Here is a 57671-nt window from a genome sequence, read left to right as displayed (position 1 = left end):
TCTTGTCCAGCTTGCTGACCGAGCAGCAGCTTCCTTGCAAGGCAAATCTGCTGACAAGGCTGTACGACATGGATGAATTGGTGGGAACACTGGAGAATCAATCGGTCTATGTGCTCGTCGAGAATCCTCTGGTTACGGAGGTATCGTGCGATGAATAGTGCCGTTCTTCCGAATCTGTCTCCGCTTTGGGATCATGATGAGCCTGTCCAGGTCGGGGACCATAGCCTTAGGGAGGAGATATCCTTTCGCAGGGTTCTGCTCGAGGAGGATCTGGACCGACTACATAACTGGCAGCATCAGGAGCATGTCATCCCTTACTGGCAGCTGAATCTCCCGCTGCCGGAGTACCGTCGGCATTTGGAGGGCTTCTTATCGACGCCCCATCAGACGCTTTGCATCGGGCAGCTGAACGGAGTGCCCGTCAGCTACTTCGAATCGTATTGGGCGGCGCATGACCGCATCGGCGCCTACTATGAAGCGGAGCAGGACGACCAAGGGGTGCACCTGCTCATCGGCCCCCCGGCCTTTGTCGGCAGGGGGTATGCGCTGCCGCTGCTGCGAGCTTTAGTGCGGCTGCAGCTGCGGCATCCGGGCACAGAACGGATCATTGCCGAGCCAGATGCCCGCAACAGCCGGATGCGGCATATTTTCGAGAAGTGCGGCTTTCGCATGGTTCGGGAGCTTCAGCTCCCGGAGAAACGGGCATCGCTCATGATCCTTGAGCGGAGCGTTTTCGAGAAGCTGTACGGCACGGAGGGATAGAAGCGTGGACCATAAACGAAACGCGAGGGAAATGTACGACGTCATCGGTGTCGGCATCGGCCCCTTCAACCTGGGCTTGGCTGCTTTGCTTCAGCGAGCTCCGGAGCTTCGCTGCGCCTTCCTTGACCGCAAACCGGAATTCGACTGGCATTCCGGCATGATGATCGAGGGGACTACACTGCAGGTGCCCTTCTTTGCAGATCTGGTCACGATGGCCGATCCGGCGCACCCGCTCAGCTTCCTCAGCTATTTGCACGATCAAGGGAGGCTGTATCACTTTTACTTTCTCGAAAAGTTTCATATCTCCCGCAAGGAGTACAACCATTATTGCCGCTGGGCTGCCGGACAGCTTGCTTCCTGCCGGTTCGGGCATGAGGTTCGGGAGGTGCGTTTGGAGGAAGCCGGAGAGGGCTTTCAGGTGACTGCTGCCGACTTAAGTACGATGAGGGAAAGCACCTACTATACGAAGGATCTGGTGTTGGGAGTAGGGAGTATCCCCTTCATTCCGATGCCGCTTCGCCCATATGCACATGCCGGGTCTGGCGTTTTTCACTCGGCAGAATACCTCCGGCACCGGGAACGCTGCAGAAGCGCACGATCCGTTACCGTGATCGGCTCCGGTCAGAGCGCGGGAGAAATTGTGCTTGATCTGCTTCGCACCCGATCGGAACCGGGCTTTCGGTTAGATTGGTTTTCCCGGTCGTCCGGATTTTTGCCCATGGAATATTCCAAGCTGGGTCTGGAGCACTTCTCTCCGGAATATACCCGGTATTTCTACCGTCTGCCGGCAGTCTACAAAGATGAGCTGCGCAAGCGGCAAAGTCTTCTCTACAAGGGAATCAGCGCCCGAACCATTGCGGATATCTATGATGCGTTGTATGAGGCGGGGGCCGCAGGAGGGTCGGGTCCGAAGGTTCGGCTGCTGGCGAACACGGAGGTGCTTAAGCTGCAACCCGCCGACGGAGACGGCTATCGTTTGCTGTGTAGGCAGTGTGAGCAGGAGCGGAGCTTTGAGCATCAAAGTGATATTGTCATCCTGGCAACCGGCTATGAGCATGCAGAGCCCGCTTGCCTGCGGGAGCTTGAAGGAATACTTGTGCGGGACGATCAAGGGCGGCTCGTCATTAATGAGGACTACTCGATTCGTCTTAGAAGCAATACAAGCAACCGCATTTTTGTCCAAAATGGAGAGCTGCATACCCACGGTGTCGGCGCACCGGATCTTGGGCTCGGCGCTTATCGCAGCAGCATGATTGTCAACCGGCTGGCTGCGCGCGAGGTGTATCCGCAGAGGGAGCGGCATGTGTTCCAGCAGTTCGGAGTCGACGAATGAAGGACGGTGCTTTGCGCCCGGGCAGAGCAGCCGCCCAGTTTTCCCTGCTGGGCTGTATCTTTCTGGGGCTGTTCACGGAGGTGCTGCTGTCGCCTTACTATCCGCAGTTTTTCCGTCAAGTCTTTGGAATCGAGCACTATGGCTTTACCGGCCTCTATTTGTTTGTATGCCGGCTGACCGTGCTTTTGTTCTCGCCTCTATGGGGATGGCTGTCGCGGAAAGTCGAGGTCAAGCGTCTCCTGTTCGCAGGACAGCTCGGCACGGCAGCGGCTACAGCTCTTCTTGCGACGGCCGGGCAGCCGGAAACCTTCCTGCTGCTGACCATTCTTCTGCTGGTGTTCAAGAGCAGCTACATGCTTATGTACCCCATGCTCATGGAGCTCGGGGGCGCGGGAGGTCAGGCGGCGTCGGCAGCGAGGTTTCACGCCGTCCATCATGCCGCCATGCTGCTCGCCGCCCTGGGCGGTGCGAACATGCTCCGTTTGAAGGAGCCCCTTAGCTTGTTCTATGTAGCGGCAGCAGCGGACGTAGTACAGCTGCTGATTTGTGTATGGGCGCTCCGAGGGTGGAACGCCTTGCTTCCTCGGCAAGCGGCGAAGTCCGATCGGCTCCCGTTTAGACAGATCCTGCACAATCGGCATGTGCTGCGAATCGGGCTTTTGTTTCTGACACTGGTGATGGCGAATCAAATCGTACGCCCTTATTTTACACCGTATGTGGAGATGGCGTTCGGAATGAGTACGACTGCTGCGGGCATGCTGTTTTTACTGCCCCATGCGCTTGCCCTGCTTCTGCTGCCGTTCCTGCGGGCTCTAAGCGGCTCAGGAAGGCTGGGGCTGCTCTATGGTCTCGGCTTATCGGCGATGGCCGTCGGTCTTACACTGCAATCCGTCGCATCGGGTTTGGCCCTGCTGATCATCGGTCGAATGCTGTACGGCTTGTTTTTGGCGGTAACCATGGCTGTACTGGATATTTTGCTGTTTGAGCGTCAGCGGAGTACAGGGGCGGTCATGGCGTTCAGCATGATCGTGTCGTTCCAGACGGCTGGCGAGCTTGCCGCTCCCTTGCTGTCGTCGACCTTGGTTCAGCTTTTCGGTTTGCATGTGCCGCTCGTGGCGGCCGCCGTTTTATGTATTTGCAATATCGCAATCTTCGCCGGAACAGGATCATCTGCAATAAGAAAGGAGGAGCACGCATGGAACAGCCATGGCACCAAAGTATAGTGGCTGCAGAAGCATTGCAATCCGAAGCTTATCGGGAGGTACGCAGAAGAATTTTCCGGCAGCTGGCGGAATCCGTCATCTACGAAGGAATCGTCAGTGTGGAAACCTATGCCTGCGGTGAGAATACGGCCTTTATTATGAAGGGGACGGATTCGAAGGGGCAAGCGGTAAGCTACCGCTGTGTAGGCCAGACTCGTCTCTCCTTCGGCCGCATCCGGCTGCTGCCGGACACGTTCTTGATCAGAGAAGCCGGCAAGGAAGAGGCGGAAGCTTGCTCTTTGAGGCTCTTCGTGGAAGAAATACTGCAGGTGGAGGGCACCGCTTCCGGTATGCTGAGTACCTTCGCAGAGGAGCTTGAGCAAACGCTGCTGAAGGACACCCTTGCCCAGTATGTGTGCCGCAAGGAAGCGCCTTTGTTGTTCTCGCAGCAGGGGGAGGAGCTGGAAGCGGGTGTCATGGACGGCCATCGTTACCATCCCTGTTATAAGTCCAGAATCGGCTTTACTTATATGGATCAGATGCTCTACGGCCCGGAATTCGGGGAGGATATCACGCCCCTATGGCTTGCCATACGGAAAGAAGATGTTCCTCTAACGCTGCATCCGGAGCTTACCTGGGATCGTCTCTTGGAGGAGGAGCTGAGTGCGGCCGTTCTCTATGATTTTCGATTGAAGCTAAGTAGTTTGGACTGTGAGCCGTCGAAGTATACCTATGTCCCTGTGCATCCGTGGCAGTGGGGCAGCATCATGTCTCGATTGTCAGGGGAGCTGCAGACAAAACACATCGTTATGCTAGGGGTTGCAAGGGACCGTTATCGAGCCCAACAGTCCATTCGAACCTTATCGAATCGAACTTCTCCGACGAAAGCTTCCATTAAACTCTCGATGAATCTCGTAAATACGTCAAGCTCCCGGCAGCTCCTGCCGCACCTGACGGTAACTGCGCCGGTCATTTCGTACTGGCTGCAAAACGTTGTCGCTTCGGATCGTTACCTTCAGGAGGAGGCAAGAACCGTCGTACTGCGAGAGGTTGCTGCCGCAGCCTACGAAGGTTCCGGCGGGACAGCGGATGATTTCCGGTATGGGGCCATCGGTTGCATATGGCGGGAAAGCCTTGCCCGCTATCTCCGGCCGAGCGAGGCTTCAGCACCTTTCTTCGCACTGTTTGCCACGGAGCAAGACGGAAGCGGGACTCCTCTCATCGAGTCGTGGCTGCGTAAGTACGGGATCGAGCCATGGCTGATCCGGCTGATCGACCGGTGCGCGATCCCTGTGCTTCACTTGGCGGCAGTGCATGGCATTGCGACCGAATCCCATGCGCAAAATATGATTCTGATTCACGAAGACGGGCTTCCTGCAAGGGTCGCGCTCAAGGATTTTCACGAGGATGTGCTGTATTATCCTTCTTTCTTGCTTCAGCCGGAGCTTTGTCCCGACTGGAAGGAAGTCCACAAGAGGTACTCGGACCCAGCCGTCAGGGCCAACTTCGAGGCGGAACGTATCGAGCCTCTTCGATACTTGACTTTAGGCGCGTTGTTCTTCGTGAACCTGGCTGAGCTTGCCATGCTGCTTGCCGACCGGTATGGGTATCAGGAGCAGCGCTTCTGGGAGCTTACGGCGGAGCGGATCCATCGGCACGGGGAGAGAAGCCCGCAATGGAAAGCCCGATTGGAGGAGCTGAACCTATTCACACCAACTACCTGCGTCGAGCGGCTTACCTATAAACGGCTGACTTCTTCGCAGGTCGGGCGAATGCACGAGGTAGTCAATCCGCTTGCCCCTTACAAGGCCGGTTGGACAGAAACGGAGGAGAATCATGCGATTTCGGGTTAATCATGTGAGCTATGATATTTCTGATATTCGAAAGCAGTGGCGGGCGTGGAGCCGTCAAATACCGCTGCCGGAGCTGGAAGGAACGCGGGTAGCTCTATGCCTGGCTGATGCCGCAGAGCTGTTGCAAATGGTTCTTTATACCAGAGAGTTCGGCTGCTCCGTTCTCCTGCTGCATGGAGGAACACCGTTCGAGACGGCAAGGAGGCTCGCCGGGGATGCCGGCTGCACGAGGCTGCTGTATGGCAGAATCGGCGATGGCTTACTCCAGCTTGACCCTGCGCCGAAAAGTACGGAAGTGCCGCTGCAGGCGGGAGGACTGTTGATGTACAGTTCCGGAACGACGGGCCTTCCGAAGCTGATCGGCCGCAGCTGGACGGACATTGACCTGGAAATTGCAGCATACAATCAAGCGCTGACACTGGCTCCGGAGATTACCCCTGTGGTCATTTCACCGGTGAATCATGCGTACGGCCTGATCAGCGGTGTCTTATCGGCATTGGCAAGAGGAGCCGAACCCCACATTGCGACGTATACGAATCCTAAGCTTACGATCAACCTGCTGCAAGAAGAAACAAGGCATATCCTCTATGGCGTGCCTGTGACCTTGCATACGCTGCATTCTCTCGCTCCGAAGCAGCGCTTCTATCAGCTGATGAGCTCGGGTGCCCCGATGCCTCAAAGCTTGCTTGAGCTTTTATCCTCGGTCACCGCGGAGGGGGTTGGCCAGCAGTATGGCTGCTCGGAGGCCGGCTGTATCAGTGCCGTCAAGGCGATGGAAGTCTGCCATGAGGTCGGAAGGCCGCTTGAGCATATGGAGGTAACGGGTGCGGGGGAAGATGCACTGATGCCGGCTGAGCTTGTTGTCCGGGTAAACGGACAACAAAACATCCGCACGGGGGATCTTGTTTATGTAGAGAAAGGGAGCCTTCATTGGATGTCCCGGCTGGATGATGTCATCAATGTATCGGGGCTTAAGGTATACCCTGCCGAAGTGGAGAACGTGATTCTTGGTCTGGAAGGCGTACGGGAATGCGTGGTTTACCGCGGAAGGCATCCTGTCATGGGCGAGCAGGTCCTATGTATGGCGGCTGCAGAGCCAAGGGTTACGACGGATGCCATCCGAAGCCGGTGCGTGGGGCGGCTGGCCCCTTACAAAATCCCCTCACAAATTCAGCTTGTCGAGAAGCTGCCGAGGAATGCGACCGGCAAGATCAGCCGGAAACAGTTGGAGGAGGCGGAGGGTCATCCATGAAGCAAGGTCAATGGATTATTTATTTGGAGCAATGGATGAAAACAAGGCTGGGACGAAAGGATATTCCGGCGCTGCAGGAGCAGCATCGGTTAAATGAAGATCTCGGCATCGATTCGGTGATGCTGCTTCAGCTCTTGGTATGGATGGAGGTGGAGCTGGGTCTCCCGATTCCGGAGGAGGAAGTCGATCCGAGGATATTTGATACCGTAGGCTCCCTGTTGCAATTTATGGAGAGCTTGCAGGGCTGCCAAAACAACAAACCATGCTAGGGGGGAGTCTCATGTTCGGATGGAAGGAGCAGCGCATCAAGGTTCACTGTGTGACCAGCTGCTTATGCGAGATTGTGAAGCGTTATAGTGAGATCGATTACCGTCCCTTTTACTTTGGGGTGTGGGATGAACCCTTCGCGGTGACCGAGAACGGGATATCGTATTTTTCGCCTGATTTTAAGCATGAACGGATGCTGCGGTGGCACGAGCGCCTGTTCGGCTCCCGTGTGTCCCGCTGGCATGATGTGCACCTCGGGGCAGAGCGCAACGCGCAGCGACTTATTGAGCTTGTTGCCGATACGAACGATCGCTTTCACGTTGTTGTTCAGATCGACATGTCCCTGCTCCCGGAGCGGGAGAACAAGTTTCAGCTGTCCCCGTTTCCTCATTATGTGTTGGTTTCGGCCACCGGGAAGGAAGAGGAATGGTACCTGCTGGACGCGGATATGAAGTGGGAGGGCCGGGTGGACCGTGACCGGGTGGTTCAGGCATTTGTCGGGAATCCGTATCCGGACGGATTTCTTATTGAGACCCAGCACCTGCGCTCACCGGATGCGGCGGATGTAAGCTCGTATTTCTATGATAGCTGTCCTGCGTCATCCAGTCCGCTTGCTGCAAGTATTCGGGCAATGATTACCTATTATGCTTCCGATTCGGGGAAGCTGCCTCAGCTGGCGGATGCGCTTAAGCATCTGCACGTCATTGTCATACGGAAGTACAGCTACGATTACGCACTGATGTTCTTGCACGATGAACTGGGGCTTGGGCGGGAGCATTATGACCATTGGGCACAGCAAATCCGGGATGCGGTTCAAGCCTACAATACCGTGCAATATATTGCCGTCAAAATGGCCCTGACGGGCCGGACGAACCAGCTGCCCTCCGTTATGGAGGCTTTGGATCGGGCGGATGACCTGGAGCAGCGGCTGAAGAAGGAGCTTGAGCGAGAGATCTCGCTCTGGTCTGCGATGAGGAGGGCTGCCCATGTCTGATGCAGGCGCATTGCTTTGCTCGCTATGTACGATTTCGTTTCGTCACGCGCTCATCTCTTTCGACCAGATTCTGCAGTATGCCGACCGGCACGGCTTTGACGGAGTGGAGCTATGGGGAGTCCATGCACGTCAGCTGTATGAGCAGCGTCAGCAGGAGCGCTTGTCGTTAGGACGGCTCCATGTGTCGATGATCAGCGATTATTTGGACATCGGCTCACACGCGGATATGCCTGCTACGATCACAAGATGCTGCGAGATGCTTAATGTCGCGGAGTGGGCGGGTGCGAAGCATATTCGTACCTTCGCAGGGAGGAAGCCAAGCAAGCTTGTCCATACCAAGGAGCTGGAATGTATTGTCGGGCAGCTGCGTATTCTTGGTGATTTGTGCTTGGCGCAGGGGGTTGACCTCCTAGTTGAGACCCATCCTGGGACGCTTGCCGACGATACGCAGTCCTCGCTCCAATTAATGAAGATGGTGGATCATGAAGCCGTGGGGCTTAATCTCGATTTTCTCCACCTGTGGGAGGCGGGTGACCAACCTGTGGACAGCTATCGGCAGCTTGAACCTTGGGTGGGGCATTTTCATTTTAAAAATGTTGCCTCCAGAAGCTATTGCCACGTCTTCGAACCCCAGGAAGTATATTCCCCCAGCGGCAAGCGGGAAGGGATGGCGGCGTTGGGAGACGGTGCCGTCAATTATCGCGAAATCCTGCGTCATGTAGGACGAAGCGGGAAATTTGCCTCCTTGGAATGGTTTGGAGCCTCCCCGTTTACCAGGCTTAGTACGGATCTGCAATGGCTGCGTCATCAGCTGAACCAAGCGATTGCAAAATAGGGTGAATGAACGTAATCCGGTTGGAAATCGCCTGATATTCCAGCTTTCCAAGATGTGGAAAATGAAGTAAACTAAAGGCAGCTTGTAACTAATGGGTAAATGTACGATTGGAGGAGAGGAAATGAGAATTCGGTATGACCGTTATCCGGGAGGCAAAACGAAGGCGTTGACCCTCAGCTTCGACGACGGGCGCGACCATGACCGCCGGTTCGTTAGCAAGTTGAATGAGTACGGCTTGAAGGGAACGTTTCACCTGAACTCCGGCTTTTTGGGCAAGGAAGGGTACATAACCAAGGAAGAGATCGCTTCGTTATACGCGGGGCACGAGGTTTCGGCACACACCGTCGATCATCCGTTCCTGGAGCAGTCTCCGCCCGATCAGATCGTACGGGAAATCACTGAGGACCGCAAAGCCTTGGAGGCGCTGACCGGGTATCCGGTGCGGGGGATGAGCTATCCGTTCGGCACTTATAACGATCGCGTCGCCCTGCTTCTGCCGGCGCTCGGGATTGAATATGCGAGAACGACAGCAAGCCACGGCAAGTTTGATATGCCTTCAGATTGGCTGCGCTGGCATCCTACCTGCCATCACAAGCAAATGGTGGAGCTTGCCGACGTGTTCGTTGCCCACCAGCCTCGCCACTCGAAGATGGCGCTGCTCTACGTCTGGGGCCATAGCTACGAATTCGAGAACGACGGCAACTGGGATCTGATCGATCGCTTTGGAGAGCGGGTCGGTTCCCGCGACGATATATGGTATGCCACGAACGCGCAAATCGTCGAGTACGCGCAAGCGATCGGGCGTCTTCGCTTTTCTGTTGACGGGCGGCTCATCCATAACCCGTCGGCGAGTTCGGTTTGGGTCAGCGCGGAGGGCGATTCTGTGGAGATACCGGCCGGGCAGGTCGTTCGGCTGTAGCTATCTGAGAATTCCCCAACGGTTGCGGATATTCGGGAAGAGCAAGCTTTCCGAATATCCGTGCAACATTCATTATGCATAGTGTCCGGTTTGCTGAAACATCCGCCCCTCGGGCCCCATTTTCAACATTACTTATTCCCCCATCGCAAGGCCCATTTCTCCATTTCCTTCAAAGACGACTGAAAGTCAATCCCCTTCTCGGTCAAAGAATATTCCACAGACACAGGTACGGTAGGATACACCTTACGTTCCACAATGCCGCTCTGCTCCAAATGACGCAGCGCATCGGTCAAGGATTGACGTTTGACAATGGCAACGTCCCTGTGCAGCTGATTGAAACGTTTTGGTCCTTTAGAAAGCTCTGCAATGATGAGGAACGCCCATTTGGCCCCTAAAATTTGTAGCACAGAGCAGATGGTGGCACTAGTTTGCCCTTCTTCCTGAGGTTGGTTCATCGTCGCCCTCCAGCTTATTAAAAGTTAGTAGGTCATAATATTTGGATTATGTCCAAATAATTTGCCTTCTTACATAAAATTAATAAGCTAATTATAATTCACTCTAAAGAACATTTAAAGTGAATGAAAGGAAGGATAACACGATGGTTAAAGGAATGATTTATATTCTCACCCTGGGGGTATTTCTTACAGGAACCTCCGAATTAGTTGTCTCCGGCATTCTTCACATTCTGGCCGAAGAATTACACACGTCGATCGCTTTGGCCGGACAGCTGATTTCAGCGTATTCCATCGCTTTTGCCATTGGGACGCCCGTCGTAGTAACGATTACTTCACGGATGGATCGAAGAAAAGTGCTGGTCGGCGCATTATTGGTCTTTATCTTCGGCTGCTTAACTTCCGCCGCCAGCACGACCATCCTTCAGATGATGGTCTCTCGAATGATTTTGGGGGTCAGTGCGGGTGTTTATCTTGTAGTAGCTTTAGGGGCGATTGCTAAACTCGTTGCTCCTGAGAAGCTGGGAAGCGCCATCGGTACCATTGTTCTCGGATTTAGCAGCGCGATGATCCTAGGCGTGCCGCTTGGCATTATGATGTCCGGCTGGTTTCATTGGCAGGCCATTTTCTTATCGTTAGCTTTCCTCAGCGCGATCATAGCCTTCTTCGTGATTCGTTTTTTTCCAAGACTGGAAGGAGATTCGCCGGTTCCGTTTAGAGAGCAATTCAAGGTTCTGGGAAGCTCGGTCATTGTGACGGGACTCATGATTACACTTTTTCGCGAATCGGGGAATTCCGTCTTATTTACTTACTTGACCCCTTATTTAACCGACATTTTGCACGTGGATTCTTCTCGCATTAGCTTGATTCTGCTGGTGATCGGCATTTTTGGAGCCATCTTCTCGCGTCTCGGCGGTTACGGCGTCGATCGGTGGGGGGCCTCTCGAATCGTAATGCTCAGCATCATCATTCATATGGGGGCGCTTGCCCTGCTGCCTCTTGCCGCTGCCTCCCTGTGGGGCGCTTTGACACTTGTCACACTAATCGTAGCCTCCATGTTCTTGACGGGGCCGGCCATCCAAACCTATTTTATTCAGCAGGCACCTCAATCGGCAAGCCTCGTGCTAAGCCTTAATACATCCATGGTTCATTTAGGCTTAGCTGCCGGAGCAGGGGCCGGCGGAGTGATGATTAGCTCCAGTTCTACGACCTTCTACAATCCGATATTGTCATGTTTCATCATAGCGTTTAGCCTGACCTTCGCCATCATCAGCTTTGCCTCAAAGAAGGGGCAGGGAAAGCAGGGAGCGTATTCGATCCCATAACGTGTGTGTACTGTCAGGGTGAATTTACTGCAAATTAGTTGACTATCGTACAAATCATTTTCAATTTTCCAAATACAGGGGGATTCATTCCAGGTACAATAAGCATGTAAACACCGAATACAAGGGGTGGTAGTGCATGTTGGACACCAAGTATTTGTTGACGGATGAACAAATGATTCATTTTATCACCAAAGGGTATCTTGTGCTCACCAACGATTTGCCGGAGCAGCTGCACCGGCGAGTCATGGATAAGATTTATTACGTCCTCCATGAAGAAGGAAACCCGGGCAATAACATCCTTCCGCGAGTGCCGGAGATTCAGCAGTTCTTCGACACGCCTACCGTGAAAGGGGCTCTTACCAGCGTTCTTGGCCCGGACTACTACATGCACCCCCATAGGCATTGTCATTACAACCGCCCGGGGAGCCAAACGCCGGGAGGCGGACAATGGCACAAGGACGGGTACTGGTCCTCTATGCGAAGCCATCGGCCGTGGTGGGCGATGATATTCTACTATACTCAGGACATTACGGAGGAGATGGGACCGACGGCAATCATGCCGGGGACGCAATACTACGAGAAGTTTCTGGGGGACAAGGGAGAAACGCTGCTCCCGACCGGCAAGGCGGGGACGATGGTCTTGGTGCATTTTGACCTGTGGCATAAGGCCTCGCTCAATGTTTCCCAACTAGACCGCTATATGTTAAAGTTCCAGTTCACCCGTCTGCGGGCGCCGGAATATGCAAGCTGGAACCACCAAAGTCCTGAGTTTCCCGTGCCCGATGGACTCCCGGCCCAACACCCGAATTTGTGGCAGGACGTATGGGAGTGGCTTCGTGCGGCGGTGCCGGAATCCGCGAAGAAGGAACAACCGGTTCAAAGTCCGCAAGTGCTTGGCAAGTTGGTAAGTGACGCATCCGAAACCGACGCCTTGAATGCAAGCTATACGCTAGGGCGTATGGGAAAGGAAGGAATCGCGGAGCTTGCCGCTCTTTTATCGGCTGGGACCCATCTGACGGCGGAGCGTGCCGCCTATGGACTGCAAGCTGCCGGATCGGAAGCCGTACCGGCCCTTCAGGAGCTGCTTGCGCATCAGGATGAAAGAAGGCGGGGACTTGCGGCGTTTGTGCTCGGCATGATGGGGCCAGGCGCCTCCTCGTCAGTGCAGCAGCTGATTGAGCGGCAGCAGGATGAGAGCAGCTGGGTTCGCCGCAACGCCGTCGAAGCCTTAGGAATGATCCGGGAACCGGTTGAGCAGGTTGTGCCGGCGTTAACCGAAGCGCTGCTGAATTCGCTTCAAGAGGAAACGGACGACGCGCCGCAAGCGGGTTCGATGTACGTGAGCCAACAGAGCTATATCAAGAATAAAATCGGCTATACAGCAGCGCTATCCTTGCTGCGTACCGGCAAGGACGGCGATCCGAAGCAGGTAGTCCAGGCTCTTGAACAGACCCTTTCCAGCGGGGACAGGTATGTTCGGGCTTACGCGGCCGAGGCACTCAGTCATTTGCGTACGGAAGAGGCCATAGACGTTCTGGTTCGTTACAGTCGTACCTCGCGGTGGTGCTCCGATACAAGTAAAGCGAGTACCTTTTGACAGGTAAGCGTACATGCCAGGCAAGGGATGCAATGCTGCTATAGAAGTCAATTTCATAATTAGAAAGCCCTTGTGGAATAAGGTTTTTCGGCATACAAAAAAGGAGTACCTCCCCACATTCTCGAAGTTAAGGTTACCAAATGGCATGGGCAACACGAAGGCGCAAAAAAACGGGCCTTTGTCGATCTCGAACTAATTGTACAGCTCGAAATTGGTTACCTGTGGCAGATAGATGGCGTTACAGGGCTGGCGCTTAACACGGCCCGGTAATGCTCCCTGTAACGTTATGAAATCACCTTACTGTACCCAAAATGTGTTCAATCTGCCAGCGTAAAATGAAAAATGGACCTCTGTCAAGAAAGTAGACACTCCGTTAAGTGAACCCTTAAGCAGCCTTCTTAAAACGCGCAGCAAATTTAACCGGCGATACATAGCCGATTGCACTGTGGATTCGCTTACGGTTGTAGAAAAACTCAATATATTGAAAGATGGCTTCATAAGCTTGCTGCTTCGTTTTAAACTTGGTGCGGTAAATAAGCTCCTTCTTTAATATGCTGTGAAATGACTCGATACAAGCGTTGTCATAGCAGTTCCCTTTTCGGCTCATGCTGGCTTTCATTGAGTAAGCCTTCAACTTCTTACGGTATTCATCTGAGGCATACTGTGAACCGCGGTCTGAATGATGGATGAGCCCTTTCCGAGGTTTCTTGGCCTCATAGGCGGCTTGTAACGTGTCTACAACTAAGTCTGTGGTCATTCGATCGTAAAGGCGCCAGCCGACGATCTCACGCGTGCATAAGTCTAAGATGCTTGCAAGGTACAATCGGCCCTCTCGGCAAGGGATGTAGGTAATGTCTGCTACCCAGACCTTCTCTGGCTTCTTCACATCAAATTCCTGATTCAGGATGTTTGGAGCGATAGGCAGATCATGGTTAGAGTCGGTTGTCTGTACCTTAAATTTTCGAGAAACGCACGAACGCAGCCCTAGCTCCTTCATGTAGAGACTGACTGTGCGCTCTGAAATCTTAAACTGTTCAGCCCATAGTAAACGGGTGATCTTGGGGCTGCCATATCTTCCATGAGAGTCGTGAAAATGGTAGGAAATCCGCTCCATCACCATCGTCTTCCGTTTCTCTCGCTCACTTGCTGAAGCCGTTTGCCACTTGTAAAACCCGCTCCTGGATACCTGCAGCACTTTGCACATCTTCTCCATTCGAAATTCGGAGCGGTGATCTTCAATGAACTGGAACCTTAGTTCTTTTCTTTGCTGAAGATGTGCAGAGCCTTTTTTAAAATGGCCAGCTCCTCCTGGAGATCGGCTATCTCCTGATCTTTTTTCTTGGCTTCGCGTTCTTTTGCTGCCAATTCTTCTTTCATTTGACGAAGCTTTTCCGGGTTGGCTAGCGGCTCATTTTCAAATGAACGGTACTGAGACATCCAGTTGTGGATTGTTCCTGCCGGAATGTTCAGCTCCGCCGCGATTTCCGGCACCGTCTTGGTCTGTTCTTGTACGTATTTGACTGTCTGCTTTTTAAATTCTTCATTGTAACGCTGCCGTTGATCTCCCATGGTGGACACCTCTTTGTTCTTTGCTAAGTTAATTATCTAACTTCACTTAACGATGTGTCCACTTTTTATTCTAGCTGCAAAATCGCGTTACAGGGCGTCTGGCGCTTAACACGGCCCGGTAATGCTCCACTGTAACGTTATGAAATCACCTTACTGAACCCAAAATGTGTTCATCTGCCACCGTAAGATGAAAAAATCGCGTTACAATGCGTCTGGCGCTTAACACGGCCCGGTAATGCTCCCTGTAACGTTATGAAATCACCTTACTGTACCCGATATGCGTTCATCTGCCACCGTAAGATGAAAAAATCGCGTTACAGGCGTCCGGCGCTAATATCGGGCCGGTAATGCTCCTTGTAACGTTATGAAATCATCTTAATGGGCAGAAGTCGCAAGCAGATTTGTGCTGCCAAAGCTCATTTTGTACGATTGAAGTCAATATCATTATGAAATTGACTTCTTTTGCAGAAATCAAGTTTTCTGATTGGAATGCATTTGGAACAGCTTCCGAGCACTCCGAAGGCATCCATGGGTAGAATGGGTGTGAGGTGGACTTGTGTTCTAATATGTGTAACACGAATAGATGTACAAGGACCGTCCGGGATCGGACGGTTTTTTACTTTGATTCGTCTCTGAATTCCGAGGGGGTTTTTCCGGTATGCTGCCGGAACAGCTTGGAAAAATAATGAATGGAGGAAAATCGGTGCTTCTCCGCTATTTCCGTAATACTGAGGCTGGAAAACTGAAGGTCCTCTTTCGCACGGTTCACCCGAAACCCGTTGATGTATTGTATCGGCGACATGCCGGTTTCCCGCTTGAACAGCTCGAAGAAGTACCCGCGGCTGATCCGAAGCTTCCGGTAATAGGACTCGAGCGGCAGCACGTTCCCGCGAAGCAAATCCTGGTCCAGCTGCTCCAACAGCTTGCTCATGCGCGGGTCGGGAATGTGCTCTTCTTTTAGCGCATACGTAAGAAAGAACTCAATGAATTTTTGAAAATGGCTCTGCACCTTCAGACTTCGCATATACGTTCTGGCATTGGGGTACTCGTTGGGCGTGTAGAACTTCTCGAAATACTCGATCCAAACCCAAAGCTTGTCGACGATCGTATACTCCGGAATGGCAAATGGAAAAGCCGGACCGATCAGGGAGGGCATAGCGGGAGCTTCGTTATAACAGATGAAGCTGGGACGCTCGAAAACCTCTCTCCGATCGACCTGAGACCAATCGAAATAACAGCAGACATGAACCATAGGATCCATCTTATCCGCGATAAAATCATGCTGCTGTCCGGCCGGAATGTAGAGGAGCGATCCCGGTGCCGCTTCGTAACGGCGATCCTGTACAGCCACAACCCCTTTGCCCTCGCTGATTAAGATGAGGGAGGAAGAGTAGCAAATTCTTGCCATACTTCGTTGCCCTTTAGAGAAAGGATATCGAGTTGCGTACTGCACATAAGGATGTAGTGCGGCGAAATCCATAGGAATCCACTCCGTCTCATCTTAACAGCCTTCATAACTGTATTACGATTATGATACTTAACAAACTTGATAACCTTATGAAAAATGGTACGTTTATAACATTGCAAATTTTGATATTTTTATTAATATTACGAATTTACAAGTGTTGTTATGCTTCCTTCTGTATACAAGCAAATAAAGCGTCCAGCTTCGCAGCCGCACCAGGAAGCTCCCTAGTCAGCGTAGCCAAATATGAATGCATCCCCCTAATAATAACCGGGTTCGGCAGCTCCTTGCCTGTCTCTTCGATGACGGCTTCCAACGCTTGTTGAATCGCACTAGCCGATTCGGGCGGCAGCGCTAAGGAGCAAAACCACTCCTTCACCGTACGAATATGCGTCTGCGATGATTGTGCACAATCCGCTGCAAAGATTCGGTGTAACATGAATCCGGCCGAGACCAACGGTTTCGGCTGCTCGCGCATTAGCCCTTCTGCGATGTCATCAAGTCGGTTCAGAAGATAGGAAGCCAGCTCGGGCGGATTTAGCGGCGCTTGATACAAGATGTAATGGAATAAGTATTCCTTCAGCATCCCGTTCAGCATGTTGGCACAATCGTAGGCATGCGGTTCGATGGCAGACCCGTACAGCTCGGCGATATGCTTCTCTACCCAGCGAATCGTGTACACGGACTGCTCGACAAGCAGCTCCTTCACCCCTTGAACTAAGAATGCCGTTCCCTTCATATGAAGAGAAAGAAAATCCTCGTCCTCCACCACCAGCGAAATTTGAAGCTCAATGGATTTCAATAGCTTATCCCTCGCGGACAATCCAGCGTCGTCCTCCGTCTCCTGCAAGCGGTTCCGAATCGAATCCATATAATACTGAAAAATGGAGATGAGCAGCTCTTCCTTGGAGGAATAGTGCTGATAAAACGCCCCCTTGGAAACACCGACGAGACTCACGATGTCCTGAACGGAGGTTGTATGATAATCGCGTTCCCCGAACAAACGGACAGCGGCTTTAAGTATTTGCATTTTCTTGTCGTTCATAATCCACTTCCCTCGTTCATGTATTCTTCCTATGGGGAAGGCTCCGTCATGCCGTGTAGTGTCATTGTATATTCTATCTGAAAACGTGTCAATGATGTGACTGACTGGTCAGTTTGGGTATATTAACTAAGATAGACCAGCAGTTTTTCTATTGATTTTCATGTGATATGACTTTATATTAATAAATGATATGACCAGTCGGTCAGGAAACTGAGCACGAACCAAAGAGCGTATTTTGAAGAAGGAGTATGCAAATGAACAAAATGACCGATTTTTCATTAAAAAATGTTGCGGCCATCATTATTATCAGCGCTTTGCTGTTTATGGCTGGCGGCTACTCCGCTACTACCTTGAAGCAGGAAAGCATGCCGGACATTTCGCTTCCGATTGTTTTTGTAAGCACCATGTACCCGGCACCGCCGAAGGATGTCATGGAGAACGTCACGAAGGTACTGGAGAAGCGGATTGTCGGAATCGAGGGGATGAAGCAGCTCAGCTCTACGTCCAACGATAATTTTTCGGCGATTACGGTGGAGCTGGTTAACGGTCGCAGTCCGGATGATGCCAAACGGGATATTGAAGCGGCGATTAAGGACATCAAGCTGCCCGTCGGAGCCAGTGAACCGAAGGTTTCCAAGTTCGGCTCGGCCGATTTCCCGGTTTATTTCGCCGCGGTGCACGGGAAGGAAGGAATGAATCAAGAGGAGCTCAACCGCATCTATAAGGATGTCATGGAGCCTACGCTCAGCGCCATGGATGGAATCGATCACGTGGATTCCGTGGGTCAATACGAAGCTACCTTGAAGCTAAAGCTGAACATCAATGCCATGAATAACTATGGCTTAACGCCGCAGCAAGTACAACAAGGCATTCAAACGGCCATCATGACGTCGCCCGCCGGAACGGTGGAGCTGAACGGAACCTCCCAATCGGTCCGTGTGGAAAGTGACTTAACGACGATTTACGGTCTGGAGAATATGAAGCTGACCACAGCCCAAGGGGCGACAGTGCTGCTTAAGGACATTTCCACGATCGAGGCCGTATCGGATTCAAAGTTCATTACCCGTTTGAACGGGCAGCCCGCAATCGGGATTACCCTGTTCAAGAGCAAGGACGCCAATACGGTTCAATTCTCCGATAATGTGGACGGTTTATTCGCCGGCTGGGAACAAGAATTCCCGAATCTTCAATTCACGAAGGTTTATAATGCTGCCGACGAAGTGAAGAAATCCATTAACGGAATGTTGAAGGAAGGCATGCTGGGGGCCCTCCTGGCTTCCATAATGATCTTGCTGTTCTTACGCAATGTGCGTATGACCTTGATCGTTCTGGTTTCCATTCCATTATCCATTCTCATTACCTTATGCGTCATGGCGTCTCTCGATATCACCTTGAACATTATGACCTTAGGCGGGTTGACCATCGCGGTCGGACGTGTCGTCGACGATTCGATCGTCGTCATTGAGAATATTTATAGCGAGCTTCAGCAGGCGAAGGAGCGTGAAGATTCGGTCATCAAGCTGGCTACGGCCCGCGTGGCTTCCGCGATTACTTCATCTACCATTACTACCGCCGGAGTATTTTTGCCAATTGCTTTTGTCGGCGGAATTCTCGGAGACATTTTCCGTCCGTTCGCCATTACGCTCGTGGTTGCACTGATGTCTTCCTTGATCGTTGCACTTACCGTGATCCCGATGCTGGCGAAGCTGCTTGTACTTCACAGCGATAAGATCCAGCATCACGACGAAGAGCAAGTGGGCAAGATGGCGGGTAAATATAAGCAAGTGCTTGTTTGGTCCTTGAACAATCCGAAGAAGACCATTCTGGTATCCGTACTTGTGTTTGTCATTGGGGTCGGCGGGACGGTACCGTTCCTCCCTGCGGCCTTTATGCCGGAAAGCGAATCGAACCGACAAGTACAGTTTACCTTCAAGCTGCCGCGGGAGACTTCTTTCGAATCCATGGATTTGAAGATGAAAGAAATCGAGAGCCTGATGGCTGATGCGAAGAGCTCTACCGGTACACCTGTCTTTGATTATTATGAGGCGATGGTAGGCTACGATATGCAGGATACCAGCGGAGAACGGGTTCCTTATCGGGCAAGCATCATGGCTTCCGTTGCCAAAGGGCTTGATGCGGAAGATACGGCCAAAGAGTATAAAGAAATTCTGCTTGGTATGGTTCCCAAAGGCTCCGAGGTCGAGGGCTCGCTGCTTCAAGGCAACATGGGAGGCACCGGAGAGGATTTTGCCTACCTGCTGAAGGGTGAGGATCAGAACCAGCTGATTGCCGGGGCTGAAGCCGTCAAGAATAAAATGCAGGAGTTCCCGGAGCTTAAAGAAATCGAAGACAGCTTAAGCGAGAAAAAGATGCAGGTAGTCGTCAGCGTCGATCAAAATAAAGCAAGGCTGTACGGACTTTCCTCCGCACAAGTGACGGAAGCTGTCCGGATCTGGCTGGCTAAGACCAATATCGGGGACTTGAAGTTCGATAATGTCACCTTTACCACGCAGATTATGATACAAGACGAATTTAAAAACTCCATGGATAAGCTTGGCAGTATTCAATTGAAGACTCCGACAGGAGCGACGATTCGTCTTGATGAAATCGCCAAGCTGCGTCAAGTGGATGCTCCGGCGTCCATTACGAGAGAATCGCAAGAGCAATATGTAAAAATATCGGCCAAGATCGACAGTAAGGATAAGGGCGGCGTAAGCACTCGCATTACCGAAGCACTCAAGCAGGTCGAGCTTCCTTCCGGTGTTCGTACCGAGGTCCAAGGGGTCAACGAAGACATCCAGGAAAGCTTCGGACAAATGGCTGTGGCCATGGTTGCAGCGATCTGTATTGTTTACCTTGTTATGGTTATCGCCTTCGGGAACGCCAGTGCGCCTTTTGTCATTCTATTCTCGCTGCCGCTTGCCGCCATCGGAGGTTTCCTGGGTCTGTTCGTTTCCGGGGAATCCATTAACATTACGTCCCTGATCGGTTTCTTGATGCTGATTGGCGTCGTGGTAACGAACGCTATCGTACTGATCGACCGTGTGCAGCAGCTGCGGGAAGAAGGCTTTAACGCCCGGGACGCGTTGGTGAAGGCAGGCCTGACGAGGCTGCGTCCGATCATCATGACGGCGGGAGCTACTGTGCTTTCCTTGTTACCGCTGGGCTTAGGCTTCTCGGAGGGTACCATCATTTCCAAAGGGCTTGCTGTTGTTGTGATCGGCGGCTTGACCACATCGACGGTGCTGACCCTGGTAGTCGTTCCGGTCGTATATGAGATTATTGATAGGATGAACCAAAGAGTATCCCGTTTATTCAAAAAGAAGAACAAAATGAACGATGCCGCATCCGCCCAGTCCGTAACCGCAGTCCACTAAGCAAAAGGAGAAGCATCCATGAATCCCAATAATCACAATACGTTATACAAAAGCGCAAAGATCGTCGGCTCTCTTGTTCTCACAGCTGCTTTGCTGGCCGGCTGCACCAAGCCGCAAGAGCCTGCCGCGCAAAGTCAAACGTCCCAGCTCAAGCAGGTGAAGGTAGCCCCGATTGAGAAGAAAAAAATCAGCGAACCCCTCGAGCAGGTAGCTGACGTTGTCTCCTCCGTCCAGCTGGATGTACCAATTAAAACTGGGGGAGACGTAATTCAGGTGTTGAAGCAGCGGGGGGACATGGTTCAGAAGGGCGAGGTCATTCTGAAGCTCGACCCGACGGACGTGCTGCTAGGGATCGAGAAAGCCAAGATCGGCATGAACGGCACCCGTCAGCAGCTTGCCAAAGCGCAAGAGGATCTAGCTAACAGCAAACAGGATCTGCGGAACGGCATCGCCAAGCTGGAATCGACCATCCGCGAGACTGAGAAAAATTACAACAAGCTCCGCAATGACTATGACATGGGCTTAGTCACGAAATTTCAAGTGGAGCAGATGGAAACGCAGCTGAACAACCTGAAGCTGGATTTGGATAGCAGCAAGCAGAAGCTGGAGACGCTTGAATCTACCAATTCGCTCGCCCAGCTGGAGCAAGGGCTGCAGACAGCGGAGGTGTCCATCCGTGAAGCCAATCGCACCTTGGAGAATTTGGAGGTGAAGGCTTCGGTGAACGGAGTCATCACGGAGCTCCCGGTAGAGGTGGGCATGACGCTTTCCCCGGGCTTCCGCGCGGCACAAATTCAGCAGCTTGACCCAATTAAGATTAAGGCGGAGCTTACGGAAGAGGCCGCCAAGCTTGCCAGAGGCAAGCAGCAGCTTGAGTTTTACGTTCCCGGCTCCACGGAGCGGACGAAAGGTAACGTCAGCTACCTAGCCGATGTGATGAGCACTCAAACCAAATCCTATTCGCTTGAGCTGGAGGTCCCTAATACAGACCGGAAGCTGAAGCCCGGGATGAAGGTACAGGTGCTGCTTACAGAGGAGCAGGATCAGCTCGTTCCAACCGTGCCGACGCTTAGTGTCGTGCGCGAAGGTGGTGATACCTTCGTATTCGTCCTTGCGGGAGATATGGTGGAGAAGCGTAAGGTGGAGCTTGGCAGACTGAACGAAACGTTCCAAGAGGTGCGGAGCGGGGTGTCCGAAGGCGAGCAGCTTGTCATCTCGGGACAGCATCAATTGAAGGATAAAGAAAAAGTACAGGTTTCGCAATAATCACGGAACGACATCAGGAGGAGAAACCTTTGAATAAAACATGGACTGTTTCACTGGCAACCGTTGTCCTGTCTGTTTCCATACTTGGCTATGGGAGTCAAGCTTTTGCAGAGGAAGCGGCTGTATCGTCGCCATCGGCGATACAACAGCCCGCCGCGCAGGCGTATCCCCTCATTTCCGATTTGAATGTAGAAGTGAAAAGCCTGCTGAATGAGAAGGTAGCCGAAGGCACGCGAATCGGTGTTGTGGTGAAAATGAAAAACAATACGACAACCATGAAGCGGGTGCCCGAGTATGAGCTGCGTGTCGTAACAACCGACGGCGTAATTTACACGCTGCAGCCTAGCGTTTCGAATCCTAAGGCGATTCAGCCGCTGACGAATGCGGAGCTCAGCTACATGACGGTTCTGGACCGTACGGACACGGTACAGCTGAAGGAGCTCAATTGGACGGAAGTCGATTATTACGTGTATCCGAAGCAGGAGACACTTGCTGCAACCACGCCGATTACTGCACAACCATGGACCGGCAGTGACATGGTTATGACGGACCCTGCCATGCTGCGGCAGTGGGCGGAAACGTTCGTCATTCCTTCTGCCGTATCGCCGATCCAATACACGCCGGTGGAGCTCCGCAAGGAATCCACCGCGCAAGGGACGGCGTATATGCTGCAGCTGGAGGCTCATAACCCATCGTCGCTGAGCGAAACGGTAACGGATTTCCAAATCGATGGGAAATCGGACTTGAAGGTATATCCAGGGAAACGTGTGGAACAAGCTCCTCTGGTATTAAATGCCGGCGAGAGCAAGTACATTCATTATGCGATCCCTGTCGATCCGGACACGGTGCTTCGCAGCTTAAATGTGCTTACAACCGAACAATTTACGGGGGCTGCAGGTCCTGTTTCCTATCAGGTAGGGCGCCTTAACATTTCCCTCCCGGCACCGGCAACAGCCGCACCTGCTTATCCGGTGTACGAGCCGGGGACGGCCATGAGCTTCGATCCGCTCAGCACGTTGATTCATCCGGATATGAAGGTGTCGCTGCAGGAGCTGCATTTGACAGACAACGAGGATGAGGGCAATAAATTGGCTACGGCGAAGTTCCAGCTGACCAACGAAAGCGATCAGCCGCTGGAAATTCCGATCTTCCAAACACGGCTGCTTAGCGGCACAGGCGAGCAGTACAACGGGCAGCGGCAGATTCTGGCCACGAAGTCACTCGTGCCTCATTCGAGCATCACGCTCAGCTACGCCTATCGATTGCCTGTGACCGAGACGGGAGAGGGACTGGCTCTTCAGGTGCTTGACGCGACATCGGCAGCTCCTTACAGCACGACCATCGCAAGCTATGGGGTTGCAGTGCAGCCGCAGGACACGGAGGCACAGTTCAGCGTATATCCGTTCAAAGCGAAGGTGGAGAGCTGGGACGTATCGTTCCAATTCAGCGCTACCGCACTTTTATATTCCTATAAAGCCAAGTTCTTCCTGGAACTGGAACGGATGCCGAACGTACAGGTCGATGCCAGCTTCCCTTCCCTTCAATTCGAGCTATCGGATCAGAACGGAAGAGTCATGGCGATTGCCACGAAGCCTCTGACCGGAGCGAACCGGCTCGTGAATGGGGAGAATAACTTCACCTTCAACGGGACGTCTGAGCAGTTTACCTCACCGCTGCACGTCAAAATATACGAGGTCTTTACTACCGACGGCGGTGAATGCAGAAGGCTGGTAGCCGATTTTATCGATAATTAAGGGCAAGTAAAAAGAGGGCTGTTCCTTCCAAGACGGAAAGGACAGCCCTTATTATTCTTGCGACTTCAGCAGCTTAAGCAGCTTCGTTCGAACCCAGCTCCAATGCGCTGCAAGGAGGAGAAACAGAAAGGGATAAGCGAGCGCGGAATACCACCACTTCCATTCATTGTAATAGATCATTCCGTTCGGGAGCGCTACATATACTTCGTATGCAATGGAGATTAGGCACCACGCCAGTAGATAAAGCACCTGGATACCTATACTACGCGTTCGCGGAAAGAAATTAAGATAGAGTATATTAATGCAAGGTCCAATAACATAAACAATAAGATACCCCTCGATATCGACTCCTTCCCTAAAATAACCGTAATAGTCATGCTGCAAATTTAAGTAGAAGTCGGCAGTAGCATTCAATAGGAAGGCAAACAGGGAAGTGATATAATACTCCGCAAGGGTCAAGCGTTTGGGCATACCTAGGATGATAATGATCATTACCGCTATAGTGATTCCTAATGCTAGCATGGGATGAGCTGCTCCTAGCCTAAGTGGATTAGTACCAGCTTTATCCCACAATATGATTTCTATACTTAAAAAACGCAGAACAGCTCGAAAGGAGCGAAAAAAATGAAAACCGAAAAACAGAAAATGCTCAGCGGCGAGCTTTATTTTGCCGGAGATCCTGAATTAGTGAAAGAGAGACAGCATGCCCGAAGGCTGACCAGATTGTTCAATCAAACTGTTGAAACCGATGATAAGGAAAGAATCGGGCTCTTAAAGGAGCTATTCGGCTCCACTGGAAAAAGCCTATATGTGGAACCGACTTTTCGATGCGACTACGGCTATAACATTCATGTAGGCGATAATTTTTTCGCGAACTTCGATTGCGTTTTCTTGGACGTATGCGAAATCCGGATAGGGGATAACTGTTTCATAGCCCCTGGAGTTCATATTTATACCGCAACCCACCCGATCCATGCCCCGGAACGAATCACCGGAGCGGAATACGGTATTCCAGTCACTATAGGTCATAACGTCTGGATTGGAGGCAGAGCCGTCATCAATCCGGGAGTGACGATTGGAAACAATGTGGTCATTGCCTCCGGTGCTATCGTAACGAAGGATGTTCCTGATAACGTAGTTGTAGGCGGAAACCCGGCAAAGATCATCAAGTCCGTCTAGGATAAGTCTTCAAAGGACGTATTCGGAGCAGCGGATGCGTCCAGCAAGTTGCCGTTTACGGCACCGCAGCGAAGGTCATTCTGCAGACGGGTCAGCGAGGTAACGGAGGAGGCGGCATTCAAGCCATAGCGAAGCCGCTTCCGTCCTTGCTCCGTTCTTACAGTGTTTCCAACGACTCGCGTTTCTCTTGACGTACCCGTAAGAGCGATTCCGTCATACGTCCCTTCCCCGTTCTGACCGGCATTCGTAACCGCATTATTGGTTACCGCAATGCTTTTAGAATTGTTGATGTGCACACCATGGAAGTTAACGTCGCGGATGAGGTTGTCGGCAACGACGATGTTCGTGCAATCCGTCATATAGATGCCGTTTTTCTTGACTCCCTCCAGGATATTGCCGGTAATCACGCAGTGATTGCTGCGAAGGCTGATCCCCTGTCCGTCCATTTGCTTAATAATATTATTAGCAATAATAACCTTTTCCCCGCTTCCTTCAGCAAAGCCCTCGACGTAAATCCCGTTATTCGTCCCGGTATCTATGATATTGTGCTCCACGATGATCGTGCTTGCAGGCTGCACCGGATGGACGACTCCTTGATCATCCTTCGAGGAAGCTGAGGTTGCGGACGGGGTGGAGATGAAGATGCCGCCGTTCACCCTCTTCATATGATTGCCGGCAATGACGGAATTGCGCCACTTAAAGGGACGGATCGCCCAATAAGTAGAGTTCTCCATAACATTGTCGCGAACAATAATATGGTCGAAATACGCTCCGGGATAAGCCCCATGCGCCCCGACACCGCATGGCCAAGGGACCGTTCCCGGTGTACCGCTCGGACCGAAATAGCAATGCTGTACGGTCACATGATGGGTAGGCGTATGATCAGCGGCCTGCCCGACGAAGCCTGCCTTCAAGGCGGGCTCCAGCTGAATGGCTTCGGAATAGTTCTGGGTGGTAAACAGAAACCCTACGAAGCGGCATTGATCGAAAAGCACATGCCGAACACCCGTCAATTCGATGCCATGGCCGCTCTGGGTATCCTTGATGGTCACTTTACGCAGCGTGATATGCTCAGCGTGAGCGAGGGCCATTCCGTTGCAAACCCGGGTGAATTTCACCCCGTTGCAATCGACCACGCCACCCTCGATGGTAATGTTGCCGTTGCCCTCGTATTGGTAGAACACGTCCGTTGTCCTATAGTTACGGAACACGTTGCCGTCGTGGCTACGAAGAATCGTCGTTTGCTCGTTCATCACCAGATGTGTGTTTTTAAACAAATACAGCTCCTTCGTCGTGCGGTAGGTCCCTGCCGGCACGATGACCTTCACACTCGGCCATCGGAGCGCTTCGCTTAACGCGTTCTGGATGGCTGCGGTATCATCTGCGGAAGCATCCCCCTTCGCGCCGTACCATTTGGCGTTCACCGTATAATTCTCCACAACCCGCTTGAACCTTGCCCCGGAAGCGTTCACCAATATCGTTCCGGTATTGTCCTCGGAGCTGACGTCAGACGGGTCATAGAAGAAAATGCCTTCCTGCCCGCGATCGGTAACGTAATATACAAGGTTATTTTGAATTTGGGCATGGCTTCGAAGCTCGGCAATCGTCGTCGATACCACATAGCTTAAGTTCATCAGCTCGCGCGGCAGCAGCTCCGGCTTGCCATAAGTGGCCTCCGTTACCGACTGCGCAGTTGCGCTTGTACCATATGCGGTTACCAGAGCGGCGGCGCCGGCCATACCTAAGGAAGCCAGCAGCTTCCTTCGACTTATCATTCGCTCTCCCTTCATGGAATCCGGTTGTTCTGATGGAAAATCGGTTGTCACAGGCGGAATACCTCCTTTATGGATTGCGCAATTTTGCTCGAATACATATGCCTGTAGATGCAGGGGGTCTACCTTCACTGTAATTCGTTGACTAGGTTTCGTCGTTGGAAAAACCAACGTTTTTATGTAAATATCTACGATAATAAATCGTCTATATGAAGATACCGTAAAGGTTTGGAATACGAAGATTATCTGTTGACAATGCGCTTTCCCTTGGCATAATCTTGAAGAGAATGGCTGCACGGAAATGAACATAAATAAGCATAAACGAATCGGTGAAGCATCGTCAGACGACCGCCGCTGCGCTGTAGGAGAGGAGCGTACCATGAAGAGATGGGGTCAGCCTTTATCTATCAAAAGGAAAATGCTTCTGTACTTTGTTGTCCTGTTCTGTCTCCCGTTTTTGTTGTTCAGCCTGCTATGGTATGCGAAGTCGGCCGAAACTATCGAAAATAGCGGCATTTATTATAACGAGCAGCTGATCGGCAGGGTTCATGCCCAGCTGGACGAGTACTTCGCAGGAATCAAAGCCGATTCCATGGCGCTTCCCGGTCATCCGCTGATTCAGGAATTTATTAAAGCGGATCCGTATAACACCTACGAAATGTACCGCCTTAAAGGACGGATCTCGAACGAGCTTCTCCCCAACATGCGAAAAGACATGTACGGCTTCTCCCTCCTCTCCCAAAAAGGAGCAAGCTTCGGCGATTATTCGACGGCCATTATGCCTCTATTTCAAGAATCCTTCAAAATCTTGGGGATCGAGGAGAGGGCCGGCGTCTCTGTCATTACGGTATATAGAAAAATTATAGATAATGAAACCTACGAGCCACTTGGAGCCATCATCATGTCTCTATCCTTAAAGCAGCTGCTCAAAATCTCCGATCTGAAGCCCTATGGGAAGAACGGCTCTATGGTCGTAGCGAACGAATCGGGCCAAATCTTCTTTCATACGGACAAGGAGAGAGTCGGAGCTTTCCTTCCTTCCTCATGGTCCGATCGGATGAACGGGGACAAGGGGAGGTTCGAGCTGGAGGGAACTGGCGGCAAGCGGTTGATGGTCTACCAAATTTCCGATCAAACCGGGTTCCGCATTATATCCGAAACCTCCCAAACGGAGCTGCTTGGCGGCTTGCTACGCCTTCAGGTGCTTACTCTCTTTATCGGTGCCGGGATTCTCATTCTAGGCTTCGCCGTCTTCTACCGAATGTTCAGAGAGATTAAGAAGCTGCTTGGAGAAATTCACAGAACCCGGATGAGCGAGAAGGAGCTCGAGCTGAAGCATAGGGAATCGCTGGTCTCCGCGATGCAGTCCCGGATCAATCCCCATTTTCTATATAACACGTTAGAAATCATCAATGCCCATGCGGTGGTGTTCAATATCAAGCCGATCAGTCAAATGACGGTGCATCTCTCGAACCTGTTTCGTTACAGTGTCGGGAACCCGGAGCAGGTCGTAAGTCTGCGCAAAGAGCTCGACCATATCATGAGCTATATCCGCATCCAGGAGCAGCGCTTCGAGGGCTTCAGCTTTATTATGAATGTGGACGAGGAGATGCTGGATCAGGTTTATTTGTTCCGCCTAACCCTTCAGCCGCTTATAGAGAATGCATTTCAGCATGCCTACGAAAAGCACGGGCTTACGCCTGGAAGCATATCAATTATCGGCAGTGCTGAAGAGGCCTGTTATTCGCTGTATATTGACGACAAGGGAAGGGGGATGCCGCCGGAGCTTCACCGGAAATATAATCAGGCCTTCGAATCGATGACGGAGGTGAAGCTGGTTCGTGCGAGTATGAGCCCTTTCCATGGGATCGGATTATGGAATGTACATAGCCGTTTGCGTCTTGCCTTTGGAGAGCCCTATGGTCTTCGGATATGCGATTCGAATGAAAATGGTACGCGGATCCAAGTAAAGCTTCCATACCGGAAAGGAGTCCTTCAGGATGTTCAAAGTGCTGATTGCGGATGACGAAAGAATGGTTCGTTTGACGTTAAGAACGATCATCGAACGCGACGCCGAGAACTTCGTTGTCATTGAGGAGGCGAAGGATGGGGAGCAGGCGCTGCAAAGGTCGCTTGAGCTGAAACCGGATTTGATCGTAACGGATGTCAGGATGCCGGGTTTGTCCGGCCTTGAGCTCATTCGCAGCTTGACCGACAGGCAGCTGACAAGTGAATATGTGGTGGTTTCCGGCTACGGAGACTTCGAATATGCCCAGAGCGCCCTGCGCTTCGGGGTAGCGGATTATCTATTGAAGCCGATCGACCCTTCCTACTTCTTATCCGTGCTTACGAAGATCCACGGAAAGCTTCAGTCCCGAACAAGCAAGCAAGACCTATCCAAGGATTGGCTTTGGTCCTGGAAGGTTCATGCCGAGCGCGCGGCCAAATCGATATGGCACATGAACGAAGGCGAGCTGGCCGAAGAGCTGGAGCGAATCCGCAGCACGCTGAAGCCTGGCCCCGTGCCGGTGAAGCCGGAGCAGCTGGAGCAGCTGACGTACTATTTGATTGTACTGAACGGGACTCTTCAGGAGGTTAGCCAGAACGGCTTGCCTCTTCCGAAGGCGCAGCTCCCTGAAAATGGAAGCTTAGCCACCACCGAACAACTGTACGATTACATACATGCTTGTTTGCAGGGATTGATCGAGCACATCCGGCTCAGCCGCAACTGGTGGAGCTACAATCGGATGGTTAAAAGCGCGAAGGAGTATATCGAGGAGCACTATAAGAAGGCGGATCTCAGCCTCAAGGACGCTGCGGCTCACTTTGAGCTTTCCCCCAATTACTTCGGTAATATGTTCAAGAAGGAAACGGGCGTTTCGTTCAACCAGTATGTAACCCAAGTTCGAATGGAAAAGGCCAAGGCGTTCCTTCAAAATCCGTTCATCAAGGTGTATGAAGCGGGGGAAGCGGTCGGTTACGAGGATTACGCGTACTTCTCCAAAACCTTCAAGAAATATACCGGCTTCTCCCCCTCGGACTACCGGAAATATGAAAGGATCGAGATACCTGATTCGATATAAGCTTTATACAAGTTTTCGTTGATAATTCCATAGTGACCTTCGGAAGCCCATCCTATAATGGATATTGGAAAGGCCAATGGATCAGGATGAACATTCGGAGGGGATCGCGAGATGGCATTCAAATCGAAAAAAGCTTTCATCGCGTCGACGGCCAGCATTGTGCTGGCGGGAACGATGCTGGCTGCCTGTGGAGGAGAGTCGGGCGGAACGGCGCCGGGAAGCGGCGATTCGGGAACGAAGGCGGCCGCCAGCAAGAACATCAAGGTGCTGCTGTCCCACAACAATTCGGGCTTCGCCTCGAAGGGACCGGATGAGAAGAAGGACAAATACTTCAAGGAGCTTAGCAGGCTGTCCGGCTACAACGTGAATTACGAATTCCTTGGACACGACATCGATTTCCGGCAGCAGCTGGCGCTTCGCTTCGCGTCGGGAGAGCTAGCCGATCTGGTGCGGACCGGAGGCATCGATTGGGAGGTACACAAGGGAGCCGTGGATCGAGGCGTATTCCATGAGCTGGGGCCATTGATCGATAAGTATGCTCCGAGCCTCAAGAAGAAAATTCCCGAGGTGGCATGGAACAGTCCGAAGGTAAGCCGAAACGGGAAAATCTACGGCATACCGGTATTGACCGGAGCCGCCGCCGACCGGGTCATCTTCTATCGTCAGGACATGCTCGACCAGCTGAAGATGGAGGTTCCAAAGACACTGGACGATTTCCTGAAATTCGCCGAAGCGGTGAAGGTGCAGGATGTCAACGGCGATGGGGATCCGAATAACGAATGGGCGCTTTCGTTAACCGACGGCATGTCCTGGAACGATGTGTTCACCGGCTCCTTCGGCGTCAGACCGGGGACCTGGCATCTGCGTAACGGGATGATGGAACCGGATATCATTCAGCCGCAGATGAAGGAAGCGATCGCTTTCTACAAGAAGCTCTATGACAACGGTTACATTGAGAAGGATTTTATTACCAAGAAGCAGGGTGACCGGGGAACGGACATTTCGAAGGGCCTGGTTGCGGCTTGGGGCGCAGCTACCTATCAATACGCTGCCGTCTCGACGCAGCAGTATCCAAACCAGCCGAAAGCGGCGATTACCATGGCCGTTCCTCCGAAGGGACCGCGGGGTGAGAACTTCCTGCAGATCGGCACGGATCAGGTGTACTTCGTTTGGGTGATTCCGGCAAGTGTCAAGAATCCGGAGGAGATTGTCAAATTCCTGGAATGGGCTTGGAGCAGCCCGGATGCGGACAAATTTTTCGCCTACGGCATCAAGGACCACAACTACACGGAAGAGGGCGGACAAGTCAAATTTGACCCGAAAAGTCCGAACAATGCCGGCGAGCTCAACGAGAAGGAATTTTTCCAGCTTTCCATCAACGTTCGGGAGAATGGCCTGAATAACCCGATGGCGCTTAAGGTGCTGCCAAACAGTGATGTCATCCTGAAGGGATATGAAGATTCCAAAACGACGATCATGAAGAACGATGCCGTCTATATGCCGGCACTCAAGGCGCTGGACGGTCGTCCGGAGCTGAATGTAGGCTTTGTCGCGGGCAGCCTCTTCTATGATGCCTTCGTCAAGCTGGTTGTGGGCAAGGAGGATTTGGACAAAGGCTTTGACGCCTTCGTTGCGGAGTGGAAGAAACGCGGCGGGGACGCGGCGATCAAGGAAGCGACCGAATGGCATAACACCTTCAACAAGAAATAACGAACTTCATAGGGACCCTCTCCGGAGCACGGTTTGCTGAGGGTCCCTTTGTCTTCGCTGGAAAGGAGTGAAAGTCCTTGTTCGGAAAATCTATAAAAATCGATTCGTGGGTGCTTTTCTTGATCGCCTTGCCGGGTCTGGCCCACTTCCTCATCTTTAAATATATCCCGCTTGGGGGCAATATTATTGCCTTTCAAGAGTACAATTTATTTGCAGGCATTTTGCACAGCGAGTGGGTCGGCCTGAAGCATTTTCAATTTATGTTTGACTATGCCGAGTTCATGCTAGTGCTTAAGAACTCGTTGAAATTCGGTCTTTATTCCATTTTGTTCGGGTTCCCGGCCCCGTTGCTCCTGGCCCTTCTGCTGAATGAGATTCGGGTCAGCTTGTTCAAAAGGACGACCCAGACGCTGCTTTATTTACCGCATTTTCTCTCCTGGGTCATTGTCGGGGGAATCTTCACTGAGCTGCTGTCCAAGGACGGACTGGTTAACCAGCTTATCCATTACCTTGGCGGAGAAACCGTTTCCTTCCTGACCGAGCCCAAGTATTTTCTTGGCATGGTCATCAGCTTGGGCATCTGGAAGGAGGTCGGCTGGTCCATGATCATCTACTTGGCCGCCATCACTGGGATTAATCCGAATCTGTACGAGGCGGCCATGGTCGACGGGGCTTCCCGGTTTCGCCAAGCCTGGCACATTACGCTGCCTTCCCTGCTTCCGGCGATTATCGTTCTTCTGCTGCTTCGCATCGGCCACTTGCTGGATGCCAATGTCGAGCAGGTGCTGTTCTTCTTGAATCCGCTTGTCCGGGAGGTCGGCGAAGTGTTCGACACTTACGTATATCGGGTGGGACTCATGGGCGGTCAGTACAGCTATACGACGGCGATCGGTATTTTCAAGGCGCTGGTAGGGGTCATCCTCGTCGTCGGATTGAATAAACTGAGCCGCCGAACGACAGGTGAGAGCATTTATTAGGAGGATGTAAACCATGAACATCATGCCGCGATCGGAACGGGCGTTCCAGTGGGTGAACGGCGTTTTTTTCACCGTGCTGTGTTTCACCATGATTGCCCCTATGATCCACTTGGCGGCCGTCTCGCTCAGCAGTCCGCTCTATGCCAATAACAAAATGGTTGTCTTGTGGCCGAAGGGCATTCAGTTCAATGTGTATGAGTCGTTGTTCGGGATGAAGGACATGTGGAAAGCGATGGGAGTGAGCGTCTATATCACATTGATGGGCACGCTGCTTTGCCTTATCTTCACATCGACCTTGGCTTATGCATTGACTCGTCCGATGATGCCGGGGAGAAAGCTGATTACCAGACTCATCCTGTTTACCTTTATTTTTCCCGTACCGCTCATTCCTAGCTATCTGGTCGTAAAGTCCCTTGGCATGATCAACACGCTGTGGGCGCTAATTATCCCGGGAGCGCTCGGGGCTTACAATGTGTTCATTATGAAGACGTTCTTCCAAGGCATTTCCAACGAGCTGGTGGAGGCTATGAAAATTGACGGGAGCGGAGAGTTCGGCGTCTATGCACGCTTGGTGCTGCCTTTGTCAGCCCCGGTGCTGGCCACCATTGCGCTGTTTCATTCCGTGGGAACGTGGAACGCCTATTTTGGGGCGCTTATCTATATCCGTTCCAAGGATTTGTTTCCGCTGCAGCTGAAGCTCAAGAACATGGTCGCCAGCAGCGCCACCGATTCCGGCTTGGATTCCATTGCCGTCGACTCGGGGATCTTTAGCAGTCCGGAAACCATTAAGGCTGCCGCGATTCTTTTTACTACGCTGCCGATTCTTATCGTGTACCCTTTCCTTCAGAAATACTTCGTTAAGGGTGCCATGCTCGGCTCCTTGAAAGAGTAGTCTCACCCCAACCTATAGATGAAAGAAGGTCTACCCTATGAACGTGAATGTGTTCATCAATTTGCTGCCGTATATGCACCGTGTCGACGACTGCAAGGAGCTGCTGGACCGCTGGTCCGGGGGACTGGAGATTTCCATGGACGGGCCGAATTGGCTTGAGCCGGTGAATTGGAATGCGGAGTTTCGGAGGTTTCGGAATCATCCCGGTCCGCTGAGCGTGCATTCCCCGATCTGGGAGCTGAATCTTGCCTCCGCCCGGTTCCCTATGGTGGCCGAATATTCGTATGAGGTGTACAAGGAATGCTTGGCTTGGTCGGCCCATATTGGAGCCGAGCAGATGGTGATTCATCCGAGCTTGTACTCTACGCCGCTGTTTCTGCGGAAGGCGTCGCAGCTAAGAGCGATCGATAATCTCAAGCGTCTTGGGGACGAGGCGCAGAAGCTGGGCATTGATCTGGCGGTGGAGAATGTCGGGTTCCGCGAGACGGCTTTATTCGACCAAGAGGAATTTGTCCGCCTGTTCGAAGAGATTCCTGCCGTATCCGCTCTAGTGGATGTAGGGCATTCGTTCATTAACGGCTGGGATACGGTGGAGCTGATCAGGACGCTCGGTACGCGGCTCAGCGCCGTACATCTCCACGATAATGACGGTGTGGATGATCTGCATCAGCCGGTTGGGGAAGGAGCTATGGAGTGGGAGCCCATCTGGAGCGCCCTGCGGGGGCTTCGACATCCGTATCGTTCCATCCTCGAGTACCAATGGGATACGCCGGTGGAGACGGTGCTAGAGCATGCCGCCATGGTGGAGAGAAAGCTTTTGAAGTAAATGCGTTGCCGAAATAAGGAATCTAACGGACCTGGCCTCTGGCCGGGTTTTTTCTATACGATTGGATTGGTATTGTCTGTTGGATGTAATGGGCAAGGGATGCAATGCTGCTATAGTGCAGAAATCCACGATCCGAAGCGAAGTCCAGAACGAGATTTGTGAGAATAGGCATCTTTTGAGGAGCACTATGGCCGATACGAGACAAAAGGTTTTGGAATGTTGTACATTCGCAGAAATCATCATTCTTTTGACCGGAATCATGGGGAAAAGCTGCCTATTTGCACAATTACGATGATCAAAGAAGAGCAAGCTCCCGCCTCCGACCGGAATTGCAATTTAGTCCGAACGAGACGCTCATAACGTGACCGGCCGGCCAATAAGGTAGATACTACAAGGCTTCTTCGGAACCCCGCCTTAATATCGGATAGCTGATCTTAACATCGGATAGCCGCCAATCTTAACCCCTGCTTATCAATCAGTAAACTTAATGATTTCCATAACGTGAAATATTAGTACAATGAAAAATAACTATCGTATCATATCTTGCACCTGAGAGATCAGCCATATCTTGGCCCCGATTGGATAGCAGCCGCTTCGCAAGCTGAACCTAACTTTAAGGGAGGAATGGGATATGAATCATCGCAACCGGAAAAAATGGGCGACCGCAGGAGTCTCGGTACTGATGTCCGTCGCCGTTGTTGCAGGATGCAACAGCCCGGCCCCGGCAAAACAGCCGGACGGAAAGCCGGCTGCTCAAGAGCCGCCTAAATTGCAAACGCTTACGTATTGGGTGGGGCTCGCAAGCAATGTGGCGGCTACTTTAAAAAGCTTTGGCGATATGACGGTGTATAAGGAGCTGGAGAAACGAACCGGAACAAAAGTGGAATTCCAGCATCCCCCGGTAGGACAGGAGAAGGATCAATTTAACTTGATGATTACGGGAAAAAACCTGCCTGATGTTATTGAATACGGCTGGACGGGGTACCCCGGCGGTCCGGAAAAAGCGATTAAGGATAAAAAGATAATTAAGCTGAATGAGCTTATAGACAAACACGCGCCGAATTTGAAGAAGGTTCTGGACGCCAATCCGGAGTGGAAAAAGCAAGTCGTGACGGATGAAGGCAGCATCTACGGGTTTCCGTTCCTGCGGGGAGACGATTACTTGCTTGTCAGCAACGGCATCGCTCTTCGCAAAGACTGGCTGGATAAGCTGAATCTGAAGATGCCGGAGACCATTGATGAATGGTACACCACACTGACTGCGATCAAGAAAAGCGACCTGAACGGCAACGGGAAGCCGGATGAAATTCCGCTGCTGATCAGCAAGAACGATATGGGTGGTTCGGTTGCGTTTTTAGGTACATTTGGTGTGAACTACGACTTCTACCATGTCAATGGAAAGGTAAGCTATGGGCCGATCCAGCCGGAATATAAGCAGTTTCTGACTACGATGAATAAATGGTATAAGGAAGGGCTGCTGGATCCGGATTTCGCCGTCACCGACAGCAAGCTCAAAGACGCGAAGATAACGGGAAATCAGCTGTTCGCCACCGTGATGAGCACAGGCTCGGGGATCGGCAACTACACCACGCTCGTCAAGGATAAAATTGCCGGCTTCAAGCTGGTCGCGGCTCCGTTCCCAGTGGTTAACAAGGGAGATAAGAAGCTCTGGAGCGCGAAGACCTACAACTTCTCCGGCGGGCTTGCCGCCGCCATCTCGACCTCCAATAAAAACCCGGAGGCGACGGTCAAATGGCTCGATTTTGCCTATAGTGAGGAAGGGAAGATGCTGTTTAATTTCGGGGTGGAAGGCGTTTCCTACAAGATGGTCAACGGGAACCCTGTGTATACGGATGAGGTATTGAATCCCAAGGACACGTCGGTGGCTTATGCGATGGCACGTCATGTACGCGCCAACTTCAACGGTCCCTTCGTACAAGATAAGCGGTATATGGAGCAGTACGCCAGCATGCCGGAGCAAAAGGATTCGATCAAAATTTGGTCGGAGCCGACCAATGAAAGAAAGCTCCCGCAGGTGACGCCTACTTCGGATGAGAGCAGCAAATTCGCTTCGATTATGAACGATGTGAACACCTTCAAGGACGAGATGTTCAATAAGTTCATTATGGGAGCGGAGCCTTTGGACAATTTTGACAAGTACGTGAAAACGATTGAAGGCATGGGTATCCAGGATGCGATCAAAATCCAACAAGCCGCTTTGGAAAGGTATAACAAAAGATAATACGGGTCTAAGTAGAGAGCTCCGTATGCATCAGGGAGATGATCCGATCATCTCCCTGTCTTTGTCGAAGCGAGGGAGGGACATATTATGGATACGATGAAAACGGCCGTTGGAGCAAGGACGAAGCCCGCGCGGCAGAGCGTCTGGATTACCATGGGCCGGGATCTAAAGAGAAATAAGCTCTTGTACCTGATGGTTTTGCCGGTTATCGCCTATTATCTGATCTTCGATTACGGTCCCATGTACGGCCTGCAGATCGCGTTTAAGGATTATAGTCCCGGCGACGGGATCTGGAGCAGCCCTTGGGTTGGATTCAATCATTTCGTTGAATTTTTTAATAGCTATTATTTTTGGAGGTTAATCCGTAACACGTTGTTAATCAATGTGTATGAGCTGATTTTCGGCTTCCCTGCACCGATCATCCTCGCTTTGTTGTTTAATGAATTGCGCCGGCAGTATTTCAAGAGGATTGTCCAGACGATCACCTATTTACCGCATTTTATTTCGGTTGTCGTCGTAGTCGGAATGCTGGTCGATTTTCTGGCCCGGGACGGGCTTGTGAACCAGCTGCTGTCTATGCTTGGCTTCGCGGCCAAATCGTATTTGTCCGAGCCGGAATGGTTTCGTTTCCTTTATGTATCCTCCGGCATATGGCAGCAGGTCGGGTGGGGCTCCATCATTTATTTGGCTGCGCTGTCCACGATCGACCCTACATTGTACGAAGCGGCACGAGTGGACGGGGCCGGTCGGTGGAAGCAAATGGTTCATATTACCATTCCGGGAATTATGCCAACGGTTATTATTTTGCTGATTTTGAAAATGGGCTCGATGATGTCCGTCGGCAGCGAGAAAATCCTGCTCATGTACAATCCGCTGACCTACGATACGGCTGATGTCATCTCTACCTTCGTGTATCGCAAAGGGATTTTGGAAGCGAGCTACAGCTACACGACGGCAGTCGGATTATTTAACGCCGTTATTGCTTTTACCCTGCTTATCCTTTCCAATAGCATCAGCAAACGGGTAAGCGAGACGAAATTATGGTAACGGGGAGGGGACAGGATGAACCGGTTGACTTTCGGCGAGAAAATGTTTGATGTGCTGAACGTCGTCTTCATGCTTGTGCTTTGTTTCTTGACGTTATATCCGTTTTTGTATGTCACCTTCTCCTCCTTCAGCGACCCGGGTTTGCTATCGCAGCACCGCGGCTTGTTATGGAAGCCCTATGGGTTTAGTCTGGACGCATATAAGGCCGTCTTTGCCAACCCGAACATCCTAAACGGTTATAGCAACACGATATTTTATGTCATCGTCGGGACACTCTTTAATCTGTTCATGACTTCTCTTGGAGCATATTTCCTTTCAAGGAGAAATGTATTTTTTAAAAATGCGGTTATGTTTATGATCGTCGTTACGATGTTCTTTCAGGGCGGGCTCATTCCCACCTACCTTCTGGTAGATGGCTTGGGGCTTGTCGATACGCCATGGGCCATGATCATTCCGGGAGCCATCAATACCTGGAATTTAATCATCATGCGCACTTCGTTTCAGGCGGTGCCGGTCAGTTTGGAGGAATCGGCCAAAATGGACGGTGCGAGCGAATGGACCGTGATGTGGCGAATTATTCTTCCCTTATCGCTTCCTGTCATGGCCGTTATGGTTCTGTTCTACGCTGTAGGCCATTGGAATGCATGGTTCAATGCGATGATTTATTTGCGCGACCGCGAGTTGTACCCGCTGCAGCTCATTTTAAGGGAAATTCTTATCACCAACAGCACGGACAGCATGATGACCGACGCTTCCGGCGCGGATAAGATGCCGATCGGTGAAGCGATTAAATACGCGACGATTATGGTAGCAACCGTTCCGATCCTGGTGCTTTATCCTTTTCTGCAAAAGTATTTTGTGAAGGGGGTCATGATCGGGGCGCTCAAGGAATAGCTTACTGAGTAAACGAAGGGGGCAGGAAAAAGGCGGCATTTTTCGAATATAGATAAGTAAGATTGATTGGAGAGAGAGGTATCTCATGGTGCGGATCAAAACCAAGCTTCGCGGAAGCGTCTTCATGACCCTCTTATTGTCCTATCTGGCCGTTTTCCTGCTTCCTCTAACCCTTGGATCTATTCTTTATACGAAGACCGTCTCCATTATGACGGATAATGCAAACCGGGCGAATGTCGCCATGCTGGAGCAGCTTCGCCAAGTAATGGATTCCAGACTCAAGGATGTTGAGAGGATGTCTCAACAAATCTCTTTCAATCCGCGGCTGCAGCTGCTTATGAATAACGTAGACACTTCCGAATCGACGGATGCCTATAAATTCGTGGAATTCGTGTCGGAGCATATGATGCGTTATCAAAATGCAAGCGGTATCATCAATGGTTATTATGTTTATCTTAAAGACAGCGATACGGTTTTGCTGCCCACAGCCAAGACAACGGCGGAAATGCTGTATCAAAGTCTATATAAACCGGAGGGCATCAGCTTTGCTGAGTGGCGCAGCAAGCTGTTAGACGGTCCCCGCTATCGCGATTATTATGCAGCCGCTTATGAAACGCCGAACGGCAAGCTGGATACCATTACGTACGTTCAGACGCTGCCGCTCGGGGAGCAGACCGAGATTCGGGGAGCGCTCGTCATACTGCTTGACGTGGATCAAATTCGCAGCATGCTGTCTAAGATTGAAGCAGCCTCTCAAAGCTCGGTTTTCATCCTTGACCGCCAAGACCGCCTGATCGTCGGGAAAAACAACGAATCGCTCCCCTGGGAGCAAATCCGGCATGAGCTTCAGACGAGAGGCGTACCCTACGTGTACGAGGATCAAGATGCCGATAGGATGCTGTCGTATACGGAATCGGAACAAAACGGCTGGAAGTATGTTCTCGTTATGCCCGAGCATGTGTACCTGGAACGGGTCTATACGCTGAAAAATTGGATGATCCCCCTGCTCCTGATTTGCCTGATCGGCGGCGGAGCGGCGATCAGCTTCTGGATGCATCGCAATTATGCCCCTTTGTACGGATTGGTGCGTGTGCTGCAAAAGGAAAAGCCGCCTCGCAAGAAGCAGCCTTCCAACGAATACGAGTTTATCCGGGAAACGATTCAAATGACCATGGATGAAGAACGGGAACTTCGGAATATATTGTCCCGCCAGACACCGGTCATCCAGGCAAGCTTCCTGTCGCGCTTCGTTCGAGGCCATGTGGACGTTACCCGAATGACCGAAGAATCGCTGCAATTTATGGATATTCGACTGATTTCCGATTGGTTTGCCGTGATTCTGATTGACATTGCCGATTTCAGCAGGTTCAGCACCGATCAATCGGAACGGCAGTGGGCATTGATTCGATTCATTATTTCCAATATCGGTAATGATTTGATTCGAGAACGGGAATGGGGGTATTCGGTAGAACTCGATCAGCACCGAGTAGCCTTGCTGGTTAACTTTTCCCAAGAACGGTTCGCGGAAGCGGAGTTGGAGCTGGAGCTGGATACCATCGCCGGCCGGCTCAAGCAGGTAATCGAGGAACGGTTCCAAACGTATATTACCCTTGCGATCGGCGAAGTGCATAAGGGGATGGACCGGATAGGGCAATCGTATTTTGAAGCGCTTAGCGCGCTGGATTATAAAATATATAGAGGCCACAGCTCCATCATTTGTTACAGAGAAATCGCGGATGCGGACCGTCATTACTATTACCCGATCGAGACAGAAATCCAGCTGATCAACTCTAGCAAAAGCGGCGATGTGGCGGGTGTCGACAAGCTTATCGGCAATTTGTTTCATGCGCATTTCAATCAGCGGCGGATTACGCCTGAGCTTGGTAGAAGCCTGTTTACTAACATGGTCAGCACCTTGTGGAAAATCATGAACCCGATGGATCCGTTGTACCGCGAGGTGTTCGGCGAAGGCTTCGACCCGCTTAAGGAGTTGTCCGTTTGTCCGACGGTCGGGGAGATGCAAGTCAAAATTCGCGATTGGTTTCTCGCGCTGTGTCATTATGTCAACGCGAACCGCAGCAGTCACGGCCGTCAGCAGGCCGAACGGATAACCCGCTACATCGAGCAGCATTATGACGACGAAATGCTCAGCCTGACAACAATCGCCGAGCATTTTGGGCTAACGCCGCCCTATTTGTCCACGTTCTTCAAGAAGCAGACGGGGATGAACCTTATGGATTACTTAACTAGAGTGCGAATTGATCAGGCTAAGAAGCTGATGCAGGACAAGAGGCTGACCTTTACACAAATTGCGAATAAGGTCGGTTACGCGAACGATATCGGATTCATTCGCGTATTTAAAAAGTACGAAGGAACGACACCGGGCAAATACCGTGAATCTTTGTAATTTATGGGTACACTACTTCCTAGCAATGAATTCCACATGGAGAGTGACTAGGGTATTGAGTACCATGAATATGGTTGGCTTTGCAATGCATTATGAAGAACGGGGCAAGGGCACGGCCACGGCCACGGCCACGGCCATCATCTTCATCCATCCCCCGGTCCTTACCGGCCTAACCTTCACGTACCAGTTGGAAGGACTGTCATCGCATTACCGCACCATTGCAATTGACATTAGGGGTCACGGACAGAGCGATCCCTCCGCAGAGCCCCTAACGTATCCTTTGGTCGTTGAAGATATCAAGCGGTTGATGGATCGGCTCGGTATTGAAAAATGCTTCTTATGCGGCTACTCAACGGGAGGCTCGTTAGTGCTGGAGTTTCTTTTGACTTACCCGGAGCGGGCGCAGGGAGGAATTGTGGTCAGCGGCATGCCGGAAGTCAGCGATAAGTGGCTGAGGAACCGAATTCTCAGGGCGATTTTCTTCTCTAAAATGGGTGCCGTCGGTGCGATCGCACTGGCCGATGCCTGGAGCCAGACGAATCGTCTTTCTTTCCTATGGAAGCTATATAACGACGCTAAGAAAGGCAATCCCGGGAACGTGGAGCAATATTACCGGTCAAGTCTCACTTATAGCTGTACCTCCCGGCTTCAGGCTATCGAGCACCCTGTACTGCTTGTTTACGGCGAGAAGGACAAGCATTTTCATCCTTATGCCCGCATGCTGCATCAGCGATTGCCTAAGAGTGAGTTGTTTTACGTGAAGCATGCCGACCATCGTATTCCGACGAAGTTCCCTGAGATCTTGAATGACCGAATCGGGCAGTTTATTACACGCGGCGGCAGCTGATTGCTTCAATCCCACGAAGACATGGTTTAAAATGGTGTTAGTGGCTAGGTTTACCACTATTGATGCGGAGGGGCAGCCGATGAGTGTTGTATTTCAATTACGTCCTGAGGAGCCGCGGGTACAGGCATTATGTCGAGCCGATCGAAGGTTCGCCGAGTTGGCGCAGCAAATCGGAACCATTAAGATATCTGCGAAGAGGGACGCGTTTGCTTATTTGGCTCAATCGCTCATCTCACAGCAGCTCTCGGTCAAAGCCGCAGATACCATCTGTCGGCGAGTGAGGGAGCAGTGCGGTGACTTCACGGTAGATCACATGCTCTCCGTTTCGGAAGAAGCACTGCGTGCTGCCGGAGTCTCCGGCCCCAAAATCCGCTACATCAAAGGTTTGGCCGAGCTGATCCGGCTTCAGGAGCTTGATCTTGATTCACTGCATGGATGCAGCAATGAGGAAGTCCTTGCTTTGCTGACGAAGGTGAAAGGCGTCGGACGCTGGACGGCCGAAATGTTCTTGATCTTTTATCTGGGGCGAGAGGATGTGCTTTCCCTGGGAGATGCCGGCTTGCGTCGCGCGGCGCGATGGCTGTACGAGGAGGAGACGCCGTCCGGCCCTGAACTATTGGAGCTCAAGGGAGAGAAATGGAAGCCTTATCGGAGCATAGCGTCTTTATATCTATGGGAAGCGATCAATGTCGGACTTGTCGATGCCGGGCCGTTGCCGACCACGGATTTGTGCTAATCGGCACAAAAAGCCATGGAAAAGCAGCGTTATTGTAAGATTTGTGCGATGGCGCAGCAATTCGAAGGAGTAAATGGGAGCATTAGCTGGAAAAGTGGAACATTGTTGTACATCCGCACAAATTTATCGGCAAACAGGACAAGGGGTGGTCAATTGTTGTATTTTCGCACAAATCGCTTTTCGTATGCTTCTACACGGGTAAAATGCGATTTACATCGTTCGATGCGGCGAATGGTCTCATCCCTGAATGTCTTGTCGGGCAATCTGCTAAAGACATGGTGAAGGTCAAAAATATGCCAAATCTTCTTTAATTCCTTGAGCAATGCAAGAATAAACGCTTTTTTGGGGAGTATGATGGAAATGACCTCTTCATTCGTAGGATCCAGACACACAGTAAATTTGACTTCACTGCAATTTATCGATTCCATGCTCATTGAAAAATAGTCAATCCCATATGGAGTACTTGCTTTTTGATTTTCAATGAATTGCTCTATACATCTCAAATAATCGAGCCATAGACCGCCGCCGCCGGCAGATGGTTTATTATAGTCAACTATAGATGCTCCACCATATTCAATCATGATTTTCATTGGCGCATACATTGGATCCACGCCGCCTTGTTCCACAAGAGCTTTCATTTTCTCCGCATCGTTAATATCAATGAAAAAATCTTGATATTCGGGCACGTTCGCTCCATATTCTAATTCCATGAGCTTAGGTGGCTTCCTCAAGACCGTTTGAAATTTGAACATAATCCCTCCGATATGATTAATGGCTATCTACATTTTTTTGCGTCACAACAGCTTGACCGGAACCTCACCCGTTCGCCAGAAGTAGACGCTTCCGTCTTGCTTCTTGGCGATCGTAACATCCACCCCCGCTGCCGCAGCAACTACGTCGTCCAGTACGTGACGCGGCGTAGTGCCTTCCTTGCCCCCCCAGATCCACAGCGTTCGATCCTCTTTCACGGCTACCGTGTGGGAAGAGCCGGTTGCGATAAGCGAGGCGCCTTGGAAGAGGGTGCCCCAGGTCACCGCCTTGTCGCCTAAACCGTGAGTGCTTAGCGGCCCGTAGAGGTTTCCGCCGGACCCTTGAACGTCTCCATTGCGCTTCAGAACAATCGCGTGCCCCGTGTGGCCTTTCACCTGAACAACGTCGCTTGCCACTTGGATGAACTCATCGCTTTCTATCAAGCCGCCGTTGCCGTATTGCCCTCTGTGGTTACGTCCGAATGCATACAACTCTCCCTGCTGCGTAATATAGTAATCGGTGCCGTCACCAATACTTGAATAAGCAACATTATCGGCTATTTTCTTGGCAGACTGATCCGGTGACTCCCATCGGAACAACGTACCGTCTTGATCTATGGCAAACACCCCTGTGCGTCCTGCCGCGAAGCTGACTATGCTTCCGGCTATGGCAGCTGCGGCTTTGGGATCTTCCGACCAAGCGAGCAGGCGGCCGTCCCTGGAAAGGGCATAACTTGTCGTATCTCCGACGCCTACTTGTACTGCATCCTCCAGCAGGAGCTCAGGCTTATTGTCCCCGGTCCAGCCGTATACCCGTCCTTCTGAAATGACCAGATGACGGTTATAATAAGAAGCGACCTCACCTGCCGCACCCAGCGGCTTAAGGGGAACCGCTTTGTTGTTCTCTGTGCGCTCTGCCGGTGCAGAAGGTTCCGGCCTTTCCTTGACTTCCCTCACGGGAAGGGGACTAGAATCGGGAAGATTACCTCCCATACAGCCGGTATGAAGAATGACTATCAACAAGCCAATGAGAATGGCTTTGGTCATGGCATGGCTCAACTCGTTTCCTTAAGGAATGGTAGCATAAGTATATTACAGCGTAAAACGAGAGTCCACGCGAAAAGGCGATCACTTGCTAAATACAAGTAATTGATTTATGGTAAGCTATATCTACAAATGTATAGGAGATCATTAGCATGAAAACCACATCGCTAGCCGAAGATTCGCTGGCCTCTCTTCAATGGCTTGTTTTCCTGCTGGCCAATGCACTCGCGCTGCCCATAGTCATAGGGGATCTATACGGGTTTACACCAGATGAGGTAGCCGGCTTAATGCAGCGCACCTTTTTCGTGGTCGGTTTGGCTTCCTTGCTTCAGGGCTGGCTGGGCCACCGGCTGCCCCTCGCAGACGGACCTGCGGGGATTTGGCTTGGAGTGTTTGTCATCCTGGGGGGATTGGCTCGTTCCCAGGGGACGGATGCGTTTGAAACGCTGCGCAGCTTGGAGGGAAGCATGCTGCTGGCCGGCATTCTGCTCATTGCGCTAAGTGCGCTTGGCCTGTTCCGGCGCATCATGTTTCTGTTTACGCCGCTGGTCACAGGCTCGTTCCTCATGCTGCTGTCGCTCCAGCTTAGCGGAGTCTTCCTGAAGGGGACGCTCGGTCTATCCGACGACGGCTCCGGGCTGCAAGCAGGACCGGCCATAACCGGGCTTTGCATTTTCGTTCTAGTCCTATCCTTGTCGCTATGGGGCAAAGGCTGGTGGAAAAGCTATGCCGTGCTCATCGGCATCGTAACGGGCTGGCTCGTATTTGCCCTTTCCGGTTGGATCAGAGAACCGCTGCCGCTGCAAGGAATTCTCCGTCTGCCGGAGGTATTGGTATGGGGGATGCCAAGCTTTAACGCGGGAACCTCCCTGTCCTCCGTACTGGTTGCGCTGGTGCTGCTGTCCAATCTCGTGGCCAGCTACGAAGCGATGAATCAGGCACTGCCTGATCGCAAAGGCGCGGAGGACTCCCGAAGCCTGAGCCGGGGCGGGTTGTGGGCCGGAGGCAATACAGTGCTTTCCGCTCTGCTCTCCACGGTGGGGACCGTGCCTTTGTCCGTGTCCGCAGGCTTCGTCAGGATGACGGGTCAGACACGGCTGCGCCCGTTCCTTATCGCTTGTGTAAGCCTGTGCGTCATCGCCATCTTCCCGGCGATAGCATCGGTCTTATCCCAGCTTCCCGGTCCGGTGGCGTACGCTGCGCTGCTATCGACCTTCGCTCAGATGTTCGGTATAGGCCTGTCCACTGTGCTAAGGCAGTCCCTGGATCAACGGCGAATGTCGATTCTTGGCATTACGCTTTCGATGGGAGCGGCCGTCCTGTTCCTGCCGCCGCCGATGTTTCGGGTGCTGCCGCCGGTGCTGCAGCCGATTCTCGGCAACGGATTGTTAGTCAGCATGATGCTTTCCATCCTGCTCGAGCAGCTATGGCGTCCCGCCAAGGCGGCCGCGGCAGCCTCGAAGCCCCAATAGCTTGGGGCCTATTGTTCTATAAGCTTCGCAACGCAAAAAAGCAGTCTGCTTAGGCAGGCTGCTTTTTGCTGCGAGCTGCACTTTCGTTAGCACTCCGCGTTTGTCAACTCATTCGTGAACATACGCTTATACTCCTTAGGACTGAGCTTGTTTGCCGATTGCGGGGCGTAATGAATCTGTACCGAGCGGCGGCGTTTGGCCGAGAAATTCGGCGGTGTCCCGTGGTGAAGGAGGCCATGAAAGATAAGCACGCCGCCCGGCTTAAGCGGGACGGCAATATCATGCTCCACCTGTACGGCCCGATCACATAGCTGCCAGTCGCGAACGGCGTAATGCGGCGCTCCGCCCTCGCGGTGCGAGTACGGAATCACGTGCATGCAGCCATTATCGAGCTCAGCCGGATCCAGTGCGAACCACATGCCGATGACGGCTTTGTCGTAAGCAAGGGGTCCGTAGGCCATATCTTGATGCCATGGCTTCTCGGCTCCTCCGGTAGGCGGCTTCAGAATCGCTTGATCCTGTGCCACGATAGCCTCTTCGCCGAACAGCTTGCGCAGCGCCTCCAGTACATCCGGCTGATAGGCAACCGCCCGAAGCCGCGGCTCGTGATCGACAAACTCGCTAATTTTGCGGGCGGCCAGCTCGATCTCCTCGGGCGTCTTCAGCTCGCTGCGAGGCTTGACGAATTGGATCTTGGAGCCTGTGGACGTACCGGAGAGAATGTCCATGATCGCTTCGGCAGAGTGATTCACCTCCTCGGCGGACAGCGCCTGCTCCACCACGAGATATCCCCGTGTCCAAAACTGCTTCACATGCTCCTCTGTCAAATCGTGCAGTGTCGGAATTCGGTCGTTCTCCACCTGGTCATAACGGTATAAGCTTTCAGCAATCGAATGGGCAAGCTGAAGTTCCTCCTCATTCTGGTAGGCGTATAAGGTTTTCTGGTTCGCTTCCATAAGTAGCCCCCCTACGGATGGTGGTAGTAACTTACTTCTGCATTCATCATACCTCCAACAAGGGGAACGGAACATGGAGCGAGCCCGTCATGATTTGTACTTAACCGGATAAGGTGGAGGCAAATTTCAACTAGTGCGGCTTCGCCTGTATCCCTTCGTGCTGGAAGGCCGAGGGAGGCTGACCGAATTGCTTTTTGAACTGCTTGCTGAATAGGAAAATGGAGGAGTATCCCAGCGCGTCGGACACCTGCGACACATTCATCGTTGTCTCCGAGAGCAGATGTCTAGCCCGCTCCAAGCGCGCTTGTGTCATATATTCCTTCATTGACATGCCGGCATGGCGCTTGAAGAGCTTTGCCAGATAGCTTGGCGTCAAGCCGACCTGAGCCGCTAACTCCTCATAGGGCCTGCCTTTCCAGCCGTCCTCCTGAATGCGCCGCATAACCTGAATGACGGCCTGCCGCTGCTTTCTTGACAGGGTGGCGTTCATATCCTCCGAGTTATGGCGGCGTCCTCGGTACAGCTTGATGAGAAGCTGCTTCATCAGGCAGTCGAATTCCTGCATCGTCCAATCATCCTGTTTGAACCGCGTGTCCAGCACCTGATGAAGAAGGCGTTCCAGCTCATAGGTTTCCTGCAGATATACGACACGCTCAGGCAGAAGCGCCACGTCGCAGGAAGGTACGGAGTCATACTGCAGGGTGAAGTGAATATAAATGACGGTTAAGCGGTCGTCCGGGTTCTGCTCGGCTATCGGCGTATCGCCGGGATGCACGAGAAAGCAGGCTCCTTTACGGATCGGGTATGTTTGTCCGTTCAGCTTCATCGTCCCTGATCCGCCAAGCACACACCATAAATCATAATCGGGGAGCGGGGCCGGCCGCCAATTCCAGCCCACCTCGCAATGGGCTTTTCCACTGTTGCGGGCATCTATAAGCTGATAGTTCAAAACGCCTCACCTCCCAGGCTGACGTTATTTCATGTCTGCTGTGACTTCGGCCCACAGCGCTTCCGCCATACGCTTGAACAGCTGAGCCTGCTGCCAGCGGTCCGAGATCTCAACGACGTTTCCGGCTTCATCCCGGCGTGTAATGGCATAGCCGCCGGGCGGCCCCAGCTCGGTTACGAAGGGGAGCGCATCACCGGGCTTTGCCTGATCTGCCCAATGCGTCATCGCCTTTCGCCACCATCGCTGAAAGTGCTTCACCATCGGATGGTCGCCGTCCGGACCAACATCCACTTGAACCTTCTCGCCATCGGATACCCTCGCATGAATGCAGGCTGTGTGCCCTAGCAGCTGATCGAAATAAGCCTCGGCACGTTCGGAGGTGCCGTTCAGCTCACCTGCGACGACATAATGGGATAGATCGATAGTGAGCGGCAGACGCCGTAGGGCGCTGCAATAATCGACGGTCCGCTGCAGGTCCTGTGTTACGGTGCCTCGGTGGGTTTCAATGTACACCGGAATGCGGGCGCGCTCGGATGCCTCCAGGATTTCCTCGAGTAGGCGAATCGCTTCGTCACCGATGAGGAAGGCATCCATGACCTGTGCGTTGACATAGGAGACGGGGCCAAAGTCGGCGGCTGCATGCAGCGTATCCACAATCTCCTCAGTCGAACGGGGCTGTGTCATGACTCCGAAGCTAAAGCGGTATTTCTCCAGCAGTCGCTGCCAGCTCTTCCTCTCCTGCGGGGCGGGCAGTCGTGCTGCTATACCGGAATAACCGGCCTCGGCCATTTTTTCAAACCGTTCCTCCGTTGACCATTCCTTTCCCTTCGAGCCAAGACCTCCCATCGACCACCAGGATTGCTGGACATTCAGTGTAAGCCGTTTCATGATCTCGCCTCCCGAACGTTTCTCGTATTTCATGAATTTATTTTACAAACTCAACTGATCAGTTTCCATTGAAAAGTGACGGATATTCATTGATGCTTCATCCTGTACTGAGTAGGTGAGACGCCCATGACCTTATGGAACGCTTTGGAAAAATAATGGATCGAGGAGTAGCTGTACTTGCGGGCGATCTCTGTGACCGTCAAGTTCGTGGCGCAAAGCTCATCCGCCGCTTGATACACCCGTCGCCTCTGAATATACTCGTACGGCGTAAGTCCGGTCTCTTTTTTGAACAGCTCATGAAAGCGGCTTTTCCCCAGACCCAATTCCTTGGCCCAGCGGTACAGCTCCGTCTCTGCTTCCTCCAAAGGGCTGTTATCGATTCGGCTAAGCAGCTGGGCAATCCGCGGATCACACCAGGCCTCGCTTCGCACGGCTATCGTCAGGTATTGATGCAGGAACGTTTGGAAGGCGGCATTGTATTGCAACGACTCGACCGGACTCCGCACGCCTAACAAGGACGGGGGCTGTGTAAACGCATTGAAATAGGACAGCCACATAGCGAGATGGCTGATCCGCATCACCTCATGCAGCTGCATTCCCGGCAGGCTGCTTGCCCATTCCTTCACGAAAGGCCGATTCATTCCTCGAAAATAATCCCTTTGGTAATGAAAGTCCGGCCGCTCGACATAGGCCCAATCGAAATAGGCGCAGCGGTGGATCATCAGATCCTCCTGATCGGAAACCCACTGATGGGGCATTCCGGCCGCAATATACACCAGGGAGCCCGGCTGAAGCGCATGCTCGGCATCGCCAAGGAGAATCGAGCCACGACCCTGCTCCACGAGAATAATCGCATTGGCATAACACACCCTTAGGGGGCATTGCTCCTGTGGGGTGAACTCGTATTTTTGCGCAAACAATAAGAGCGGATTGAAATCGGAATAGCGGGTAAGATAGTCAACCTTCAGCCGATACACCGGGATTCTCGTCAAGCGAGCACCTCCTCGCCCAAACAGATCAAAGTCCATTTTTACTAAATCGTACCGGAAAATAAGACAAAAGGAAAGCGTTTTCCACAAAGACAACGGCAGATTCTCCCTTTAGTATGGAAGAGAGTAGACGATCAGGGAGTGACAAAATGCCGATGATGGAAACCAATGCCTTCAAAAACAAGCTTTTCTTAAAATATCCCGCATCCTGGTGGAAAAACATGTGGAGAGAAGCGCTGCCTTCCGGAAACGGCACTATCGGTGCTTCCGTTTATGGTGCCATAAGGGAGGAGACCATCCTTCTTAATCATAAGGATCTGTGGCATTGGGGACGAAAGGATGCCTTACCTGACGTGAGTCATACCTTGGAGGAAACGCGTAAGCTGATGTCGGAAGGAAAGTACTTCGATGCCAGCTGGAACTTAACCAATGCCGTGAAGGAAACGGGCTATGCTACGCGACTGGCATCCAAGCTGCCGCTGGGGGATATCTCGCTCAACATGCCCTGCACGCAAGCGTTCCGCAATTATCGAAGAAGCGTCGATATGGAGACAGGGGAGGTTCAAGTTGCATGGCAGGACGGGGGTGCTGCGTTTGAGCGAAAGCTGTTTGTTTCACGCACCGATCAGATGGTCGTATATGAAATCAGCAGTGCAGACACCGCGGTAGAAGGCGAGTTCCTGTTAAGGCTTCATAGAACGGACGGTTCCACTACCTCCGATAAATACAAGGAGCTGGAGAGTACGGTAGAGGTGAAGGCGGAAGGCTCGTATTTGTACTATGCGGCCACCAGCGATGAAGGCAAAGATTTTGGTATCGTACTTCGGCTCGTATCGGATGGAGGGACGATCAGGCAGGAAGGGGATAGGCTGCAATTTGCGGAATCTAACCGGGTTATGGCGCTGGCGAAGGTGTTTGTTCAAAGCGACCGCAGCTCCGAATGGCCCCGGCTGTACGAGGAGCTGTCTCGGATCGGGAAAACCTACGAGCAATTGCTTGATGACCACGTCAAGGAGCACCAAAGAATGTTTCACTCGGTTTCCTTGAATTTATTCGGCGATCAGGATCACAGCTTCAATGAAGAGCTCCTGCTTCAAGCGTATGATGGGGAAGCGCCAGTCAGCTTGATTGAGAAAATGTGGGCTTACGGGCGATACTTGTTTATTTCCGGCACGGCGCCGGAAGGGCAGCCTTTCGGCATGTATGGACTCTGGCCCGGGGATTACCGCTTGGTCTGGTGCCATAATATGGCGAACCAGAATGTTCAGATGATGTATTGGCATGCGCTGGTTGGCGGGCTGGAGGAGTTGATGCCTGCTCTCGTGCGCTATTATGAAGGCATGATGGACGATTTCCGGGATAATGCCCGCAAGCTGTACGGGTGTCGGGGTATCTATATTCCCGCGGGAACGACGCCCGGAATCGGCGTTCCTAACCAGATCGTACCTGTCATCATGAACTGGACGGGGGCGGCTGGCTGGCTTGCCCGGCATTATTACGATTATTATTTGTATACCCGGGATCGCGAATTTTTGGTAGGGAAGGTGCTGCCCTTTATGAAGGAGGTAGCGCTGTTCTATGAGGATTTCATACATCTGGATGAGGACGGCTCTATCTTGTACTACCCTTCCGTATCGCCCGAGAATACGCCGCTTAACTTTATGCCGACGGACGGGAGGCCTCTTGCTCACCCGATGCCTACGACCATTAACGCAACGATGGACCTGGCAATTCTGAAGGAGCTGCTGACACACCTCATTGAAGGGGGCCGGGAAGCGGGTCTATATCTTGAGGAAATTCCCAAGTGGAAGGCTATGCTGCAGCGGATCCCGGCCTATCAGGTCAATGAGGATGGGGCCATTCGCGAGTGGATGCATCCGGATTTCGATGACCGCTATGAGCACCGGCACTTATCGCACATTTATCCGGTGTTCCCTGGTCAGGAATGTAATAGAGAGACAGAGCCGGACTTGTTCGAAGCATTCGAAACGGCTGTCAAGCGAAGGCTCATAGGGGCCCAGAGCGGCTGGTCGCTTGCTACCATGTCCAATATTTATGCCCGCCTGGGGGATGGAAACCGTGCGTTGGAGTGTTTAGATATCCTGGCTCGATCTTGCCTGTTGAGCAATTTGTTTACGCTGCATAACGATTGGAGAAACATGGGAATTTGTATGAATATGAATGAGGCTCCCATTCAGCTAGATGCCGCAATGGGCGTGATCAGCGCAGTGCAGGAGATGCTTCTGTACGTGTCCCCGACGCTTGTGAAGCTGCTCCCGGCCGTGCCGGACAAATGGGTGAGAGGCGAGTATGCGGGCTTGCGTTTCTGCACAGGTACGGCAACCGTCGCTTGGGACCGGGCGGAAGGCATGCTGAGAGCCTGCCTTAGCGCAAGCAGGGATACAGCCATCACGTTGAAGCTTCCGGAATGGATGGATCGTTACGAGGCGGACGGCCAAGACATCACGGAAGCGCCGTCTGTTTGGGGGAAGGGCTACTACGAATTGAAGCTTAAGGCGGGGGAAACCGTAACCATTACAGGTATCAAGGAGTAATCAAACCTTAGGAGGCGTAGGCTATGGACATAGCGAAGGCTTGGGGAGGAAGGCTTAGACTGGCGGTTTCTTCAACATTAGTGCTGGCGCTCGCAGCAGGCTGCTCAGGAGGGAAGGAAATCAACGAACAGGTGGTGGTCCCTCCGAAAGAGGCGACAGAGCCATTTGATACTACCTTGACGGCGAACCTCTCTATGTATGTCGACATCAGCCTGCCCGACGAGTGGTATAAGAAATTTGTTATCGATCCGGTAACCCGAAAGTTTCCTAACGTGAAGCTGGACCTTGTCCGAAGAGGAAAAGGGACGAATCCGGATGAACTCGTGGTAACAGGCAGCTTCCCGGATATCTTATATAACAGTCCGCCCAGACTGAACTCTTACAAGGAGCTCGGGCTCTTATCCGATATGAGCGACTTGATTAAGAAGTACAACGTCGATTTGAGCAAGCTGAATCAGCCGGCCATGGATACGATACGTCAACTGGGAGAAAAGGGGCAAATCGTCGGATTGCCGTTCTGGGTCAACTGGTCCGCCTTGTATTATAACAAAGACCTGTTCGATAAGTTCGGCGAGCCTTACCCGAAGGACGGTATGACCTGGGAGGAAGTGATCGACCTCTCGAAGCGGCTGACTCGAACGGATAACGGCGTCAGCTATCGCGGTCTGGACCATTCACTGAACAGCTTCACCGGACAGCTGTCCCTCAGCTATGTGGATGCCCAGACCGAAAAACCGGCGCTGCTGCAGAATGAGGGCTTCAAGCGTTCATACGAATTGCTGCTTAGCTTGTACAGCATTCCGGGCAATCAGGAAAGGAAGGCCCCGAAGGATGCGTTCCTGAAGGACAAAAACCTCGCGATGTGGCCGATGTACGCGGATGTTCCGTCCTGGATCGCCGAATTGGAGGCCAAGGGGGAGACGTTCAACTGGGACATGGTACAAATCCCGAGCTTCAAGGAAGCTCCCGGTGTGTCGCAGGCCGTCGATTCGCACAACCTTCACGTCACTAGCAGCAGCAAGAACAGGGAAGCCGCATTTCAGGTCATCCTGTATCTGCTCTCGGAGCAGCCGCAGCTGGAGCTTGTAAAGCACGGGTTCCTGACCTCCTCCAATAACAAGGAGCTTAATAAGCACTTTGGGGAAGCCATGCCGGTGTTCAAAGGGAAAAATGTAAGTCCTGTCCTGGAGTCGAAACCGGCACCAAAGGGCGCTATGCATAAATACGATTCCATCGTCTCAAGTGAGTATAACAAGGCGTTCACGAATGTCGAGAAGGGAACGAAGGATATCAATACCGCACTGCGAGAAGCATCCGAGCTGGCTGAGAAGCGAATAGAGGAGGCCAAGAAGAAGTAGAGTAAGGAGGAGGGGATCATAAGGGGCCCGGGAGTATAGGCTAAAAAAAGAAGCTCAACCCTTAGTGGTATTGAGCTTCTTAGTTAATTTTCAATTCTTATTTGTAGTCCGACATGTTGAACTCAGGCAGCCCTATGGATGCGAACCATTGGCGAATTTGCTCCTGATCGTCGGAGAAGGTTAACCCCATTTGCAGCAGGATTCTTGCTTTTTGCGGGAGCAAATCGGCTCCGCCGATAATGCCGGGCGTATTCGTGTCATATACGGCGCCGGAGCCCGCACGGGTCGTGCTGACGAACAGGACACCTTTGTCAATGGCTTCCTTGCGGGCAGTCTGCTGCTCCGTAGAGATGCCGCCGGCCCCATGACCTGCTGTAACGATTCCTTTCACACCCGCATCGGCGAGTGCCGTGATCGGAAGCCCGCTAGCTTCCGCATAGCTGTAGACAATTTCTACCTTCGCGATATCCTCCGGCTTCACTTTCTTCAGATCAAACGGCGTTTTCCAGGAATCCTGTCCGCAGGCCTTCACCCGGCCCGGCGCTCTCACGCTGCGAATGCGATCCTCATCCACCGTTCCTAATGCCCCGTACCGACCGCCGTCGAAGGTATCCAGGCGAAGAGCATCGGTCTTGGTAACTTCCCTTGCCGCGAAAAATTCATCATTAAGCATGAGTACACTTCCGTAGCAAGCTGTTTCACCGCTTGCCGCCAATCGGATGGCGTTAAAGAGGTTGGCTTCGCCGTCGAACGAGAATGTATTTGATTGTCTCATGGAGCCTGTAAAGACAACAGGCTTATCGCTTTGAACCGTCAGGTCGGCGAAATAGGCAAGCTCTTCCATAATATTCGTACCGGCGTTCACGACGACGGCGTCAACGTCTTCCTTCGCTAATTGTTCGTCGATCGCAAGACTCATATCATATAAGTGCTTCGTAGTTGTGGCAGAAGAACTGATATTGTATACCTCATGAACGGTTACGTCCGCAACCTTCGAAATTTCCGGCTTCAGTCTGGAGAGGATGTCGGAAATCGAAACCTTCTCCGTTCCGTAGGACTGGAACATTTCACGACCGATGGCGGTGCTTGTGATGGTGCCGCCCATGCCGACGATGGCTACATGCGGCAGCTTCTTGGGAGTTTCGGCAATAGCTAACCCTGTGCTAACTGATGATGGAATTACTGGGGTTAAAGCAACAGCGGCCGCGAGTAAGGCACCTACGATGGTTCTTCTGATTTTTTTCATGAAAGTCCTCCTAGTTCGTTTTTATGTAATTAAAACTAACATAAAGTTATCATTTAAAGGCTTGTGTGTCAATAAACATAACATAAATATAAATAGATTTTTTGAAAAGTATGAAGAAGTCGTTATTTATTGTTAATTTAATGGTATATAATATAACATAAATAATAAAAAAGGGAGCAGTCGTAGCGCAGCTGCCCCCTTTTTAAACTATCCCTTTACTTTTGTATATCTGCCGTTGGCCTTCGAATAACGAAGCACGGTGCGAAACATACGTTTATCCCTAATAGCATTAAAAATGTGCACATCCGGAGCGGTATTCACCTCAAGCACCCACGGATGCAAATTCGAATCCAATGCAATATCAACGCCGATTTCCCGGAAGTTCGGATAAGTCCTCTGCAGCTGCTTGGCGATACGAACCCCGAGCCGCTGAAGCTGAGCCAAGTATTGTTGCTTTTGCTTCCCTTTCAAATACGGGGCCAGCAGCTGTTCCAGGGGGAGCGGTTTACCTTGGCTGTGATAATTGGTCACAATTTTCTTCGGATGGCTGACTCTGCCGACATATCCTGTTGTTCTCCAGTCAAGCTTGGCTGTGCGCTGAACCATAACACGTACATCGAAGCGAAGCCCATTGAAGGTGAGGAGGTGGATACCTTGCTGAACGAGATACGGCCTCTTTAATTTATTTCGATTCATTGAAGTATAAAATTTGTCGAAGCTGCGGAAGGCTCGTTTCATTGTGCCCAACTGATAACGATAGCCCGAGAATCTGCGGTTTGCCATTTTGGATGCTTGAATCACGCCATTTCCGGCGGTGCCGTTAATCGGTTTGACATAGACCATGTTGTGCTTCTTGATCATCGTCCGCAGCGAAGAACGACTATACAGGCGCGTCTCGGGTATATAGTTTCGCATCTCTTTGTTTTTCAACAGCGCCTTCGTTTTGATCCATTTGCTTGTTAGGGTTCGTCCCCTGCGCTCTTGTTTCAACTCCATTTCCCCTTCTCTAAAAAGTCGTATCTTCTTAGTCATTCGGCGAATGAACCGCTTCCCCCGGCCAATCCATATCCAATCGGATGTGATCGTTACTGACGTTGTGCGGTCCGATATGAATTTCAAGATAAGTGAGGGAAGTAGTTGCCCTTAGTCCATGCCTGCAGCCGGGAGGGAATTCGAGCAGCTGGCCGGCAGATACCGGAATGAGAGCTCCATCCTTGATGATTTCGCCGTCTCCCTCCAGCACAAGCAGCTTTTCAGCGGTGCTTTGGTGAAGGTGATAGCTCGTGTGCTTTCCGGCCGCAATCCGGACCCTTGAGGTTCTGCACTCGGTCTGGCCGGCTGCCGTATAGTCGAGCAGTTTCTTTGTTCCCCACCGCTTCTCCTCATACATGATTTGAGAATGATTCTCCGCATCCGTGAGAATTTCTTTAATCTGATGGCTGTCCTGCTTATTGGCCACGAGAATGCCATCGGGTCCGGCAGCAACAATCAGGCGGTGTCCGCCAATCACATGAATCGGGATATCGAGTTCATTGACCAGATGGGTATCGATGGCCTGACCCGAAACGGTGCCCGTGCCCGTCACCGGACTGCCGAGCCGAGCCGACAGGCTGTCCCAGCTGCCCAGATCCAACCAAGTCCCAGGGTAGGGAACCATAATGGAGTTCGTTGTGCGTTCCGCAACTTCCCGATCGAAGCTGAGCTCCGATGACTGTGGCATGTGCTCAAGCAAATGATCAAAAAGTACCGGCAGGTTTGCCTTCTTCAGAATCGTAAGTAAGAAGCCAAGTCGGAACGCATAGACTCCGCAATTCCACATTGCCTTCTGCGCAATCAGCTGCTTCGCCAGTTGTTCATCCGGCTTCTCCACAAAACGTTCGATTCTATGATAATCGGTTTCGCTCTCAGGCGCCGGGACAATATACCCAAATTGGCTGGAAGGATGGGTGGGGGCCGTACCGATCAAGGACAGCTCCGCGCCTGAGCGATCCAGAATGTCGGGCAGGCGTTTGATCATGTCGAAAAAGCTTGATTCCACGTATTGATCTGCCGGTAGAAAGCAGACGATATCCTTCTCATCGGCGTGGAGCTTAGAATAGAAGTAGGTCGTGGCAAGAGCAACGGCAGGGAAGGTCCCGCGTCTGTGGCGCTCACTGATGATAGGTATACGATCGCCGATGTGATTGCGGGTGATTTCGGTCTGGGTATGGTGAGAGACGACCAAGGCGGATTTCAATAAATCAGCATCCCCCAGTTGACGAACGACCCGCTGAATCATCGATTCCTTGCCGCCGTCCGGCGAAGTGAGCAGCTTTAAAAATACTTTGGTGCGAGTGCCATGGGAGAGGGGCCATAGCCGTTTGCCTGAGCCCCCCGACAATAGTATGATGTGCAAACTTCAGCCCCCCTTAGGTACTGGGCGATTTGGAGGCTCGCCGATAGATTTTGCGCTGATGAAAAGATAAGGACCGATAGGTTGCGGCCAAACGCTTCCTCCGTTTATCGGAGAGTCCCGCTGCGCTTGTAGAAAGGGACTTATTTTGTGCAGACTTTAGAACGCATTGAGAAGGGTTCTTCTCGTAAACATAGTTTCCATAGGTTTCAAACTCGGAAAAGCCGAATTGCTTCCTTCGATTGATGCTTTGGATAATTGCCATGTACCAGACCATGCCGTGGCGACTCTCGATTTTCCTTTTCAACTCCCGCAGTTTCTCTCTTTCAAACAGCATATAGTGCGTTACGAAGGAGCGTGGAGCTGCTTTCTTACGGCCTAGTAATTTTTGGTAGGTGGTGAAATACTCAGGCTGGCTCCAATCCCGGCAATAAAATACCGCCTTACCTCCAATGCGGAATCGGTGCGGACGAATAAAAACGGTATCTGCATCGACTACAAGGAAGTCGCGTTTGCAAATCGTATCTCCGCTTAATTTCAGCAGCTGTTGGTAAAGCCAGCCGGAGCGATCCCATGTCCGGGATCGATAATGAATGTGGCTCTTTCGGATGGGCAGCACCCTATGCTCGTGAACGAACTTACACCCTTTTTTGGCACAAAGAGCGCGAATTCGCTTACTCTTCGGGGCTACAATATGAATCTTGCCTATAGGATGCCTGACATATTTGCGGACGGCATCGATAACATATGGCAATGTCGGCAAATCCTTGTCAATAGCGGGAATGAATACATCAATCGCCGTCTTGCCCCCGGAATGCACGTTACAGCGCGAATCCAACACAATCCTCTCCCTTCAGCCTAGGGGTTGTACTATAAGCTCTCCACTATCGTATGAGGTTTCTATGAGAATGTGCAGGACAGAAGACACCTGCCAGGAGTGGAATCTTGTAGAAGGAGGGAGAGGAATGTGCGGCAGCCTTTGGCATTGTTACGAGGAATTGATGCTGTAGCGGATCGCGGAAATCGTATCACAGAAAACGAAGTAGAAACGATTCGATATGGATGTACTGAAAATTCTTATCTGAATCAGCCTCGTACGAGAGGTTCGATCAAATAAACCGTCTTCTCCTCAGGTGAGGCAGAGCTGTCTTTGCGAACGACCCATCCGTAAGAGAGGACTGAAGCAAGACGAGC

Annotated in this window: 49 protein-coding genes (2 of these 49 cut by a window edge); 31 read left to right on the top strand and 18 right to left on the bottom strand. The window is 51.9% G+C overall.

Annotated elements, in window-relative coordinates; genetic code table 11:
• The 10 genes from QMO62_RS29775 to QMO62_RS29730 all read left to right on the top strand — a co-directional run.
• A protein-coding gene (locus QMO62_RS29775; RefSeq protein ID WP_284646103.1) for an IucA/IucC family protein crosses the window boundary here: on the top strand, positions 1–158 show its 3' portion. Its footprint begins 1657 nt before the window's first position; 158 of the gene's 1815 nt are visible here — the last part of the coding sequence; the start codon falls outside the window, past its left edge; it ends in the stop codon at positions 156–158.
• Positions 151–762, top strand: coding sequence for a GNAT family N-acetyltransferase (locus tag QMO62_RS29770; protein ID WP_284646102.1), 612 nt, complete (start codon positions 151–153; stop codon positions 760–762). Before QMO62_RS29775 ends, QMO62_RS29770 begins: the two co-directional genes overlap by 8 nt.
• A gap of 31 nt (positions 763–793) precedes the next feature.
• Positions 794–2095, top strand: a complete 1302-nt coding sequence (locus QMO62_RS29765) for a lysine N(6)-hydroxylase/L-ornithine N(5)-oxygenase family protein (protein WP_284646734.1) — start codon at positions 794–796, stop codon at positions 2093–2095.
• Positions 2092–3318: an MFS transporter gene (locus tag QMO62_RS29760; RefSeq protein WP_284646101.1), complete on the top strand. Its 1227-nt coding sequence runs from the start codon at positions 2092–2094 to the stop codon at positions 3316–3318. The genes QMO62_RS29765 and QMO62_RS29760 overlap by 4 nt, the downstream gene beginning before the upstream one ends.
• A complete protein-coding gene (locus QMO62_RS29755) occupies positions 3291–5150 on the top strand; it encodes an IucA/IucC family protein (protein ID WP_284646100.1) in 1860 nt (619 codons plus the stop codon). The genes QMO62_RS29760 and QMO62_RS29755 overlap by 28 nt, the downstream gene beginning before the upstream one ends.
• On the top strand, positions 5134–6402 hold the full coding sequence (locus QMO62_RS29750; RefSeq protein ID WP_284646099.1) for an AMP-binding protein: 1269 nt from the start codon (positions 5134–5136) through the stop codon (positions 6400–6402). The genes QMO62_RS29755 and QMO62_RS29750 overlap by 17 nt, the downstream gene beginning before the upstream one ends.
• 35 nt (positions 6403–6437) lie before the next feature.
• Entirely contained in the window at positions 6438–6671 is a 234-nt protein-coding gene (locus QMO62_RS29745; RefSeq protein WP_284646733.1) for a phosphopantetheine-binding protein, read from the top strand.
• Positions 6672–6682: 11 nt separating this feature from the next.
• Positions 6683–7663 (top strand): DUF6005 family protein, encoded by a 981-nt coding sequence (locus tag QMO62_RS29740; protein WP_284646098.1) that lies wholly within the window; start codon positions 6683–6685, stop codon positions 7661–7663.
• Entirely contained in the window at positions 7656–8498 is an 843-nt protein-coding gene (locus tag QMO62_RS29735) for a sugar phosphate isomerase/epimerase family protein (protein ID WP_284646097.1), read from the top strand. Before QMO62_RS29740 ends, QMO62_RS29735 begins: the two co-directional genes overlap by 8 nt.
• A 121-nt stretch (positions 8499–8619) precedes the next feature.
• Positions 8620–9417: a polysaccharide deacetylase family protein gene (locus tag QMO62_RS29730; protein ID WP_284646096.1), complete on the top strand. Its 798-nt coding sequence runs from the start codon at positions 8620–8622 to the stop codon at positions 9415–9417.
• Positions 9418–9545: 128 nt separating this feature from the next.
• On the opposite strand, the gene QMO62_RS29725 is transcribed toward QMO62_RS29730, so the two are convergent.
• A complete protein-coding gene (locus tag QMO62_RS29725) occupies positions 9546–9872 on the bottom strand; it encodes a winged helix-turn-helix transcriptional regulator (protein WP_284646095.1) in 327 nt (108 codons plus the stop codon).
• Positions 9873–10015: 143 nt separating this feature from the next.
• Between QMO62_RS29725 and QMO62_RS29720 the strand changes: the two genes are divergently transcribed.
• Both QMO62_RS29720 and QMO62_RS29715 read left to right on the top strand, forming a co-directional pair.
• Positions 10016–11194, top strand: coding sequence for an MFS transporter (locus QMO62_RS29720; RefSeq protein ID WP_284646094.1), 1179 nt, complete (start codon positions 10016–10018; stop codon positions 11192–11194).
• 136 nt (positions 11195–11330) lie between these two features.
• Positions 11331–12791, top strand: a complete 1461-nt coding sequence (locus QMO62_RS29715) for a HEAT repeat domain-containing protein (protein ID WP_284646093.1) — start codon at positions 11331–11333, stop codon at positions 12789–12791.
• 385 nt (positions 12792–13176) lie between these two features.
• Here the strand turns inward: QMO62_RS29715 and QMO62_RS29710 are convergent, their stop codons facing one another.
• The 4 genes from QMO62_RS29710 to QMO62_RS29695 all read right to left on the bottom strand — a co-directional run bounded on the left by QMO62_RS29710 (position 13177) and on the right by QMO62_RS29695 (position 16855).
• Positions 13177–14031 carry an IS3 family transposase gene (locus QMO62_RS29710; protein ID WP_284646732.1) on the bottom strand — a complete coding sequence of 285 codons (855 nt, stop codon included), beginning with the start codon at positions 14029–14031 and terminating at the stop codon, positions 13177–13179.
• A gap of 11 nt (positions 14032–14042) precedes the next feature.
• Positions 14043–14360 (bottom strand): transposase, encoded by a 318-nt coding sequence (locus QMO62_RS29705; protein WP_284641113.1) that lies wholly within the window; start codon positions 14358–14360, stop codon positions 14043–14045.
• A 616-nt stretch (positions 14361–14976) separates the two neighbouring features.
• The gene (locus QMO62_RS29700) at positions 14977–15768 is read right to left on the bottom strand and encodes an AraC family transcriptional regulator (RefSeq protein ID WP_284646092.1); all 792 of its coding nucleotides are present in this window, start codon (positions 15766–15768) and stop codon (positions 14977–14979) included.
• Positions 15769–15988: 220 nt separating this feature from the next.
• The gene (locus QMO62_RS29695) at positions 15989–16855 is read right to left on the bottom strand and encodes a TetR/AcrR family transcriptional regulator (protein WP_284646091.1); all 867 of its coding nucleotides are present in this window, start codon (positions 16853–16855) and stop codon (positions 15989–15991) included.
• Positions 16856–17124: 269 nt separating this feature from the next.
• On the opposite strand from QMO62_RS29695, the gene QMO62_RS29690 reads away from it, so the two are divergent.
• From QMO62_RS29690 to QMO62_RS29680, 3 genes are read left to right on the top strand one after another with little or no spacing between them, the layout of a single operon-like run.
• Positions 17125–20247 (top strand): efflux RND transporter permease subunit, encoded by a 3123-nt coding sequence (locus QMO62_RS29690; protein ID WP_284646090.1) that lies wholly within the window; start codon positions 17125–17127, stop codon positions 20245–20247.
• An 18-nt stretch (positions 20248–20265) separates the two neighbouring features.
• Positions 20266–21513: an efflux RND transporter periplasmic adaptor subunit gene (locus tag QMO62_RS29685; protein WP_284646089.1), complete on the top strand. Its 1248-nt coding sequence runs from the start codon at positions 20266–20268 to the stop codon at positions 21511–21513.
• Between the two features lie 29 nt (positions 21514–21542).
• Positions 21543–23267, top strand: a complete 1725-nt coding sequence (locus QMO62_RS29680) for a hypothetical protein (RefSeq protein ID WP_284646088.1) — start codon at positions 21543–21545, stop codon at positions 23265–23267.
• A 51-nt stretch (positions 23268–23318) separates the two neighbouring features.
• Here QMO62_RS29680 and QMO62_RS29675 read toward each other — a convergent pair whose 3' ends face one another.
• Complete coding sequence (locus QMO62_RS29675; RefSeq protein WP_284646087.1) at positions 23319–23789, bottom strand: CBO0543 family protein; 471 nt, start codon at positions 23787–23789, stop codon at positions 23319–23321.
• Positions 23790–23891: 102 nt separating this feature from the next.
• Between QMO62_RS29675 and QMO62_RS29670 the strand changes: the two genes are divergently transcribed.
• The gene (locus tag QMO62_RS29670) at positions 23892–24446 is read left to right on the top strand and encodes a sugar O-acetyltransferase (RefSeq protein WP_284646086.1); all 555 of its coding nucleotides are present in this window, start codon (positions 23892–23894) and stop codon (positions 24444–24446) included.
• Here QMO62_RS29670 and QMO62_RS29665 read toward each other — a convergent pair.
• Positions 24443–26272 carry a right-handed parallel beta-helix repeat-containing protein gene (locus tag QMO62_RS29665; protein WP_284646085.1) on the bottom strand — a complete coding sequence of 610 codons (1830 nt, stop codon included), beginning with the start codon at positions 26270–26272 and terminating at the stop codon, positions 24443–24445. The genes QMO62_RS29670 and QMO62_RS29665 overlap by 4 nt on opposite strands.
• Before the next feature lie 325 nt (positions 26273–26597).
• Between QMO62_RS29665 and QMO62_RS29660 the strand changes: the two genes are divergently transcribed.
• The 12 genes from QMO62_RS29660 to QMO62_RS29605 all read left to right on the top strand — a co-directional run bounded on the left by QMO62_RS29660 (position 26598) and on the right by QMO62_RS29605 (position 41879).
• Positions 26598–28244: a sensor histidine kinase gene (locus QMO62_RS29660; RefSeq protein ID WP_284646084.1), complete on the top strand. Its 1647-nt coding sequence runs from the start codon at positions 26598–26600 to the stop codon at positions 28242–28244.
• The gene (locus QMO62_RS29655) at positions 28219–29301 is read left to right on the top strand and encodes a response regulator transcription factor (RefSeq protein WP_284646083.1); all 1083 of its coding nucleotides are present in this window, start codon (positions 28219–28221) and stop codon (positions 29299–29301) included. The genes QMO62_RS29660 and QMO62_RS29655 overlap by 26 nt, the downstream gene beginning before the upstream one ends.
• A gap of 111 nt (positions 29302–29412) precedes the next feature.
• On the top strand, positions 29413–31011 hold the full coding sequence (locus tag QMO62_RS29650) for an extracellular solute-binding protein (protein ID WP_284646082.1): 1599 nt from the start codon (positions 29413–29415) through the stop codon (positions 31009–31011).
• Between the two features lie 77 nt (positions 31012–31088).
• Positions 31089–31988 carry an ABC transporter permease gene (locus tag QMO62_RS29645; RefSeq protein WP_284646081.1) on the top strand — a complete coding sequence of 300 codons (900 nt, stop codon included), beginning with the start codon at positions 31089–31091 and terminating at the stop codon, positions 31986–31988.
• 13 nt (positions 31989–32001) lie between these two features.
• The gene (locus QMO62_RS29640) at positions 32002–32880 is read left to right on the top strand and encodes a carbohydrate ABC transporter permease (protein ID WP_284646080.1); all 879 of its coding nucleotides are present in this window, start codon (positions 32002–32004) and stop codon (positions 32878–32880) included.
• A gap of 37 nt (positions 32881–32917) precedes the next feature.
• On the top strand, positions 32918–33706 hold the full coding sequence (locus QMO62_RS29635) for a sugar phosphate isomerase/epimerase family protein (protein ID WP_284646079.1): 789 nt from the start codon (positions 32918–32920) through the stop codon (positions 33704–33706).
• A 631-nt stretch (positions 33707–34337) separates the two neighbouring features.
• Positions 34338–35948 carry an extracellular solute-binding protein gene (locus tag QMO62_RS29630; RefSeq protein WP_284646078.1) on the top strand — a complete coding sequence of 537 codons (1611 nt, stop codon included), beginning with the start codon at positions 34338–34340 and terminating at the stop codon, positions 35946–35948.
• An 87-nt stretch (positions 35949–36035) separates the two neighbouring features.
• The gene (locus tag QMO62_RS29625) at positions 36036–36995 is read left to right on the top strand and encodes an ABC transporter permease (protein ID WP_372516747.1); all 960 of its coding nucleotides are present in this window, start codon (positions 36036–36038) and stop codon (positions 36993–36995) included.
• Between the two features lie 15 nt (positions 36996–37010).
• Positions 37011–37889 (top strand): carbohydrate ABC transporter permease, encoded by an 879-nt coding sequence (locus QMO62_RS29620; protein WP_284646077.1) that lies wholly within the window; start codon positions 37011–37013, stop codon positions 37887–37889.
• Positions 37890–37974: 85 nt separating this feature from the next.
• Positions 37975–40296 (top strand): helix-turn-helix domain-containing protein, encoded by a 2322-nt coding sequence (locus tag QMO62_RS29615; protein ID WP_284646076.1) that lies wholly within the window; start codon positions 37975–37977, stop codon positions 40294–40296.
• 55 nt (positions 40297–40351) lie between these two features.
• Positions 40352–41143: an alpha/beta fold hydrolase gene (locus QMO62_RS29610; RefSeq protein ID WP_372516746.1), complete on the top strand. Its 792-nt coding sequence runs from the start codon at positions 40352–40354 to the stop codon at positions 41141–41143.
• A 79-nt stretch (positions 41144–41222) separates the two neighbouring features.
• Complete coding sequence (locus tag QMO62_RS29605) at positions 41223–41879, top strand: DNA-3-methyladenine glycosylase family protein (protein WP_284646075.1); 657 nt, start codon at positions 41223–41225, stop codon at positions 41877–41879.
• A 149-nt stretch (positions 41880–42028) separates the two neighbouring features.
• On the opposite strand, the gene QMO62_RS29600 is transcribed toward QMO62_RS29605, so the two are convergent.
• Positions 42029–42589 carry a hypothetical protein gene (locus tag QMO62_RS29600; protein WP_284646074.1) on the bottom strand — a complete coding sequence of 187 codons (561 nt, stop codon included), beginning with the start codon at positions 42587–42589 and terminating at the stop codon, positions 42029–42031.
• 84 nt (positions 42590–42673) lie between these two features.
• On the bottom strand, positions 42674–43675 hold the full coding sequence (locus QMO62_RS29595; RefSeq protein WP_284646073.1) for an RCC1 domain-containing protein: 1002 nt from the start codon (positions 43673–43675) through the stop codon (positions 42674–42676).
• A 149-nt stretch (positions 43676–43824) separates the two neighbouring features.
• Here QMO62_RS29595 and QMO62_RS29590 point away from each other — a divergent pair, with 149 nt between their 5' ends.
• On the top strand, positions 43825–45144 hold the full coding sequence (locus QMO62_RS29590) for a purine/pyrimidine permease (protein ID WP_284646072.1): 1320 nt from the start codon (positions 43825–43827) through the stop codon (positions 45142–45144).
• An 86-nt stretch (positions 45145–45230) separates the two neighbouring features.
• On the opposite strand, the gene QMO62_RS29585 is transcribed toward QMO62_RS29590, so the two are convergent.
• From QMO62_RS29585 to QMO62_RS29570, 4 genes are all read right to left on the bottom strand, one after another.
• Complete coding sequence (locus QMO62_RS29585) at positions 45231–46100, bottom strand: phytanoyl-CoA dioxygenase family protein (RefSeq protein ID WP_284646071.1); 870 nt, start codon at positions 46098–46100, stop codon at positions 45231–45233.
• Between the two features lie 130 nt (positions 46101–46230).
• A complete protein-coding gene (locus tag QMO62_RS29580; protein ID WP_284646070.1) occupies positions 46231–47049 on the bottom strand; it encodes an AraC family transcriptional regulator in 819 nt (272 codons plus the stop codon).
• A gap of 24 nt (positions 47050–47073) precedes the next feature.
• Positions 47074–47970 (bottom strand): sugar phosphate isomerase/epimerase family protein, encoded by an 897-nt coding sequence (locus QMO62_RS29575; RefSeq protein ID WP_284646069.1) that lies wholly within the window; start codon positions 47968–47970, stop codon positions 47074–47076.
• 53 nt (positions 47971–48023) lie between these two features.
• Entirely contained in the window at positions 48024–48929 is a 906-nt protein-coding gene (locus tag QMO62_RS29570; protein ID WP_284646068.1) for an AraC family transcriptional regulator, read from the bottom strand.
• 146 nt (positions 48930–49075) lie between these two features.
• Between QMO62_RS29570 and QMO62_RS29565 the strand changes: the two genes are divergently transcribed.
• Together QMO62_RS29565 and QMO62_RS29560 are read left to right on the top strand one after the other, a co-directional pair.
• Positions 49076–51481 carry a glycosyl hydrolase family 95 catalytic domain-containing protein gene (locus QMO62_RS29565; protein WP_348651739.1) on the top strand — a complete coding sequence of 802 codons (2406 nt, stop codon included), beginning with the start codon at positions 49076–49078 and terminating at the stop codon, positions 51479–51481.
• A 23-nt stretch (positions 51482–51504) separates the two neighbouring features.
• Positions 51505–52839 carry an ABC transporter substrate-binding protein gene (locus QMO62_RS29560; protein ID WP_284646067.1) on the top strand — a complete coding sequence of 445 codons (1335 nt, stop codon included), beginning with the start codon at positions 51505–51507 and terminating at the stop codon, positions 52837–52839.
• 97 nt (positions 52840–52936) lie between these two features.
• Here QMO62_RS29560 and QMO62_RS29555 read toward each other — a convergent pair whose 3' ends face one another.
• From QMO62_RS29555 to QMO62_RS29535, 5 genes are all read right to left on the bottom strand, one after another.
• A complete protein-coding gene (locus QMO62_RS29555) occupies positions 52937–54085 on the bottom strand; it encodes an asparaginase (RefSeq protein ID WP_284646066.1) in 1149 nt (382 codons plus the stop codon).
• A 207-nt stretch (positions 54086–54292) separates the two neighbouring features.
• A complete protein-coding gene (locus QMO62_RS29550; RefSeq protein ID WP_284646065.1) occupies positions 54293–55117 on the bottom strand; it encodes a YheC/YheD family protein in 825 nt (274 codons plus the stop codon).
• The gene (locus tag QMO62_RS29545; RefSeq protein ID WP_284646064.1) at positions 55110–56480 is read right to left on the bottom strand and encodes a sugar phosphate nucleotidyltransferase; all 1371 of its coding nucleotides are present in this window, start codon (positions 56478–56480) and stop codon (positions 55110–55112) included. Before QMO62_RS29545 ends, QMO62_RS29550 begins: the two co-directional genes overlap by 8 nt.
• A 13-nt stretch (positions 56481–56493) precedes the next feature.
• Positions 56494–57315 carry a DUF6492 family protein gene (locus tag QMO62_RS29540; protein WP_284646063.1) on the bottom strand — a complete coding sequence of 274 codons (822 nt, stop codon included), beginning with the start codon at positions 57313–57315 and terminating at the stop codon, positions 56494–56496.
• A 248-nt stretch (positions 57316–57563) separates the two neighbouring features.
• Positions 57564–57671, bottom strand: the final stretch of a protein-coding gene (locus QMO62_RS29535) for a hypothetical protein (RefSeq protein ID WP_284646062.1). It continues 348 nt past the right edge of the window; only the last 108 of its 456 coding nucleotides appear in the window; its start codon lies off the right edge, out of view; it ends in the stop codon at positions 57564–57566.

Origin of the sequence: Paenibacillus silviterrae (assembly GCF_030167925.1) — a bacterium.
In the GTDB taxonomy this organism is placed as follows: domain Bacteria; phylum Bacillota; class Bacilli; order Paenibacillales; family NBRC-103111; genus Paenibacillus_G; species Paenibacillus_G silviterrae.
Note: the sequence above shows the minus strand (reverse complement) of the source record. Positions and strands in the feature narration are given on the sequence as shown.

Excerpts from the sequence above, each read along its gene's own strand:
- QMO62_RS29770 (WP_284646102.1), top strand. The coding sequence starts at position 151 with ATGAATAGTGCCGTTCTTCCGAATCTGTCTCCGCTTTGGGATCATGAT.
- QMO62_RS29765 (WP_284646734.1), top strand. The coding sequence starts at position 794 with ATGTACGACGTCATCGGTGTCGGCATCGGCCCCTTCAACCTGGGCTTG.
- QMO62_RS29760 (WP_284646101.1), top strand. The coding sequence starts at position 2,092 with ATGAAGGACGGTGCTTTGCGCCCGGGCAGAGCAGCCGCCCAGTTTTCC.
- QMO62_RS29755 (WP_284646100.1), top strand. The coding sequence starts at position 3,291 with ATGGAACAGCCATGGCACCAAAGTATAGTGGCTGCAGAAGCATTGCAA.
- QMO62_RS29750 (WP_284646099.1), top strand. The coding sequence starts at position 5,134 with ATGCGATTTCGGGTTAATCATGTGAGCTATGATATTTCTGATATTCGA.
- QMO62_RS29745 (WP_284646733.1), top strand. The coding sequence starts at position 6,438 with ATGAAAACAAGGCTGGGACGAAAGGATATTCCGGCGCTGCAGGAGCAG.
- QMO62_RS29740 (WP_284646098.1), top strand. The coding sequence starts at position 6,683 with ATGTTCGGATGGAAGGAGCAGCGCATCAAGGTTCACTGTGTGACCAGC.
- QMO62_RS29735 (WP_284646097.1), top strand. The coding sequence starts at position 7,656 with ATGTCTGATGCAGGCGCATTGCTTTGCTCGCTATGTACGATTTCGTTT.
- QMO62_RS29730 (WP_284646096.1), top strand. The coding sequence starts at position 8,620 with ATGAGAATTCGGTATGACCGTTATCCGGGAGGCAAAACGAAGGCGTTG.
- QMO62_RS29725 (WP_284646095.1), bottom strand. The coding sequence starts at position 9,872 with ATGAACCAACCTCAGGAAGAAGGGCAAACTAGTGCCACCATCTGCTCT.
- QMO62_RS29720 (WP_284646094.1), top strand. The coding sequence starts at position 10,016 with ATGGTTAAAGGAATGATTTATATTCTCACCCTGGGGGTATTTCTTACA.
- QMO62_RS29715 (WP_284646093.1), top strand. The coding sequence starts at position 11,331 with ATGTTGGACACCAAGTATTTGTTGACGGATGAACAAATGATTCATTTT.
- QMO62_RS29705 (WP_284641113.1), bottom strand. The coding sequence starts at position 14,360 with ATGGGAGATCAACGGCAGCGTTACAATGAAGAATTTAAAAAGCAGACA.
- QMO62_RS29700 (WP_284646092.1), bottom strand. The coding sequence starts at position 15,768 with ATGGCAAGAATTTGCTACTCTTCCTCCCTCATCTTAATCAGCGAGGGC.
- QMO62_RS29695 (WP_284646091.1), bottom strand. The coding sequence starts at position 16,855 with ATGCAAATACTTAAAGCCGCTGTCCGTTTGTTCGGGGAACGCGATTAT.
- QMO62_RS29690 (WP_284646090.1), top strand. The coding sequence starts at position 17,125 with ATGAACAAAATGACCGATTTTTCATTAAAAAATGTTGCGGCCATCATT.
- QMO62_RS29685 (WP_284646089.1), top strand. The coding sequence starts at position 20,266 with ATGAATCCCAATAATCACAATACGTTATACAAAAGCGCAAAGATCGTC.
- QMO62_RS29675 (WP_284646087.1), bottom strand. The coding sequence starts at position 23,789 with ATGCTAGCATTAGGAATCACTATAGCGGTAATGATCATTATCATCCTA.
- QMO62_RS29670 (WP_284646086.1), top strand. The coding sequence starts at position 23,892 with ATGAAAACCGAAAAACAGAAAATGCTCAGCGGCGAGCTTTATTTTGCC.
- QMO62_RS29660 (WP_284646084.1), top strand. The coding sequence starts at position 26,598 with ATGAAGAGATGGGGTCAGCCTTTATCTATCAAAAGGAAAATGCTTCTG.
- QMO62_RS29655 (WP_284646083.1), top strand. The coding sequence starts at position 28,219 with ATGTTCAAAGTGCTGATTGCGGATGACGAAAGAATGGTTCGTTTGACG.
- QMO62_RS29650 (WP_284646082.1), top strand. The coding sequence starts at position 29,413 with ATGGCATTCAAATCGAAAAAAGCTTTCATCGCGTCGACGGCCAGCATT.
- QMO62_RS29640 (WP_284646080.1), top strand. The coding sequence starts at position 32,002 with ATGAACATCATGCCGCGATCGGAACGGGCGTTCCAGTGGGTGAACGGC.
- QMO62_RS29635 (WP_284646079.1), top strand. The coding sequence starts at position 32,918 with ATGAACGTGAATGTGTTCATCAATTTGCTGCCGTATATGCACCGTGTC.
- QMO62_RS29630 (WP_284646078.1), top strand. The coding sequence starts at position 34,338 with ATGAATCATCGCAACCGGAAAAAATGGGCGACCGCAGGAGTCTCGGTA.
- QMO62_RS29625 (WP_372516747.1), top strand. The coding sequence starts at position 36,036 with ATGGATACGATGAAAACGGCCGTTGGAGCAAGGACGAAGCCCGCGCGG.
- QMO62_RS29620 (WP_284646077.1), top strand. The coding sequence starts at position 37,011 with ATGAACCGGTTGACTTTCGGCGAGAAAATGTTTGATGTGCTGAACGTC.
- QMO62_RS29615 (WP_284646076.1), top strand. The coding sequence starts at position 37,975 with ATGGTGCGGATCAAAACCAAGCTTCGCGGAAGCGTCTTCATGACCCTC.
- QMO62_RS29605 (WP_284646075.1), top strand. The coding sequence starts at position 41,223 with ATGAGTGTTGTATTTCAATTACGTCCTGAGGAGCCGCGGGTACAGGCA.
- QMO62_RS29600 (WP_284646074.1), bottom strand. The coding sequence starts at position 42,589 with ATGGAATTAGAATATGGAGCGAACGTGCCCGAATATCAAGATTTTTTC.
- QMO62_RS29595 (WP_284646073.1), bottom strand. The coding sequence starts at position 43,675 with ATGACCAAAGCCATTCTCATTGGCTTGTTGATAGTCATTCTTCATACC.
- QMO62_RS29590 (WP_284646072.1), top strand. The coding sequence starts at position 43,825 with ATGAAAACCACATCGCTAGCCGAAGATTCGCTGGCCTCTCTTCAATGG.
- QMO62_RS29585 (WP_284646071.1), bottom strand. The coding sequence starts at position 46,100 with ATGGAAGCGAACCAGAAAACCTTATACGCCTACCAGAATGAGGAGGAA.
- QMO62_RS29575 (WP_284646069.1), bottom strand. The coding sequence starts at position 47,970 with ATGAAATACGAGAAACGTTCGGGAGGCGAGATCATGAAACGGCTTACA.
- QMO62_RS29565 (WP_348651739.1), top strand. The coding sequence starts at position 49,076 with ATGCCGATGATGGAAACCAATGCCTTCAAAAACAAGCTTTTCTTAAAA.
- QMO62_RS29560 (WP_284646067.1), top strand. The coding sequence starts at position 51,505 with ATGGACATAGCGAAGGCTTGGGGAGGAAGGCTTAGACTGGCGGTTTCT.
- QMO62_RS29555 (WP_284646066.1), bottom strand. The coding sequence starts at position 54,085 with ATGAAAAAAATCAGAAGAACCATCGTAGGTGCCTTACTCGCGGCCGCT.
- QMO62_RS29550 (WP_284646065.1), bottom strand. The coding sequence starts at position 55,117 with ATGACTAAGAAGATACGACTTTTTAGAGAAGGGGAAATGGAGTTGAAA.